Origin of the sequence: Bacillus sp. LNXM65 (genome assembly GCF_002998575.1) — a bacterium.
GTDB lineage: Bacteria > Bacillota > Bacilli > Bacillales > Bacillaceae > Bacillus.
Genome location: NZ_PVRB01000006.1, coordinates 56,322 through 113,992 on the forward strand (window position 1 = coordinate 56,322; position 57,671 = coordinate 113,992).

48 protein-coding genes, 2 pseudogenes and 2 other annotated features (2 of these 52 cut by a window edge) are annotated in these 57,671 nt (G+C 39.4%); of the genes and pseudogenes, 22 read left to right on the forward strand and 28 right to left on the reverse strand.

The features are described from left to right. Positions 1 to 4,430, reverse strand: the 5' portion of a protein-coding gene (locus C6Y03_RS12905) for a SpaA isopeptide-forming pilin-related protein (protein WP_106039434.1). 1,714 nt of this gene lie to the left of the window's left edge; the window shows 4,430 of its 6,144 coding nt (coding positions 1-4,430); it begins with the start codon at positions 4,428 to 4,430; the stop codon falls past the left edge of the window. Between the two features lie 716 nt (positions 4,431 to 5,146). Between C6Y03_RS12905 and C6Y03_RS12910 the strand changes: the two genes are divergently transcribed. Next, a complete protein-coding gene (locus C6Y03_RS12910; RefSeq protein WP_060595796.1) occupies positions 5,147 to 6,655 on the forward strand; it encodes an AcpB/EbpR/MafR family transcriptional regulator in 1,509 nt (502 codons plus the stop codon). 54 nt (positions 6,656 to 6,709) lie between these two features. Here C6Y03_RS12910 and C6Y03_RS12915 read toward each other — a convergent pair whose 3' ends face one another. From C6Y03_RS12915 to C6Y03_RS19370, 5 genes and pseudogenes are all read right to left on the reverse strand, one after another. Next, positions 6,710 to 6,991: a hypothetical protein gene (locus C6Y03_RS12915; protein WP_003217864.1), complete on the reverse strand. Its 282-nt coding sequence runs from the start codon at positions 6,989 to 6,991 to the stop codon at positions 6,710 to 6,712. A gap of 331 nt (positions 6,992 to 7,322) precedes the next feature. Then, on the reverse strand, positions 7,323 to 8,606 hold the full coding sequence (locus C6Y03_RS12920) for a hypothetical protein (RefSeq protein WP_106031326.1): 1,284 nt from the start codon (positions 8,604 to 8,606) through the stop codon (positions 7,323 to 7,325). 26 nt (positions 8,607 to 8,632) lie between these two features. After that, positions 8,633 to 9,199 carry a hypothetical protein gene (locus C6Y03_RS12925; protein ID WP_106039435.1) on the reverse strand — a complete coding sequence of 189 codons (567 nt, stop codon included), beginning with the start codon at positions 9,197 to 9,199 and terminating at the stop codon, positions 8,633 to 8,635. Between the two features lie 173 nt (positions 9,200 to 9,372). Continuing rightward, positions 9,373 to 11,294: pseudogene (gene thrS / locus C6Y03_RS12930) on the reverse strand (threonine--tRNA ligase). Between the two features lie 50 nt (positions 11,295 to 11,344). Further along, positions 11,345 to 11,569, reverse strand: a binding site (T-box leader). A gap of 36 nt (positions 11,570 to 11,605) precedes the next feature. Next, positions 11,606 to 11,829 (reverse strand) — a binding site (T-box leader). Positions 11,830 to 11,903: 74 nt separating this feature from the next. Continuing rightward, positions 11,904 to 12,041, reverse strand: coding sequence for a hypothetical protein (locus tag C6Y03_RS19370; protein WP_223260758.1), 138 nt, complete (start codon positions 12,039 to 12,041; stop codon positions 11,904 to 11,906). 251 nt (positions 12,042 to 12,292) lie between these two features. On the opposite strand from C6Y03_RS19370, the gene C6Y03_RS12940 reads away from it, so the two are divergent. Continuing rightward, positions 12,293 to 14,659: an nSTAND3 domain-containing NTPase gene (locus C6Y03_RS12940; RefSeq protein WP_106039436.1), complete on the forward strand. Its 2,367-nt coding sequence runs from the start codon at positions 12,293 to 12,295 to the stop codon at positions 14,657 to 14,659. Between the two features lie 569 nt (positions 14,660 to 15,228). Here C6Y03_RS12940 and C6Y03_RS12945 read toward each other — a convergent pair. The 5 genes from C6Y03_RS12945 to C6Y03_RS12965 form a co-directional block, all read right to left on the reverse strand. Continuing rightward, positions 15,229 to 16,416 carry an MFS transporter gene (locus C6Y03_RS12945; RefSeq protein WP_106039437.1) on the reverse strand — a complete coding sequence of 396 codons (1,188 nt, stop codon included), beginning with the start codon at positions 16,414 to 16,416 and terminating at the stop codon, positions 15,229 to 15,231. 26 nt (positions 16,417 to 16,442) lie between these two features. After that, entirely contained in the window at positions 16,443 to 17,270 is an 828-nt protein-coding gene (locus C6Y03_RS12950; protein ID WP_106039438.1) for a MerR family transcriptional regulator, read from the reverse strand. A gap of 216 nt (positions 17,271 to 17,486) precedes the next feature. Continuing rightward, the gene (locus C6Y03_RS12955) at positions 17,487 to 17,897 is read right to left on the reverse strand and encodes a DUF6508 domain-containing protein (RefSeq protein WP_106031330.1); all 411 of its coding nucleotides are present in this window, start codon (positions 17,895 to 17,897) and stop codon (positions 17,487 to 17,489) included. Positions 17,898 to 18,031: 134 nt separating this feature from the next. After that, positions 18,032 to 19,417: a 23S rRNA (uracil(1939)-C(5))-methyltransferase RlmD gene (gene rlmD / locus C6Y03_RS12960; protein ID WP_106039439.1), complete on the reverse strand. Its 1,386-nt coding sequence runs from the start codon at positions 19,415 to 19,417 to the stop codon at positions 18,032 to 18,034. Between the two features lie 102 nt (positions 19,418 to 19,519). Then, positions 19,520 to 20,389: a DNA-3-methyladenine glycosylase family protein gene (locus tag C6Y03_RS12965; RefSeq protein ID WP_106031331.1), complete on the reverse strand. Its 870-nt coding sequence runs from the start codon at positions 20,387 to 20,389 to the stop codon at positions 19,520 to 19,522. Positions 20,390 to 20,821: 432 nt separating this feature from the next. Here C6Y03_RS12965 and C6Y03_RS12970 point away from each other — a divergent pair, with 432 nt between their 5' ends. The 3 genes and pseudogenes from C6Y03_RS12970 to C6Y03_RS12980 all read left to right on the forward strand — a co-directional run bounded on the left by C6Y03_RS12970 (position 20,822) and on the right by C6Y03_RS12980 (position 22,944). Further along, positions 20,822 to 21,328 carry a hypothetical protein gene (locus tag C6Y03_RS12970; protein WP_060595786.1) on the forward strand — a complete coding sequence of 169 codons (507 nt, stop codon included), beginning with the start codon at positions 20,822 to 20,824 and terminating at the stop codon, positions 21,326 to 21,328. A 132-nt stretch (positions 21,329 to 21,460) separates the two neighbouring features. Then, the gene (gene corA / locus C6Y03_RS12975; protein ID WP_066031160.1) at positions 21,461 to 22,420 is read left to right on the forward strand and encodes a magnesium/cobalt transporter CorA; all 960 of its coding nucleotides are present in this window, start codon (positions 21,461 to 21,463) and stop codon (positions 22,418 to 22,420) included. 32 nt (positions 22,421 to 22,452) lie between these two features. Continuing rightward, positions 22,453 to 22,944 (forward strand): annotated as a pseudogene (locus C6Y03_RS12980) (DUF2716 domain-containing protein). Between the two features lie 34 nt (positions 22,945 to 22,978). On the opposite strand, the gene pdaA reads toward C6Y03_RS12980, so the two are convergent. Together pdaA and C6Y03_RS12990 are read right to left on the reverse strand one after the other, a co-directional pair. Further along, complete coding sequence (gene pdaA / locus C6Y03_RS12985) at positions 22,979 to 23,770, reverse strand: delta-lactam-biosynthetic de-N-acetylase (protein ID WP_095286087.1); 792 nt, start codon at positions 23,768 to 23,770, stop codon at positions 22,979 to 22,981. A gap of 101 nt (positions 23,771 to 23,871) precedes the next feature. Further along, positions 23,872 to 24,063 (reverse strand): SE1561 family protein, encoded by a 192-nt coding sequence (locus C6Y03_RS12990; RefSeq protein WP_044139757.1) that lies wholly within the window; start codon positions 24,061 to 24,063, stop codon positions 23,872 to 23,874. Positions 24,064 to 24,209: 146 nt separating this feature from the next. On the opposite strand from C6Y03_RS12990, the gene yfkAB reads away from it, so the two are divergent. From yfkAB to C6Y03_RS13035, 9 genes are all read left to right on the forward strand, one after another. Next, positions 24,210 to 25,331 (forward strand): radical SAM/CxCxxxxC motif protein YfkAB, encoded by a 1,122-nt coding sequence (gene yfkAB / locus C6Y03_RS12995; RefSeq protein WP_106039440.1) that lies wholly within the window; start codon positions 24,210 to 24,212, stop codon positions 25,329 to 25,331. A gap of 7 nt (positions 25,332 to 25,338) precedes the next feature. Beyond that, positions 25,339 to 26,175 carry a mechanosensitive ion channel family protein gene (locus tag C6Y03_RS13000; protein ID WP_060595782.1) on the forward strand — a complete coding sequence of 279 codons (837 nt, stop codon included), beginning with the start codon at positions 25,339 to 25,341 and terminating at the stop codon, positions 26,173 to 26,175. Between the two features lie 101 nt (positions 26,176 to 26,276). Beyond that, on the forward strand, positions 26,277 to 26,678 hold the full coding sequence (locus C6Y03_RS13005; RefSeq protein ID WP_066031163.1) for a nuclear transport factor 2 family protein: 402 nt from the start codon (positions 26,277 to 26,279) through the stop codon (positions 26,676 to 26,678). 131 nt (positions 26,679 to 26,809) lie between these two features. Beyond that, a complete protein-coding gene (locus C6Y03_RS13010; RefSeq protein ID WP_012009270.1) occupies positions 26,810 to 27,529 on the forward strand; it encodes a YebC/PmpR family DNA-binding transcriptional regulator in 720 nt (239 codons plus the stop codon). 460 nt (positions 27,530 to 27,989) lie between these two features. Further along, on the forward strand, positions 27,990 to 28,187 hold the full coding sequence (locus C6Y03_RS13015) for a hypothetical protein (protein WP_024425263.1): 198 nt from the start codon (positions 27,990 to 27,992) through the stop codon (positions 28,185 to 28,187). A gap of 64 nt (positions 28,188 to 28,251) precedes the next feature. After that, positions 28,252 to 28,821 (forward strand): YIP1 family protein, encoded by a 570-nt coding sequence (locus tag C6Y03_RS13020; protein ID WP_159049986.1) that lies wholly within the window; start codon positions 28,252 to 28,254, stop codon positions 28,819 to 28,821. Positions 28,822 to 28,839: 18 nt separating this feature from the next. After that, positions 28,840 to 30,396, forward strand: coding sequence for a hypothetical protein (locus C6Y03_RS13025; RefSeq protein ID WP_106037178.1), 1,557 nt, complete (start codon positions 28,840 to 28,842; stop codon positions 30,394 to 30,396). Between the two features lie 14 nt (positions 30,397 to 30,410). Then, positions 30,411 to 31,073, forward strand: coding sequence for an ATP-binding cassette domain-containing protein (locus tag C6Y03_RS13030; RefSeq protein ID WP_060595779.1), 663 nt, complete (start codon positions 30,411 to 30,413; stop codon positions 31,071 to 31,073). Next, a complete protein-coding gene (locus tag C6Y03_RS13035; RefSeq protein WP_060595778.1) occupies positions 31,066 to 31,632 on the forward strand; it encodes a stage II sporulation protein M in 567 nt (188 codons plus the stop codon). The genes C6Y03_RS13030 and C6Y03_RS13035 overlap by 8 nt, the downstream gene beginning before the upstream one ends. Before the next feature lie 38 nt (positions 31,633 to 31,670). Here the strand turns inward: C6Y03_RS13035 and C6Y03_RS13040 are convergent, their stop codons facing one another. The 3 genes from C6Y03_RS13040 to C6Y03_RS13050 all read right to left on the reverse strand — a co-directional run bounded on the left by C6Y03_RS13040 (position 31,671) and on the right by C6Y03_RS13050 (position 34,030). Next, positions 31,671 to 32,453, reverse strand: a complete 783-nt coding sequence (locus tag C6Y03_RS13040) for a YfkD famly protein (protein ID WP_066031779.1) — start codon at positions 32,451 to 32,453, stop codon at positions 31,671 to 31,673. 67 nt (positions 32,454 to 32,520) lie between these two features. Continuing rightward, entirely contained in the window at positions 32,521 to 33,588 is a 1,068-nt protein-coding gene (gene cax, locus C6Y03_RS13045) for a calcium/proton exchanger (RefSeq protein WP_060595776.1), read from the reverse strand. 64 nt (positions 33,589 to 33,652) lie between these two features. Beyond that, positions 33,653 to 34,030, reverse strand: a complete 378-nt coding sequence (locus tag C6Y03_RS13050) for an OsmC family protein (RefSeq protein ID WP_060595775.1) — start codon at positions 34,028 to 34,030, stop codon at positions 33,653 to 33,655. A gap of 75 nt (positions 34,031 to 34,105) precedes the next feature. Here C6Y03_RS13050 and C6Y03_RS13055 point away from each other — a divergent pair, with 75 nt between their 5' ends. Continuing rightward, positions 34,106 to 35,269: an MFS transporter gene (locus C6Y03_RS13055; protein ID WP_003218010.1), complete on the forward strand. Its 1,164-nt coding sequence runs from the start codon at positions 34,106 to 34,108 to the stop codon at positions 35,267 to 35,269. A 16-nt stretch (positions 35,270 to 35,285) separates the two neighbouring features. Then, a complete protein-coding gene (locus C6Y03_RS13060) occupies positions 35,286 to 35,786 on the forward strand; it encodes a GNAT family N-acetyltransferase (RefSeq protein WP_060595774.1) in 501 nt (166 codons plus the stop codon). 212 nt (positions 35,787 to 35,998) lie between these two features. On the opposite strand, the gene C6Y03_RS13065 is transcribed toward C6Y03_RS13060, so the two are convergent. Genes C6Y03_RS13065 through C6Y03_RS13075 form a run of 3 tightly spaced genes read right to left on the reverse strand, consistent with a single transcriptional unit; the run spans position 35,999 to position 37,659 of the window. After that, on the reverse strand, positions 35,999 to 36,817 hold the full coding sequence (locus tag C6Y03_RS13065) for a YihY/virulence factor BrkB family protein (protein ID WP_106039441.1): 819 nt from the start codon (positions 36,815 to 36,817) through the stop codon (positions 35,999 to 36,001). 18 nt (positions 36,818 to 36,835) lie between these two features. Beyond that, entirely contained in the window at positions 36,836 to 37,168 is a 333-nt protein-coding gene (locus tag C6Y03_RS13070) for a YtxH domain-containing protein (RefSeq protein WP_060595773.1), read from the reverse strand. 20 nt (positions 37,169 to 37,188) lie between these two features. Then, positions 37,189 to 37,659, reverse strand: a complete 471-nt coding sequence (locus C6Y03_RS13075; RefSeq protein ID WP_034665148.1) for a low molecular weight protein-tyrosine-phosphatase — start codon at positions 37,657 to 37,659, stop codon at positions 37,189 to 37,191. Between the two features lie 174 nt (positions 37,660 to 37,833). On the opposite strand from C6Y03_RS13075, the gene C6Y03_RS13085 reads away from it, so the two are divergent. Next, a complete protein-coding gene (locus tag C6Y03_RS13085) occupies positions 37,834 to 39,189 on the forward strand; it encodes an alanine/glycine:cation symporter family protein (RefSeq protein ID WP_060595772.1) in 1,356 nt (451 codons plus the stop codon). Positions 39,190 to 39,266: 77 nt separating this feature from the next. After that, positions 39,267 to 39,482 carry a DUF1128 domain-containing protein gene (locus C6Y03_RS13090; RefSeq protein WP_003214000.1) on the forward strand — a complete coding sequence of 72 codons (216 nt, stop codon included), beginning with the start codon at positions 39,267 to 39,269 and terminating at the stop codon, positions 39,480 to 39,482. A 109-nt stretch (positions 39,483 to 39,591) separates the two neighbouring features. Here the strand turns inward: C6Y03_RS13090 and C6Y03_RS13095 are convergent, their stop codons facing one another. Next, a complete protein-coding gene (locus C6Y03_RS13095) occupies positions 39,592 to 40,110 on the reverse strand; it encodes a type 1 glutamine amidotransferase domain-containing protein (protein ID WP_060595771.1) in 519 nt (172 codons plus the stop codon). A 254-nt stretch (positions 40,111 to 40,364) separates the two neighbouring features. On the opposite strand from C6Y03_RS13095, the gene C6Y03_RS13100 reads away from it, so the two are divergent. Beyond that, positions 40,365 to 44,654, forward strand: coding sequence for a multifunctional 2',3'-cyclic-nucleotide 2'-phosphodiesterase/3'-nucleotidase/5'-nucleotidase (locus C6Y03_RS13100; RefSeq protein WP_106039442.1), 4,290 nt, complete (start codon positions 40,365 to 40,367; stop codon positions 44,652 to 44,654). A 48-nt stretch (positions 44,655 to 44,702) separates the two neighbouring features. Here C6Y03_RS13100 and C6Y03_RS13105 read toward each other — a convergent pair whose 3' ends face one another. From C6Y03_RS13105 to C6Y03_RS13135, 7 genes are all read right to left on the reverse strand, one after another. Continuing rightward, positions 44,703 to 45,137: a terpene synthase gene (locus C6Y03_RS13105; protein WP_106039443.1), complete on the reverse strand. Its 435-nt coding sequence runs from the start codon at positions 45,135 to 45,137 to the stop codon at positions 44,703 to 44,705. A 73-nt stretch (positions 45,138 to 45,210) separates the two neighbouring features. Further along, positions 45,211 to 45,939 carry a trehalose operon repressor gene (gene treR / locus C6Y03_RS13110; RefSeq protein ID WP_060595768.1) on the reverse strand — a complete coding sequence of 243 codons (729 nt, stop codon included), beginning with the start codon at positions 45,937 to 45,939 and terminating at the stop codon, positions 45,211 to 45,213. Between the two features lie 19 nt (positions 45,940 to 45,958). Then, entirely contained in the window at positions 45,959 to 47,659 is a 1,701-nt protein-coding gene (treC, locus tag C6Y03_RS13115; RefSeq protein ID WP_106039444.1) for an alpha,alpha-phosphotrehalase, read from the reverse strand. A gap of 15 nt (positions 47,660 to 47,674) precedes the next feature. Next, positions 47,675 to 49,111 carry a PTS system trehalose-specific EIIBC component gene (gene treP, locus C6Y03_RS13120; protein ID WP_034665169.1) on the reverse strand — a complete coding sequence of 479 codons (1,437 nt, stop codon included), beginning with the start codon at positions 49,109 to 49,111 and terminating at the stop codon, positions 47,675 to 47,677. A 162-nt stretch (positions 49,112 to 49,273) separates the two neighbouring features. Continuing rightward, positions 49,274 to 49,660 carry a DnaJ family domain-containing protein gene (locus tag C6Y03_RS13125; protein ID WP_060595766.1) on the reverse strand — a complete coding sequence of 129 codons (387 nt, stop codon included), beginning with the start codon at positions 49,658 to 49,660 and terminating at the stop codon, positions 49,274 to 49,276. Between the two features lie 79 nt (positions 49,661 to 49,739). Beyond that, complete coding sequence (locus C6Y03_RS13130; protein ID WP_034665174.1) at positions 49,740 to 51,464, reverse strand: methyl-accepting chemotaxis protein; 1,725 nt, start codon at positions 51,462 to 51,464, stop codon at positions 49,740 to 49,742. A 31-nt stretch (positions 51,465 to 51,495) separates the two neighbouring features. Continuing rightward, positions 51,496 to 53,154 carry a pyridoxal phosphate-dependent decarboxylase family protein gene (locus C6Y03_RS13135; protein ID WP_106039445.1) on the reverse strand — a complete coding sequence of 553 codons (1,659 nt, stop codon included), beginning with the start codon at positions 53,152 to 53,154 and terminating at the stop codon, positions 51,496 to 51,498. A gap of 578 nt (positions 53,155 to 53,732) precedes the next feature. Between C6Y03_RS13135 and ltaS the strand changes: the two genes are divergently transcribed. Both ltaS and C6Y03_RS13150 read left to right on the forward strand, forming a co-directional pair. Next, the gene (gene ltaS / locus C6Y03_RS13145; RefSeq protein ID WP_106039446.1) at positions 53,733 to 55,715 is read left to right on the forward strand and encodes a lipoteichoic acid synthase; all 1,983 of its coding nucleotides are present in this window, start codon (positions 53,733 to 53,735) and stop codon (positions 55,713 to 55,715) included. A 99-nt stretch (positions 55,716 to 55,814) separates the two neighbouring features. Beyond that, positions 55,815 to 56,402 (forward strand): YjgB family protein, encoded by a 588-nt coding sequence (locus C6Y03_RS13150; RefSeq protein ID WP_060595763.1) that lies wholly within the window; start codon positions 55,815 to 55,817, stop codon positions 56,400 to 56,402. A gap of 44 nt (positions 56,403 to 56,446) precedes the next feature. Here the strand turns inward: C6Y03_RS13150 and C6Y03_RS13155 are convergent, their stop codons facing one another. Beyond that, the gene (locus C6Y03_RS13155) at positions 56,447 to 56,950 is read right to left on the reverse strand and encodes a DoxX family protein (RefSeq protein WP_060595762.1); all 504 of its coding nucleotides are present in this window, start codon (positions 56,948 to 56,950) and stop codon (positions 56,447 to 56,449) included. Between the two features lie 195 nt (positions 56,951 to 57,145). On the opposite strand from C6Y03_RS13155, the gene C6Y03_RS13160 reads away from it, so the two are divergent. Further along, positions 57,146 to 57,671: the 5' portion of a DUF817 domain-containing protein gene (locus C6Y03_RS13160; protein WP_106039447.1), read on the forward strand. Its footprint extends 233 nt past the window's final position; 526 of the gene's 759 nt are visible here — the first part of the coding sequence; the start codon lies at positions 57,146 to 57,148; the stop codon falls past the right edge of the window.

Consider the following 57,671-nt stretch of genomic DNA (forward strand, 5'->3'; position numbering starts at 1 on the left):
ATTGTGATCTGCCCGTTCTGATCTGAGACGAGACCCGTTTCAATCTCTTTTCCATTTGCATCTAAAAGCTTGAATTCTGCTCCTTTAAGCACATCATTCTTTTCACCGAGCTTCGTGAGCTGGACAGCTCCAGTTTTAAGATCATTGATTACTTTGATCTCTGCCTGAGTTTTTTGTGCGATTTCGATGGTAAAAGGATAAGGTTTATTTTTCTTTTGGTAACCATCAATACTCTCTGTCTCCACGAGCTGATATTTGCCCGGTTTGAGGTTGTCGACCAAAAGCTTCCCATTTTCATCTGTTGTCAAATCTTTACGTACAACTTCGTCATTTTGATCCGTGATTTCAAATCGAACACCTTGAAGCTTCTTGCCATCTTCTCCTTCTTTCATCACTTCTAATGCACTTGTTTCATAGAGGTTCTTTTTCGAAATGATGACCGGTTCCTTTGGATCGAGTGGTACTTCAAATTTGATTGGCGTTTCATCTAATACATAACCATCAGGTGCTTTTGTTTCAATGAGCTGATACGTACCCGGTCTTAGTTCGTTTATCGTGATCTTGCCATTTTCTCCTGTGACAATCGAATCATTTAGCTCATGCCCATCTTGATCTAAGAGCTTGAATTGTGCACCTTCTAGTCTCTCTCCGCCTTCGCCTATTTTGCTCAATTCTGCAGAGCCTTTTATCATGTCATTTACTGCGGTTACAGTCGTTGTTTCTGTTTGATTCTCTTTAATTGTGAACGGCCATTTTTGCTGATTTAATTGATAGCCTTTCGGTGCGTTTGTCTCAACGAAATAATAGGAACCTGGCTCAAGATGTTTGAAAAGAATTTCTCCTTTTTCATCCGTTTTCAAATGGGTTTGGACGGTATCTCCAGATTCATTTCTTAGTTCAAATTCTGCATTTTCTAATGCTACACCCGTCTCTTTGTCTTTTTTTGTTAACTTGACATGCTGGCGGATTTCTTGGTTCTGCACCGTCATGCTATTTCCTGTTTTCGCTTGATCTCCTGATTCGTAAGGCTGATCAATCGTTACATGGATCGGTTCTTTGGTCTTCATATAACCATCAGGTGCTTTCACCTCTGTCACTATATAGTCACCATACAAGAGACGATCAAATCGAAGAGCTCCTTCTTCATCTGTTGCCTTTGTTCCAATGACGATACCGCTCGCAGCATCTGTCAGAGAAAAGCTTGCTCCTTTTAGCACTTTTCCACTACTCGCATCTACCTTTTTAATGGTTAAAGCGCCAATCGCTCCCGTGCCATCTCCCATGCCAGCGGTGCGTTTTACCACAATTGAGGCTTCGGATTCCTTTTTTATTTCTTTTACATTTTCACCTCTAAACGTTACTTCGTTTTGAAGTGTACTTCCCACCTTATCTAAAATGAGAGATTGATATTCTAAAATATATGGTCTGGTGATGTCTTCTTTAAATTTGATTTGAAAAGAGTCTGGATCGAATTCAAGGTCTAGCTCATAATCCTTCCCTTTTTCCAGCTCTTCCTTTTTGGTCACTTGCCCCTTTTCATCTATTGTCGTCGAATAGAGATGAAATGAGTTTTCTATTATTGCTTGGTTACTGCTCGGATGGTCTATAATCGTCGCATCTTGGACTGTTGATTGACCAAAATTGATATTCAGTTTCCAATCAATAACTTTCCCTTGTTGATTTCCTGATTTGCTCGTGTATTTCCCTCCATTTGGAATGGACACCACAGCATTCACGTCTGATTCTTTCGTCTTTCGATCATAAAGGGTTGCTTTATTTTCGTAGGTTTTCTCTACTAAATCCATTCCTTCAACACTTGTTTTATACGTGATTTTGTATGGGGAATCAATGGCTTTTTTGAAAATGACTTCGAAGCCTGATTCTCCTTTTTCATTTTCAAGGAATTTGATGTCATAATGTTCTTTCGCTAATACCTCTTTTTCTTCCGCTCCATTTTCCCCACCTTGTAAATCAAGCGAGTAGATGGTGATTGAATCTTTAAGCAAACGCTGATTTCCTTGAATGAAATCCTCGATTTTCGCCTCTTCTAAATGTTTCAAGTTATAGTTCACACCGATATTCCAGGTGATCTCTTTTTTCTTTGCATCATATGTTCCGTTCTTGAACCCATTTGACTGCGTATATGTGTCAGGCGTGAAGACAGACTGATTTTCCTTCGTCAATTCCTTGCCATCTTCATTTACCCATTCAAGCTTTACATGATTACGCAAGTTCTTTTGATCTTTATCTGCTCTTTTTTCATAATCAAAAGACGTTGTATATGTGACTACATGTTCTGTCTTTATTTCTTTCGTAAATTGAATATCAAATCCATTTGCATGTTCAACTATTTGATAATCTGTGCCTTCTTCAAGCACTGTATTTCCTGTCGTCACTTTTAAACTATCTTTTTGCAGCGTCAATCCTTCGTTTGTAAACGTATCTTTTAATATCAGGTTGTTCATGGTTTGTTGATCTTTGTTGAAGATGATACGCCATGGAATGGTCTTGTTTTTGTAATTCGGTGTTCCATGATTTTTCGTTAGGATTTGTTGGTCAATTCTTTGCTTCCCTTGTTTGCTCTCTTTGCCAGCTGTTACAGTATTGATAATCTCTTCAGCTTCAAAAATCCGCTCGGTTGCTTTTGTTTGATATGTGATGAGATAAGCCGATTGAATATCTTGATTGAATTGCAAGGTAAACCCGTTTTGTTCATCCTTTTTTTGAGGTTGAACCACATAATTTCCAAACGCTTTTGTTCCTGATTCTTTGCCATCCTGATCAATTGTGACTTCCTTGACTTGAAATGAATCAGAAATCAGCGCCTGTGTGCCATTAAAGAAGTCTTCTAACAAAGCATCCTTTTCAGCAATCTTTTTTTCGTTATAGTTATAACGAATTTCCCACGTAATTATTTGTGTGACTGGGTCGTAGTGGGCGGCTTTTTTACTTAAAGGACTGCCTCTTGTCACATTCACTGTTCCTTCTGCTGAACTAATCACTTTATCAGCAGAGACAAGGGACGCTTTATTACGAAACGCAGACTGATCTTGATTCGTCATGTCCGTTTCATACATTAAACGGTAAGCTAGATGCACGTCATCTTTAAATTCAATCGTGAAATCTTGACCATCTGCTGTTTGGCCGATTGTGTAGTGGTTTTCGTCAAGCAGCTGACCAAGCGAGGTTTCACCATTTAGCTTTGTATCAACACGGTAAAGCTTGATTGAATCTTTCTTTAACGCTTGACCTTCTTGAATCGGATCTAAAAGTCTCGCTTGTTTCACATCGTCTAAGTCCATATTAAAATCGACTGTCCATTGAATGGTTTCAGCATTGTAAGATCGATTGGGTTTTCCCTTTTTAGAGACATTTGGGCCATTTGGAATGTATTGAATCGGGATCGATATCGTATCTTTGCCTTCAATTGGAGTAATGACCACTTCTTTTTCTTCAGTAATGACAGTTTTTTTATCTAATTGCGTCCACACTTGAAGTGTTCCATGGATATTTGAATATTGTTTGATAAAGTCAGTGAATTCGATGGAGGCATTTCCACTTTCATCTACAGAAAAATAACCAATGGTTGCTTGATTAAATTTCATCTCGAGACGATCGATTTTTTCGTAAATCACTAATTCCTCTGGAACCTTGAAATGGAATTCATCACCGCCATTATAGCTATGCCCATTCGGGATGGCCCACTTATAGTTAATGGAAATCAGCGAGTTGATATCAGGCCTATCAACTGAATTTCCTTCCTGATCTTCAAATATCAATTTCGCATCAGTGAGGAGATTTTCTTGTATCAGCATTTGTTTTGAAACACTTTGCAGCCCTACACGCTTAGATATGCTCACTTTGTTTTTTAGTAATTCATCCTCATCGCTTTGTTTCGTTTGAGCGGCTTCTTGATTCTTAGCTGCTTTGTCTTTCTCAGTTGAGGTTGTGTCATCTTTTGGAAGGCTTTCTTTACGCTCGTTTTGCTTTGTTTTCTCTTTTTGCTCAGATATACTAGTGACATCGATGTCTATTGCTCCTTCTAAATTTGGATCAAGCTCAACATCTTCTTTAAATATGACCGTCACTTCATTTTGTTTTGAAACGGTATACTCTCCAACAGATACTTCATTGACAATAATTGGTTCATTCTGCTCCTTCTCTACCTGAATGGCTGAAGGAAGAGAGAGAACATACGGATATTGCTTTTTTAGATCAATTCCTTTTATAGACCAATGGACAGTGGCCTTTCTTACTTGCTGATCTTCCATGTTTGATAACTTGTTTCCTTCGCTATCAGCAAACTCAATATCCCCATAAATGTTTTCTTGGCTTTCTTTGGCTTGTGCCCCTGCCAGAGGCAAGATTCCTAATATACTAGACTGTATGACTAACACCGCGATGAGAGCCAATGACAATATTCTTTTCAATACATCCACCCTTTTCTAAAATTAATTTTCAACAACGATAAAAAACCATTTGTATCTTGTCTGATAAACCACTCCGTTTCTAATCAAATATTTTCTAAAAATTGCACCTTAAGACCCTATGAATAAAATGAGATGATCAATCATGAGCTTGAAAGGTAATCATGAGTAGTGGATATAGTAACTGGATAGGGGTCTATAGAAATGGGGAATAGTGAGAGGGATCATGAAAAAATAAATGTGAATTTTCTATTTATACTGGAATGAACAATAAATGATGTTTACATGCTTATATAATCATATATTCACATATGGTTCATTCATATGAAACAAGCATGTATCATATGGTATGTATGGTGAGACAGTTCAGCATCATATAGATCGCATTCCTTTCTACTCCCTTTCATATGGTAATCAAAAAGCTTCTCCGTTTTATTCTTACATTTACCGTTTCAACAGCAAAAAAATAAACAAAATATCTAAAATGATCCATTTTTATAGGATTCATGGCTTACTTATCACCTTTTAAAAGAAAAATATGGAGAATCAGCGCATAACATTTGTTTTCGTCTAATTTTTTTCTCTTTTATCATCAAAAGTGAAGACAAAACGATTTAGCCTAAACATTACAATCATTTCATGCCTATTTTGAGAATCAAATGTTCTTTAAGTGAACTTCATAATATAGAGGCAAGCCAAGGGAAGGAGTTAGTTGTTTGATGGAGCTCATTGATAATAAATCAAAGAGATGGATAAAAATTTTAAAACTGCTTGTATCCAAAAATAAGTGGTGGAGCCTTCAAGAAATATCGAATGAACATATCGGTTCGGTTCGTGCCATTCAAAGCGATTTAGAACAAATGAAATCGTTCAAAACAGAGAATGGAGAGCCGTTAATCCACATAAAGCCAAGACAAGGCATATCCATTTGTTATACACAGACGATACGAGTAGACTACTATATCAAAGAAATTTTAAAAGATACGATTGAAATTCGATTGATTGACGGCATTTTTTTCGAACAAAACAGGTCTTTCTATGAATGGATGGACACGCTTAATATTAGTAGATCCACATTGTATAACACCATTCATAAAATCAATTCGATCCTTACATCCTATGACATCGAGTTACGCCCAGATAGTATGCAGTTCCATGGGAATGAGAAGGAGATTCGTCAATTCTTTGTTGAGTTTTTGTTTGAAGTGTATGGAAGCCGGCTTTGGCCATTCGATGATATTCAAAAGCAAGACGCAGTTGATTTATTACAAGAGCTATTTCAGGTGCTCGAAGTCAATGTACCAGATGTGGCTATAGATAAATACTGCCTGTGGCTCGGTGTTTCCATTCACCGAGTGAGGAAAAATTTTACCATACGACGCAATTATACGTACTCGATGAATGAAGAAAAACAGACCTCTACAGCCAAAGGTATCTATAATCAAATCAAAAACTGGGAAGAGCACATTTGCCAAATGACAAAGGACATTTTTGGTATTACACTGGATCATCACGAATTTGTCTTTTTACTATTGATCGAACCAGCTATTGGCCACTTTAAATCAATTGAATCTGTCGAAGAAAAGTTGACGTTCTTTCAATCGCATACACCACACCTCTTTGAAGCCATTCATTCATTTATCAATCAATTGGAGTTGATTTATCATCAAGAGGTGGCTAATCGCAAGGTGATGACACTGATTCTTCTCCAATATTATGTGTATTCTAAGGAAATTACCGTGAGAGATGGATTCCTTTTCAAAAAGAAATCGAGTTATTTATCAGAGGTGAAAGAGCAGCTTCCTTACTTCTATTCGAGGATTACTCATATCATCCAAGAGTTAAAAACAGACGATATACTCGCTTCTTTTGTGAAAAATGAACGGGAATTGATCCGTATCATTACGTCTACCTGGAGAGGGCTTGTTCAATTTGAAATGGAGCGAAGAAACGTGTTGAACATATTTGTTATTTCAACATTAGGCTATTATCATAGTTTGTTTATAGCAGATTTAATTAAATTAAGCGTGCCTCCTCTCATTCACACTTTTACAAGTCCAGAAAATACATTAAATGATGTAACGATGGATCAACTTGGGATTGATATGATCGTGACCGATACCGAGCTCCCTATTCAATTTGGACGATATACACTGCTGATCAGCTCTTTTCCAACAAAGAAAGAATTGGACAACTTGAACCGAAGATTGGTTGATATGATCGACTAATGTTCATCAAAAAAAGCTGCTTGAGAGCTTCTCAAGCAGCTTTTTGCTTCTGTATTAATGAAGCACGATTTGTTCATTCATCAAATCAATGGCGTAAAGTGATTGCTCATATTCATCTAATAGAAGGTATACTTTGAGCGGTGCAGCGGTTTGATCTGTCTGCTGCGTGAATAGTACACAAGTGAATTTTTCGATCCCCTCTGGCAGCTTGCTTTTCAGAAAAGGATGAAGAATAGGAGAGATTCGAAGGGTATCAACATCTTTCAGCCAAAGTTCATCTTGTAACGCAGGATAATGGTCAACCAAAAACTGACGAAACACTTCCAATGTACTCAAGGTAGATATCCTCACTTTCTTCTATCATGGCTTCAAGCTTACCTAAAACAAACATATTCAAAGTCATCCTAAGATGTCAGTCCACCAAATGTCGTATACTACTAGAGACACGATTTCATTTTTCTTCAAAAAGCATTGTAGATCATGTTTACTGTCATGAGTGTTTCATATGTATGACGTCTACTATATTCCAACCGATGGACCTATGATCATATTCTTATCTGTTTCTTTCGTGATGAAACGACAACTTCCTGCTACAAAATTCCAAATTTCTTCAAAAAATTGGTGCAATGAGACAAAAAAGAACAGCTCCTCACTGTTCTTTCAGACATTATGAGAGGTCTTTCAAAGAAAACACTTCGCCGCTCTCTGCATCAATACCATCATGGCAATCGAGCTTTCCGCATAGAACATATTGTTTTTGCACTTCGTCATAGACGTAGATAGGTGTAAGTTCAAGACGTTCTCTCAATTTTTCAAAGGCTTCTTTCTGAGATACAGTAATTTCACTTGCCGATTGAGAGGGACTCAGTATCCCGCACACTTGAAACATTTCTTTTTTATCTATGTAATTAACGGCTTCAAACGAGCTGGCGTCAATGAAGACCTTGATCTTGTCCATAAATCCACTGCCTTCTTGCCCGTTCGTTTTTAATATCGCATGGATGTATCCATGATCACGATGGAGTGTTTTCAGAACCCACTTTCCTGTATCCTTTGAATATTTTTGCGCCAAAAAGGTTCGGACTGCTTTTATACACTCAGTTTGCTCTTCTTTTGATATCGGGATGGTATCCGGTGAAGGCTCCAATGAGAAAGCTTGTTCAGCTGAAATGTCCTCATGGATATTCATTTCCTTTTTTTCAAAGGCTTTGTTTAACGGTTCATTCCATTCAATGATCTCATTCATGTGTATACAAAGTGTTTCTTCACGCCCAATTTCAAACGGTATAGTTCCTGTTCCATCGTTCTTGACATAGATTTCTTCTAATGCATAAATTGTTCGAATTCGATTGTGCTCGAAGGAAGGCCATTGAAACTGCTGCACTTGCTGCTCGGCTAAGTTCTCCAGCTTATCAATAGAAAGCACATATTCCTCAGCTCTCAGTAATGTTTTGGCTAAAAATGGTCCGTGGTGTGTAAAGTACATGAGCTGTCCATGTTCATCCCATTTCACCTCAATTCTGCCTGAAGGCGTCACTTTCACACCATCTATTGCTTCTTCGAAAAAAAGTCCCCCTTTCTCCTTCTGATGCATGTGAAAATGCTCACCATAGATTAACCCTGTTTCTTGTTCGATCCATTGAATGACATGAGCTGGATATGGTCTCTTAAATGTGACACCATGCTGCGCATAGGTTTTGTCCATGACAAAAATAACTGTTTCCACCTGTCCCGTATTCAAATTCACTTCAATAATGGCTGTGCCGTCTGGGTTTAAATCGTCGTCCTCAGGTTCCGTTTCATGAGAGGGGAACCATTCCATATTGAATGTATAAATCGTTTCATTAAACATGTTGACGTAACGATGAAAGCTGTGTCTTTTTAGATGATAAAGATCTAAGCCAAATTTCGCCTTTGTCTGATCAATCAATTGTTGTATGTTTGCATTCAATGGTTTCACCTCAAATTGGTTAAGTTTTATGGAAGAACAAAAATAACGATAAAGATGAAGATGATGATTACTGACAAGAATCCTAAAGCAATTCCCATTATGTTTGACTCTTTTGTATAGCCTGTTAATTCTCCATCAGTCGATCGGTCGATTTTTCTAAAGCGAAAAAGCATGCTTATATTGATAGAGGCTAGAACGATTAAAAACAAGAAAATGGTAAATACAGGCTCGATGTCACTAAATGGATTCGTTACATTTTGAAAACTAAATGATTGAAAAAACATAATGCCACTCAATACGACTTTCCAAACATTCTCTAAAAATTTTTCTTTCTCCCACTCTTTTCCTAATTTCTCTTTTTCATAAATAGCTACCTGCTCAAAAATAGGTATGAAAAACTTTGTTTTTCCTTTTTTGATAAAGCCTATAATGCCTTGGAGAAGCATTAAAATGCCTAAACACAAAAAGAAATGTGTAAGTTGGATATTAAAGATTTGAATCACCATAAAAAAAGCGATGATCATAAGTCCGAATATCAAATTAGAGACAGCTATTTGTTTTGTCCTCATCTTTTTCAGTGCAGCTTGTTCCATGTAATACTCCTCTCCGTTTTAAATGTTTCTGTTGAACGCTCTATCTTTATTACGATTTTACCGAAAAAATGTTTCAATATTTTCCCTTTCTACTGTCAATTCGGCTTTTTTCGCAAATGAAAAGACGCCCATCATTCAATGAACGTCTTATCTTTCTTCATGAAATCAGCACATCATATTTGAGCAGCTGTTCTGTCTTTTATTTGGTGGGCTGCCAGGTGTTTAAAGTCATCAACAGACAGCTGTCTAGATGTCTTTTCTCCATGCTGTCTGATGTTCAGTGTTTTTTCTTCCATTTCTGTATCGCCAATGACAGCGATATAAGGGATTTTTTGCATTTGTGCTTCTCTCATTTTATAGCCGAGTTTTTCATCCCGTTCATCGATTGTCACTCTTATTCCGATCTTTCTTAATTGCTGCTGCACCTCAAGGCAGTGATCAAGGTGAACCGTTGAGACAGGGATGATTTGTACTTGTACTGGTGCCAGCCATAACGGGAAGGCGCCTGCAAAATGCTCGATGAGAATGCCAAGGAAACGATCCAGAGAACCGAAAATGGCACTATGAATGACAACTGGCCGTACCTTTTCATTCTTTTCATTGATATATGTTAAATCAAATTTCTCAGGCATTTGAAAATCTAACTGAATTGTGGCGCACTGATGGCTCCGCTGCAAGGCATCTTTTATATGAAAATCGATTTTCGGGCCATAAAATGCCCCATCTCCTTCATTTAGCTGATAATCGACTTTTAGCCGATCAAGCACATTCTTTAGCGCTGATTCAGAGATATCCCAAATGGCATCATCGCCTAACGCTTTTTCAGGACGAGTGGATAGTTCCACAGAGTACTCAAACCCAAATGTCCGATACACATGATCAACTAATTGGAAAATCCGTTTGATTTCAGCTTCAATTTGATCTTCTCTCAAAAAATATGGGCATCATCTTGGCAAAATGTTCTGACCCTGAACAATCCATTTAATGCTCCGCTAAATTCATGACGATGCACCTGACCAAACTCAGCCATCCTGATCGGAAGGTCTCTGTATGAAAATAAGCTGTTTTTAAACATGAGCATATGTCCTGGACAATTCATAGGCTTTAAAGCAAAGCTTGTATGGTCTACTTCTGAGAAATACATATTTTCATGATAATGATCCCAATGTCCCGACTTTTCCCAAAGCTCTTGGTTCATCATAAACGGTGTGCTCACTTCTTCATATTGCGCTTTGCCTCGCACTTCTCTAGAAAAAGCCATTAATTCATTTTTGACAAGCTGACCTTTTGGTAAATAAAACGGCATACCTGGCGCTTCTTCCGAAAACATGAACAGAGATAATTGTTTCCCTAATTTCCGGTGATCACGCTTGTTTGCTTCTTCCATGAAATGAAGATACTCAGCTAGATATTTTGGATGTTGAAACGCTACACCATACACTCGCTGCAATACATCTTGATGACTGTCACCCCGCCAATAAGCACCTGCAACACGTGTTAGTTTAAATGACTTTACGAACCCAGTAGAAGGTAAATGAGGCCCGCGGCATAAGTCGATAAATTCACCCTGCTGATACACTGTGATGGCTTCTTCAGATGGGAGTCGTTTTAAAATATCCAGCTTATATGGATCATGTGCAAACAACGATTCAGCTTCTTTGTAAGAGACCTCCTTTCTTTGGATGAGATGATTCTCGTTTATGATCTTTTCCATCTCTTTTTCAATCTCTGCCAAATCCTCTACGCTTAATGTTTGATTTAGCTTCATATCATAGTAAAATCCATTTTCGATGACAGGTCCGATTCCAAGTGTGACATTGTCATATAACCTTTTCACCGCTTGGGCTAATACGTGTGCAGATGTATGGCGCAGCACTTCAAGCCCTTCTTTTGAATCGAGTGTGACAATAGACAGCCCAGCATCGCTGTCCAGCTGGTGACTTAAATCGACCAATTGATCATTGATCTTTCCTGCCACTGCTTTTTTCCTTAAACTCGGGCTAATATGGGAGGCAACACCTGCGACAGTCGTACCTGCAGAAAACTCCTTTATCTTTCCATCTGGAAATTGAATCTTCACCATGTTTTCTTTCATGACTGACACACCTTTCATTTTTTGATATAAAAAAACACACCCATCCCTCATAAAGGGACGAATGTGTAATCCGTGGTTCCACCCAAATTCCCATAACGCATTTTCGCTTTATGGCTCTGGTGCCGTAACGTGGCATAGTCGGTATTGGATACTTCAATTTTCCCCAATACAGCTCAAAGGTGGTAAGACAACTTTTCTGCGTTAGGAAGATTTCAGCGTGACTTCCCTCTCTAGTAACCGATAAAAGCTGCTCATGTCCTTTTCAAAGCCTGATGATAGTTGAGTGAACAAAAAAACACACCCATCCCTCATAAAGGGACGAATGTGTGATCCGTGGTTCCACCCAAATTCCCATAACGCGTATTCGCTTTATGGCTCTGGTGCCGTAACGTGGCGTAGACGGTATTGGATACTTCAATTTTCCCCAATACAGCTCAAAGGTGGTAAGACCATTTCCTGCGTTAGGAAGATTTCAGCGTGACTTCCCTCTCTGGTAACCAGTAAAAATGGCTCATGTCCTTTTCTTCGCTTTTAATTTCTCCATATCTTACATGATGATGATAGAACATGTAAAGCTTTATTTTGTGCAGAGCAATTGAAATTCATTCTTTAAATGATATGTTGCGTGTATTGACTTGGGCTGTATTCAATTTGAAACGCAGGGGATAAGGCTCGTTTCACTTCTTCTGTGATACGCTCTCCTTCTTGATTGAATTTCTTTTCCATGTCTGCACCATTTGATAGCAAATCATCTGTCTCTTCGTCAAACCAGCGGCCATACTGTATGTTCCAATTCCAGATCTTTGAGAAAAGGGTATCGCTTACTGGTACATCATTTCTTTCTAAATGACGTTGACGCTTTTAAAATCAAGGACGATTTGTAGACTCTTTCATTAATTAAAATTCAATAGTAAACTAATGGTACTTCAAATTTTTTAATTAAGTTTAAATTTAAAAGAAAATCAATAAGTTATTGTAATTCCTAGGAGGCGAATCATTTGTTCGATTTTACTAATTTAAGTGATGTTGAATTTGAAAAGCTGTGTGCAGATATATTAAGCAGAAAATTAGGTGTTAAATTGCAATACTTTTCTGCAGGAAGAGATGGTGGTATTGACTTAACAGATGATGCAGCACACAAAAACATTATAGTACAAGTAAAACATTATGCTAAAAGTAGTTTTAGCAGTTTATTGACTTCTTTAAGAAAAGAAGTTGATAAAGTCAATGAATTGAATCCAAATCAATATTATATATGTGTCTCTCAACAACTTACCGCAGCAAATATAAAAGTAATTTATGAATTATTCAAGAATTATATGGATAATTCATCCAATATAATTACTAAGAGCGTTTTGGTAGAATTTTTAGAAGAAGAGAGCAATCAAGATATTCTCAGAAAAAATTTCAAATTATGGTTACTAGCAGACAAATTATTAAAGGACATTTTTAATAATAAAGTATTTATTGATAGTGAAGTGTTATTAGAAGATATTAACGAAGACTTTAAATATTTTGTTCAAACTAGAGTTTTTAATGAAGCACTAGAAATTTTGAAAAATTCTAGGCTACTAATGATTAAGGGTTCACCGGGGGTAGGAAAATCTATAAATTCAAAAATGTTGGCTGCTGCATTTGCCAAAGAGGATTACATTATTAGATACACTACGGATGGACAAGTTAGTAATATTAAAAGTGTTATATCACAAAATCCTGATGTAAAAGAGGTTATACTATTAGACGATTGTCTAGGACAATATTACTTTAGTTTAAAAGAAGGACAAGATTTAGAATTAATATCTTTAATAAATTATATTAAAAATTATGCAAATAAAGTTCTTATTTTAAATACTAGGATTACTATCTTCAATGAAGCAAACAGATCCCGACTTCAATTTAGACATTATTTAGAGAAAAACAATTTACCTATTAAGACTATTGATATAGATGAAATTTTTATTGAAGAAAAAGCAGAGATTTTTTATAACCACCTATACAAAAATAAAATACCTAGAGTATATTTTGAACAATTGCAGAAAAATAAAAAATACAGAAAAATTATTGAACATATAAACTATAACCCACGAATAATTGAATTTGTAACTGAAAAGTATAGATATAGTAATATTAGTCCTCAAGATTATTATTACTATATTTTAAGTCAATTAAATAATCCCATGGACGTATGGGCGGATGAATTTGAACAAAAACTAAAAGAAATAGATAGAATATTTATGTATACTCTTTTTTCTTTGACTGATACGTATACGGATATTAATGCTTTAGAAGATTGTTTTATTTTCAGATTAGAACAAGAAGGACGTGCACAAAGTACAATAAACCTGTTTAATGAAGTAAAATCTAGATTGACAAAATCATTAGTTAAAATTATGGATGTTAATGATTATGAAAAAATTGGTGTTTTAAACCCTTCTATAAACGACTATATGAACAGTTATCTTCATGCTAATAAAATTGGTATAAATGCAATTAAGAAATCTATATTATACATTGAACAAATTGAGAAAATTCTCAAAAAAGACGAAGCAGAAAAATTTTTGTTAAATAAATTGACATCAGGAGAATTTATAGATTTGAAAAGCTTCGAAAATAAAAAAATAGAATACTTATTTTATGGTATAACTAAATATAATATCCTAATTGATAGCTACAAAACAATTATAAAAAATAATTTTAATGAGATAGGAGAAAATTTTAGTTTCTTTGATGAAAAAATTGAGAAAAAGGATATTTTGGTTAAATTCTTAGAAGAATCAACGTTATATACTTTTTATGATATTGAAACGTGTTTAATGAATGAAGATTTCATGGAGGATTTCATAAGTAATTTAGGGTATAAAGGAATAATTGAAATCTTATTAGCAATAAAAAATAACGAGTTATTACTTCCTGAAATAATTGAACAACTTGAGTCGGATTTTATCGGTTCATTAGATTCTCACATAAGTAACATCGAGATTTATGAATATATAGAAGACATTGATGGTTTTGGTGCTTTTTATGAATTAATGTCACTAGAATCTCCTACTAAAGAATTTAATGAAGAGATACAAAAACTTCATTCTGATGTTACAAAAACTATAGCAAGGGAATTAAAAAGTGAGTTAGAAAAAAAGGTAGATTTTGAAACAATTAAATCCGAAATAGAACAATTACTTGAAATAAATATTACTATCGAAAAAATAAATGATGAAGTTGTAAGATTCTTTGATCAGCAAATTGAACCGGACTTTGATGATTACCTAGATGACCTAGATGATTATAATAATAGAGGGTATGAACCCGGTGATGTTGATCCAACTGATATAATATTTGAAAGAGCTTATTTAGAGGCAGATAAATAGTGGAGAATAGGGTCATTACACATTAAAGAGGTATTAACATATAATATTCAGAATTATTTAAATTCTTTAATTAACAATGGTTAGCCCTTTGAAAATAATAGACTAATATTACAAATAAATCTGCGTATCTATTGCAACGTCATAAGTCTATTTGAAATATAAGTATAGGCAACACCCCCTTAGGGTTAGTTGCCTACCTTTAAAATAAATTTATGGGTATACGGAGACATATTCTCTGGCTTCAAGTATTAAATCTTGTGATTTTGACATAAATTACACTCTTTTGATAGTTTATATGGGTTGAAAAGACATAAACAAAGAATATTGACTTAATTGATTTGACTTTGTCTAAAAAAGTGAGTTCGCAAGATAATCTCTTTTTCGGCAAAAATTAGATAATTATTTCTTATGCATTCGGGTTACTTTAAGAAAAAATCCGATTATACCTGATACAGCTATCAGAGTAATAAGAGATATCTCTATTATGGATAAAAATGATTTGTTCATCCTTCTTACAAAATTTTATCGTAGCAAATTATTCTTTCAATAGCCACCAAATTCAAACCATGTTACCTTCCATGCTCCATCACTTTCAAACTCTTATGCTGAGAGATTCGCTCAAACGCCACCATCAGAATGGTCATGAGTAAAGCGAGAAAAACGGTTCCAGCACTGATCCAGCTTAGGTTTAATATAGATGTTTCGCTTAACACAATCCCTCCTACACCAGAGCCTAAGGCAAATCCGAATTGAATAAATGATGTATTGACACTTAATGCGATATCAGGAGATTTTGGTACAAGTGTTACAAGATATAGCTGCTGAGCTGGTGATGTGCTCCATGTAGCGATCATCCATATCATGATGACAGCCACCATGACCGCGAGACTCCCTGTCACAAATGCTAGCAGCATGAGCATGATGATTTGCAGAATGATTCCAGAGAAAATCGTGAATATTGGGCCCTTTTTATCTGCTGCAATCCCTCCAAGGCTGGAGCCCAAAAAGCTGCATATTCCAGCTAGTAATAAAATGCCACTGATTTCTGTGATACTAAGGTTTGCTGATGCTTGCAGGAAGGGCGTTAAATAGGTAAATAACGTGGAATATCCACCTACATAGAATAGCGTCACTGAAACCGCAAGTAATATTCGCTTATCTTTTAAAATCGATAATTGCATACCAAGTGTCACCGGTTCTTGTTCTTTCATAGACGGAATTCGCCTATACACAACAATCAGCGGAATAAGCGTGATCAATCCAATGGTTGCGAATAATGCTTTCCATCCGATCATACTGCTTAGAAATGTCCCGATTGGAACACCTAAAACCAAGGAGCTGCTTAATCCCATTAAAATGATGCCAATGGCTGTTCCTCTTTTTTCACGTTCTACAAGACGAGTCGCAACAGCCATTGCCACTACAATAGCCGTCCCCCCACTGATTCCTTGTAAAATCCTTGTCATCATCACCATTTCAAACGAATGGCTGACACTTGTGATGAAATTACTTAAAATAAAAATGATCAGCATCCATGATAATATTTTTCTGCGGTCCATATTGATCGTCAGTGCAATGACAATCGGTGCGCCGATGGCTGCTGAGAGCGCTAAAGACGTGACCAATAATCCAGCAGCAGACGTCGTGACATGTAAATCATCTGCGACCATCTGGATAATGCCTGTAATGATATATTCAATCGTTCCAATTAAAAAGGCTGCTAAAGCAAGTAAATAGACAACAGTTTTGTTTTTCATCGTGACGTTTCTCCTTTGGGCAATGTTTACGATTTGATTTCATCTATAATAGGAATTTGAATTTCAATGAGTCTGCCTTCTTCATTTTCAGACAATGGGTAATAAATCTCTCGGCCCGGCTGGTCTTCTTTCACGCGATATCCGTTATTTTCGATCCATGTTGCCAGGTCAATACAAGCAGTTTGTGCGGATGGAGAATGTGAATGAAATAATAGTGTCGCCATTGTTTCTTCTGCAGGTAACGTACGTATCTTGATTCCTTGAGGAAGAGTGCCCCTTAACGATTTGACGGAATACCCCACCTCAAATTCGAACTCACTTTCTTTTTCCATTGATTCCCTCCACAGCACCACTTGTGGTCCCGAGATCAATTCTTGTTGAATTTTAAGTAATAAATGATGAAACGTTTGAAAGAATGAAGGAATTTCGTCAACAGTTCCGTTGGATTGAAAAGACATGATGCTTTTGCTTTCAACAGATTTGATAATGACCTCCTGTTCTTTTTCAACACACCCCTCTCGTTTAATGAGGTGCATCCGCTCCTTAATACGCGCTAATTTCTGTTGTTCTCTCTCGATCAATTGCTGAATCTCACTTTCTTTCAGCAGAAACATGCCCTGAATCTGCTCTACCGAAATATCTTCCCGAAGAAGCTGAGCCATTTGCTTTAACGTAAAGCCCAATTCCTTGTACAGAAAAATTCGATTGACCTCAAGCAGCTGCTCAGCTGAGTAATATCGGTATCCCGAATCTTGATCAATCTGCTTAGGCTTTAATAAATCAATTTGGTCATAATATCTTAAGGTTTTAACAGGCACTTTACTTAACATAGAAAAATCGCCGATCTTGAACATCCTGCATCTCCTCCGTTTTGTTGATCTGATCAAAGTATAAACCTTTCAGTTAAGGGGAAGGTCAACTGAAGAATTTAAAAATGTCGATTCGCTTCAGTAGAAACAAAAAAGCACTATTTTCAAATAGTGCCTAAAACGAAGGTTTTCGATTCACTTTTAAAAGAATGCTTTCTGATAAGAGCGGAGCACATGCCATCACCCCTTGAATTTATTCATTTACCCCAAACAATCCAATCTTTTCAGGCACTTTACAATATCTCCACTTTTAAAGAAATTGAATATGGCACCCTCGCTAAACCGTTCGGCTCTTACAACCCCCATCATGAGAGCAAGCACACACTGCGCATTTAAATTTGAAATGTCCACATTCTCCATATCGTTCGGTCCACCTTCAATCCCATTTTCTTTGAGGATCTCTCTGTAGCGGGTAAGCTCCAGCTCTTGATGTTGTTTTGCAAAGGTATAAACATCTTCGATCAAGTGACGAACCGTTTCGGAATAATTCACAAAGGGCATCTGAATTGGGCGTTCAGCTGTTCCATCATTTTCTTGATCGATTACCCATTCTCCAATATGATCTTCCTGAAGCAGCGGTATGTATTTTGTTAGAATATCGAATTGACTCATTTTCATCCTCCTCTATCTCCTTTATATGGTTTACTCTGATCGACACCTATGGATCAGTATAAAAAAATCCGTGATCATCCTACCAGCTAGACACCAGTATTCAAATCACGGACAGTCTTTATTCACTTCACTTTTTATACTCTAACCATTGATACAACTGTCTCCACATGCGCCGTTTGCGGAAACATATCGACTGGCTGCATGTATTCGATTTTGTAGTCTTTTGACATGTATTCGAGGTCTTTTGCTAATGTTGATGGGTTGCAAGAGACGTAGACAAGGCGTTTTGGTTTGACTTGTTTGACAGTGTCTAAGAAGGTGCGCTCGCAGCCTGTTCTTGGCGGGTCCACGACGATGACGTCAGGACGGAAGCCTTCTTTGACCCATTTTGGCAGCCAGTGTTCAGCTGTTCCTGTCACATAGGTCGCGTTTTTCATGCCGTGTTTTTTGGCATTTTTCTTGGCATCATCAATCGATTCTTTGATGACATCCATTCCTCTTACTTCTTTTGCACCATCTGAGAGCCACATACCAATGGTTCCAACGCCGCAATATGCATCGACAACCTTTTCTTTGCCAGTCAGTTTGGCCGCTTTTTTCGCTTCGTCGTAAAGCTTTAGCGTTTGCTTCGGATTCAATTGGAAGAAAGCACGTGCACTCAGTTCAAAGGAGACGTCTCCTAAAAATTCTTGAATGACCATGTTGCCAGCTAGGTGAGATGTCTTATGGCCAAAGATGACCGACGTTTTTTCACCGTTGACATTGTGCATAATGGACGTCACTTCTGGCAGACGTTTTTGAATGGCTTCGGCGATTTCTTTTTTCTTTGGAAATTCAGGATTTGATGTGACTAGAACGACCTGTACTTCACCTGTTTCAAAACCGACACGCACAACAATTGAGCGTACGTCGCCTTTTCTCGTCCGTTCATTGTAGACCGATACACCGAATTTCTCTAAGATTTTGCGGACAACGCCCGTTGTTTTGTTCGTATTTGGATGCTGCACGATACATTCCTTGATCGGTACAAGCTTATGAGAGTTCAGTCCGTAAAGTCCAGCAATGATGTCACCGCTGTGAGAACGCCCTACTTGGAACTGGCTTTTGTTCCGGTAGTGCCACGGATCTTCCATACCGATCGTTGGTCGAATATCTAGTTTTTCAACTGATAGCTTCGTATGTCGTTCTATTGATTGAATGACAATATCTCGTTTTTCCTTTAGCTGCTGCTCGTATGCCAAATGCTGTAGCTGACAGCCTCCGCACTGCTCGTATACTGGGCATGGCGGTTTCACTCGATGCTCGGAGCGCTTTCGGACTTTCCTGACCGTACCTTCTGCATATTTTGCTTGGACATTCGTTGCTTCCACAACCACTTCTTCGCCTGGAAGCGCACCCGGGACAAAGACCACTTGCTTTTTAAAATAACCGACCCCTTCCCCATTAATGCCAAGGCGTTTAATGGTAAGCGGGAACTGCTGTCCCTTTTGTAAAAGGGCACCTTGCTGTTTTTCCTTCACTTCATTCTCTCCGTTCTATCTGAACCCTTGATAGGTTGTCTTCATTTTATTCCATCTCATTAGTATATCATGACTTGGACAAAGAGAGAAAATCCCTTTCATTTATTTATCTGTCTCAATGCTTCTCCATAAATATAAAGAAGCGTAGCTTAAATACGGGGTCCACTCCTTGCTTAATGCTGCCATTTCTTCTTTTGTCGGCTTTTCAGGCAGGTCAAAATGCCGCTTGATGGCGTTTTGAATACCGATATCTGCCATCGGAAAGAGATTTGGTCTTCCAAGTCCATTCATGAGCACATTTTGAACTGTCCAAGGTCCAATCCCTCTAATCGGAAGCAGACGTTCTTCCACCTCCAGATCAGTTAAATCGTGTAATTCTTCTAAACAAAGAGAGCCGCTCACAATTCGCTTCGATACATCGATGACATATTCCGCTTTCCGCTGACTAAATTGGAGCTTTCTCAAATCCTCTGTTTCAAGTGAGGCGATGGCTTCCGGTAAAGGATCAAACCAAACACCTTCTATTTGCTCACCGTACGTATGAACAAACCGTTTCGTGAGCTCATAAGCAAACGCCAGATTGAGCTGCTGATGAATGATGCATTTCATCAAACAATGATATAAATGAAAATCCAGCATGAGCGGTGTCCCGACATGACGCTCAAATATGGACGCTAAATTCGTTTGAGAAAAATGCTCATGCACAGCGTGTAATTGATGCTTCATGCCAAATATCCGCTTCACCTCACATATGAGAGGTTCCTCAGGACCTTTTCCTTGCACCCGAAACGTGGGCGCTTCTTTTGTTCCGGTGGCTTGAACGACGACAACGTATGGTTTTTGTTCTAACCTAATTGGTACTTTGATTTCTCGTTTATTCAAATCGACTGCTTTTAATGGATCACTTGATAAGCGTCTGAGCACTTGATCGAAATGATACGGCGGCTCCACCACCAGCTCTTTTTCCCACATGTTTTCCTCTTCCTTTCTGCAAACATGCAGATGCGATTGTTTCACTTTGCATGAATGATTCTCCATATTGAATACTTTTAAACATAAAGAGTACAAGAATTTATCAGTTATATCTTCCTTATTTACGGTCATTTTCCTTTTGGATGAAGAAACATTTTTAGTCGAATTCAGCTAAAATTCGACAGCATCCTTCAATATTTTAGGATTATTTACCTTAAATTAGAAATAGAACCTCTGGGTGATATCTTCTATTCCGAAAACATTTGTATAATTATGACATATCAAGGAGGTGAACAAAGGAATTAGCTGATTAGGCAATCATTTGTTTTATCTTGCAGGACCATATTTTACCTCATTGATAACCGGCTTCACCTAGTTTCACTTTTTACGAAAAGAAAGACCCAAAATTTAAAAACAAAGGAGATCCGACCAATGAAAAAAACCATTCTTTCTGTTGCCCTTGCCACTGCTGTTTCTTCGACACTACCAGTATTCGCTGACGCTGCTGAACAAAAAACTACTCCAGTTTCAACTACTGTTCAGCAAACTGTTTTAAACAAAGCTGTTGAAAGTAAAGCATCTACAACCGCAGGAAACGTTAATATTAACTTTGACGTACTTGGTATAGCTAATGCATTAATCAATGCTGCAAATGCTAACACAAACCGTGAAGGCTTTGTCAAAGGACTAATGGAGTCTGCTTTCTATGCTGCGGGCTCAAAATACAATGTCATGGTATTTAACTTAAGCCAAGGTTATGAGACTCGTTTCAACGGAGTCAAAACGTTTGCTACTGTGAAATACGGAAGCATTACTTACGGAGTTTGGGTATTTGAAAATGGATCTTTCACAAACAAAGGTGACGGCGGCTACATCAACTGGGCGTTTAGAGGCTGGTTCGACCGTAACGGTGGTTTCGTCAACTTCCGTCGTCCTTAATTCTCGGTTTTACCCATCAATCATACACGCACATTGGACCGATCTCAGTAATGAGATCGGCTTTTTTATGCAGAACACGTATAAGTTCACCGGTGCTGCTTCATGATATAATGCAAGTCTGGAGGGGTGCACATGCTGAAAAAAATTGCAGTGACAAAAAACGGCGACTTGATTGAACATGCAACATTACAGCAGCTTTCAAGCCCCGATATCGCCTGGTACTGGATTGATTTCCATGCGCCAACGGAAAAGGAAGCAGCGCTTTTGAAGGAATACTTTCAGTTCCATCCGCTTGCGATTGAGGATTGCTTCCATTATTTACAGCGGCCGAAGCTTGATTTTTATGAAGGGTATTTATTTTTCGTGCTTCATGCCCTGAATCAAAAGACGCTTCGATCTGAGGAAATCGATCTGTTTGTCGGTGACAATTATATCGTGACCTTTCATTTGAAGGAAGCACCATACATTGATCGTGTCATTCGAAAGCTCAAAGAATCTGACAAAACCCGAAATAGCGGACCTGAGCATATTGCTTATATGCTGATTGATCAGCTTACCGATGATTATTTCCCAATCATTTATCAAATTGAGGACAGGCTGAATGAAATTGAGGATGAAGAAGGTCATAAAACATATGGAACGCTGATGAACGAAGTATTCGGAATTCGATCCGATTTGCTCAAGCTGCGAAGAACGATTATCCCGATGAGGGATCTTTTATATCGTATTGTAAACACGCACATGATGAAAAGCGATACAAATCGTCAAGCATATTTTAATGATATTTATGATCACTTATTGAAATTAACAGAGATTGTCGAATCGAACCGAGAAATGACAGCAGATTTAAGAGACAGCTATCAGACGCTGAATTCCAATCGAATGAATGCGATCATGATGACATTGACCATTGTGTCGACCATTTTTATCCCACTGACCTTTATTGTTGGGGTGTACGGAATGAACTTTGATAACATGCCTGAATTACACTGGAAGTATGGCTATTTTGGGGTGCTGATTTTCATGGGTCTGCTCGTCTCGGGTATGCTTTTGTGGTTTAAGCATAAAGGGTGGTTCCGCATTTTCAAATAATTTGTTGAGAGAATAGCTTGGGGGCGGTTAAGGTGGAAAACTGGATTCCATTGACTCATCAAGAACTAAAGCTGGTATGGAAGACGTTCTATCGAGATTTCAAATTTAATCCAAGCATCTCTCGTTTTCCCTCATTCCACGTACCATCTCCTTATATTACATATGATATCTCTGTTTATTTTGAGGACCCTTCCCTTCTACATGCGGAGGAAGACCTTGAAGAGAAAGCGTTACTTGCTTTTCAGGAGCATATGAGAACAGACGAATATATGCTGGCACTCGATTGGCAGCACGAATGCTACTGGATCACACCATACGGGTCATTTGAAAAAGATGAAATTGGGGAATAGAGAGTCCCTGTGCTTCCTAACGGGGATTATGATTTCTTTTTATCAAAAGAGATGCATTGGGGCTTGCTAGGACATCCTTGGGAGCAAACAATCACGATTTTCGGTGAGGGCTTGATTGACTCTTTTACGCGTCATCACCCGATTTTGTTTCAGCGTAAAATAAGAGAAGGATAAAGAAAAAGCTCGCAGGTCTTCTGCAAGCTTTTTTCTATAGCTGAGGCAGATGCCATACTTTTTCAAGCATGAGATCGTCTAGGCTTTTAAAGGAATATCCTTGTTTTTTCAGAGCCGTGATGGCATCATCCAGTGCCTCGGCATTGTCCCTTGAGACGGTATGAAGTAAGTAAATGGCACCTGGGTGCGCCTGCTTCATCATTTGATCGTAGGCATACTGTTTTCCTTTTTGATGATGAATATGCCAGTCCACAAACGCCACTGACCAGAAAACGGTTTGGTAGCCGAGCTCTTTTGTTTCCTTCAGCACTCTTTCACTGAATACACCGCGCGGCGGACGAAGATAGAGGTTGTCTTGTTTTCCAGTGATTTTGTACACGGCTTCATTGACACGGTCCAGCTCTTCTTTGATTTCTTTCGTACTCTTTGTTGTTAAATCTGGATGGTGATAGGAGTGGTTGCCAATGATATGACCTTCCTCTGCCATACGTTTGACGAGCTCAGGCTGATCCTTTACAAAGTGCCCTGTCACAAAAAAGGTGCCTGGTACTTGATGTTTTTTCAGCACATCTAAGATCTTCGGCGTGTACCCATTTTCATAGCCATTGTCGAAGGTAAAATAAATCTCTTTCTTTTTCGTGTTTCCTAAATAAAAGGCATCATACTTTTTTAAAAGGACGTTCAATTCTTTACCCGCATCTGCTGGCTTGTGTTCTTTGCTTTTCGCAAATCCCCAGTGGACGGGCTTATTAGACACGGCTTCCGCTTCTGAGAGAGGCATGGATACAAAAAGCGCACATAAACAGATGAGCATGTATTTTTTCATTTACGTCACTTCCCGGTTTTTCTTCTATTGTGCAGAATAAGACCGAGACTCATACACTGATTCACCTGCCAAATTAAAGAAAAAAGCCCGCACTGCGCGAGCTATTCTTCCTTCCAATCGCTTTTAAACCGTTCATATTTCGCTTCTAGGTCGTCAATCATCTGGATCAGTCTGTCTATATCCTCAACATCTGTTGATTCAGGATCTAATGAATCAATCACATTCATAAACATATCTAATCGGTTCTTTAAATAATCAACCTGCTGCTCTTTGCTGTCTGCTGCCTTGCCCATAGATACACTCCCTTTAGCATTTGTTTCTAGCTTATCTTTTTTCCCCTTGTAAATCAATGATGCCCCACTTGCGTATAACGGTGATGGGGCTTAAAATTAACTGTTGGCGGGTCTACGTTTGCCCGAATGAAAAGGAGATAGATACCATGAACCAAAAAACAGCACTTCGTCCGATTACACCTGCATACGACCCTTGGGAAGCCTATCTCGATGTGCAGGATTACGGAGAGATGAAGCTGACAAATATCGAATTTACAACAACGACGTTGTGTAACATGAGATGTGAGCACTGTGCGGTCGGCTATACCTTACAGCCTAAGGACCCGAATGCACTGCCGCTTGATTTACTGCTTCGCCGTTTAGATGAAGTTCCGCTTCTGCGCTCAATCAGTATTACAGGCGGAGAGCCTATGCTTTCTCTCAAATCTGTGCGGGAATATATCGTCCCTTTATTAAAGTATGCCCATGAACGCGGCGTCCGTACACAGATCAATTCAAACTTAACACTTGATTTGGCGCGATATGAGGAAATTATTCCATACTTAGATGTCCTTCACATCTCACATAACTGGGGAACTGTCGAAGAGTTTGCAACGGTCGGTTTTGCGATGATGGACAGAAAACCAACCTTTGAGCAGCGCGAGAAATTATTTAACCGCATGATTGAAAATAGCCGGGCACTTGTCAAAGCGGGTGTTACCGTATCTGCTGAAACCATGCTCAATAAGCGCACGCTTCCATATATTGAACACATCCACCGGCAAATCGTGGAGGAAATGAAATGCCAGCGCCACGAAGTTCACCCAATGTACCCAAGTGATTTTGCCAGCGCCCTTGAATCATTGACGCTTCCGCAAATGCGTGATGCGATTCATCAGCTGCTTGATATTCGTGATCAAGACACATGGATGCTGTTTGGCACCTTGCCATTTTATTCTTGCAGCACAGATGAAGAAGATCAGCGCCTCCTCAAGCGATTGCGTCAGGAGAAACATGTCACGGTACGAAATGACCCTGACGGCCGCTCACGTTTGAATGTGAATATTTTTGATGGGAATATTATTGTGACAGACTTTGGCGATACACCGCCGCTTGGAAACATTGCTACTGATACATTGCAATCTGCTTATTCACGCTGGATGGACACAAAATTAGCAAAAGAGCTGAATTGCCATTGTCCAAGCGTACAATGCCTCGGTCCGAATGTTCTTGTGAAAAACAGCTATTATCAAGATGTTGATTTTACTTCTCGTACAGCCAGGGGGTAACCGATAGATGGACGATACTTTTCTGACAATAGTCAAGAACAAATACATTGAAATTCTCCTTGTTGGACTCGTTCTTTGGCTTGCCGTCTTTATGATTAACAAAGCGCTTCAAATTTTCTTTAAACGAACGGAGTTTATAGAGGACAAGAAGAAAAAAACGATCGAGAGCTTGGTCAAATCTGTTACGAAATACACCGCTTCGATTTGCTTTGTCATGTATGTCATTTCTCTCTTCTTTCATGATTTTGGGAAAATTCTTGCAGGTGCTGGTGTTGCTGGGATCGTCATCGGTTTTGGCGCCCAGACGCTGATTCGCGATATTTTAGCAGGCATTTTTCTGATCTATGAACGTCAGATTCATAAAGGGGATTATGTGACAGTGAATAACCTCTTTAATGGAACGATTGAAGAGATTGGTCTCCGCTCTCTGCAAATTAGAGAATGGAGCGGCAAGCTGTTAACCATTTCTAACGGAGACATCCGGCAAATTCAAAACTATAACATGCACTACATGCGGATTACGGAGTCTGTATTAATTAGTGCGAATCAAAACCCAGACACAGCCTTTCAAGCACTCGAAACGGCCTGTGACAATTTAAATCAGATGCATCATGATTTTCTCAAAAAAGATGAATTTCAACATGCCATTGAACCGTTTCAAGTCCATGGCATTATGGGCCTGAACAAGCTGAACCGCGGGATTGAGATCACAGTGAAAGGAATGGTCGAAGACGAAAAATATTTCGATGCTGCCCTCGCTGTCCGAAAAGAAATGATCAAACAACTTCATCAGCATGATGTCAAATTGCTTGAAGATCTCGTTTATCCCCAGCCTGCAAAATAACCTCATTTATGATGGGGTTATTTTTTTGATTGTTTTTTGTTAACCAGTTAATTATAATGGATTATAGTTAACTGGTTAACAAAAAGAGAGGATGTTGATTCATGACAAAAAAAGAAGCGATATCATTTATTAAAGAGATGTATGAAGAGGTATTAATCAAATTCAATATAGAAAAAGTGGAGGCTTATTTTTCACCTGACTATCAGCAAGTGACCGATGGAAAGGTTTCGACATTTGATGAGTTTAAAAAGCATCTATCCACATTAAAAGGAATAACAAAAAAGCTTGAGATCCCCGCTTTTCATGATGTGTTATTTGATGAAGATACGCAGCAAGGGTGTTTTCGTTACACTGTACATGTGGAACTCGCAAGCGGGGACCGGGGTTTAATTGATGTCATGGCTCTTTTCACGTTATTAGATGGCAGGATCATTCGGTGCGACGAGCTGACGAAATCTCACAAGCAGCATGAAACGCTTGAACAGCTTGGACACATCAACTGAGAAATCTCTTCATTTCAGCCCTCTTACTTCTATCCTCTTGACTGATTCATGTATAATAGAAGGCAGAATGATTTCATGCAGCATGGGGACCCTCATACTGTGTATTTACTAAGTGAAAGAGAGTGAATAAGATGGGTCGTAAGTGGAACAACATTAAAGAAAAGAAAGCATCAAAGGATGCCAGTACAAGTCGTATTTACGCAAAATTCGGGCGTGAAATCTATGTGGCTGCCAAACAAGGTGAGCCAAACCCAGAATCAAACCAAGCACTTCGTTTTGTCCTAGAACGTGCAAAAACATATAGTGTCCCAAAACACATTGTAGACCGTGCCATTGAAAAAGCCAAAGGCGGTGCGGAAGAGAATTTCGATGAGCTGCGCTACGAAGGATTTGGTCCAAACGGATCAATGGTGATTGTTGATGCCCTTACCAATAACGTGAACCGCACAGCGTCAGATGTTCGTGCGGCATTCGGGAAAAACGGTGGAAACATGGGCGTAAGCGGCTCTGTTGCCTACATGTTTGACCAAACAGCTGTCATCGGTGTCGAAGGAAAAAGTGAAGAAGAAACGCTTGAGCTTTTAATGGAAGCAGACGTTGATGTACGTGACATCATGGAAGAAGATGAAACAGTGATTGTATACGCTGAACCAGATCAATTCCATCAAGTACAAGAAGCATTCAAACAAGCCGGCGTCGAAGAATTTACTGTCGCTGAAATCACAATGCTTCCTCAAAATGAAGTGACATTAGATGATGAATCTAAAGAACAATTCGAGAAACTAATCGATGTATTAGAAGAGCTTGAAGATGTGCAGCAGGTTTATCATAATGTGGATTTAGGGGAATAAAAGGAAATTTTGCCATAACATAAGTTTATTTAAATAAACTTATGTTATGGCTTTTTTATTTAAAACTCATAATATCTTTTGAAAGCAAAACTTTATATTCAAATTAGGAAAAACGTATCTTAATAGAGTAAAGTTAAATATTCTATTTTTGTGTAAAATTTAACAAAAAAGGTTTACTACTCCTTTGTCTAGTTGTATTATAGTGATTACGAGAAATAATACATAATTTTATATATAAAAGTTAGGTGGTGTTATTATTTTTAAAATATGGTGGAAACAGTATTTTGGATTTATGATCATACCATTTATTACTATGGGGTTTATCTTTAACAACTTCTCTCACTTTACAAAAATTATCTATTTCCTTTTCCTTGCTTGGTTATTATTTAATGTTATTGACTTTTATAGAAGTGAGGTAAGAAACAAAAAGGACAAAAAGTCATGAAAGGGGGTGTAGACGTTGATATTTGAAGTAGCCACGAAATTTTTTTTAACTATTGGAACAGCAACGGAAATAGTTAATGCTGTAAATAATGGTTTAGGAATTCTAACGATAATAGGACTTGCTGGTGCTACGTATGGCTGGGGAGCAATTGCTTACCCACTTATTAGAGGTGCTGTCGCAAAGTGGGGAACAAAACAGGCAATAAACTGGTAGTATACTAGATTTAACAAAGAGGAGAGGATTCTCTCCTCTTTTAATGAAAGGTTGTTCTTACGTTATGAGATTTTTCAAGATTTTTTATCAGCCATTAGAATTGATGTACTCTCTTAATAAAAAACCTAACATAGCTCTTCCATTATTATTTTCTGCTTTAATACCCTTACTTTATATTCAAGTCATTTTTGAACGCTTTGAACATGTGGAAAGCAAGTGGTTATATTTAATAGCTTTAGGTATGAGTTTTTTTTCATTAATGACTTTTTTCATTACTTCTTTTACCATCTATTTGTTATTAAATACTTTTATGTTAGATAGAGAAATCAGTTTCAAAACGACCATTTCAATTTATGGATTTAGTCAAATGCCAAAAATCTTTTTTGCCATCAGCCTTTTATTCTTTCCATTTTTAGATAACACCAATATATCTCAGTACGATCATTTTCTAACAGCCCTTGCCATCTTTATCATAAATCCCTTTAATATCTGGAGATATATGTTGTTAATATGTGGCTTTCATGTACTAATCAACATGAAAATAAAAAAATTAATTGCTATTGCGATAATTTTCGTAATCATTGAGGTATGTATTATATTTTTCGGAAGTGATATAACTCATATTTTTAGATAAAGGAGATTCATTTTTCTAATGAGAAATGTACTAACATATATTTATTTTAGACAAAAATCTTTTTTTTACTATCGACTTCCAAAATTAAAAATAAAGAATGACTTATTTGTTTATGTCGCTCTATCCGTCATTCTTTTATTCAGCGCAGTTTTTACCACTATAATGACTCAATTATATACCAATCATTTATTTTCACATAACGAGATCTTTTACATATCAACTTTTTTCATCATTACTTTTTTATTAACAGGAATTCAGCAATCCATTACAAATACTGTTTATAAAACATCTACAAAAAATGACCTGAAATTATTAATTGTATCACCACTTTCTTTTCACGAGTTGTTACTAGCAAAATATTTTGAAACCACATTTTTGAAAGAGGTTTTAATCTCTTCAATTCTTATTCCAACAATTTTTTTATATCATTATTCACAAATAGGTTCGGTTTTTTTAGGCATTGTATTTACACTTAACTCTGTATGCTTTCTTTATATAATGAAATTTGCGGTTTTCTACTTATCTGTCATTGGGTACCGTTATATTGCGACAGCATACCAATTGTTTTTTTCAATTCTGAGAATTTTTGTTTTGTCTATATTAGCTGTTATTTTTTTATCCAACAAAATAGATTTCCAATCTCATTCAATGCTTAATTGGTTTTTCAACTGGATATCCCAAATGCCTTTTGCGGTTTTACCAACAATTTTCCAAGATAAATTCATCATTTTTTTACAAATTTCATTATTAATCATCGTTATGTTATTGATTCGAACTTCTTTTTCTAATGGGGTAAGAGCACATTTCATTGGTGAAAATTCAAAAAAAAGAAAGGTTAAAACAATGATTTCTCACCTTTCCTTTCATGAAAGAAAGGAGCTGTCTCTCATCCAGTTAATGATTGCTTACATCAAAAGACAAAGAAAACAAGAAATTATTATGACATACTTGCCTTTATTTAGCTCGCTATTTTCTATCATACTTATTTTATATTTGCTTTATTATAGAATACCAACATTTATGAATGCTAATGAGAGTTTAGTTTTTATCATTCTGTCAGCTGCCATTGTTAAAATGTTATCAGATACATATTGCTTTCTCGCAAGCATCGATTTTCATGGTGCACGTTTTCAACTTCTGAAATTGACTGGGATTCATCCCAAATTCATCGTACGAAGTCACATTATTCTCTCTAGTTCAATTAATATCACGCTGTTCATTATCCTTTTTACAATAGCTGCAATCATATTTCAAATGTCTTTCCCTTTCTTTATTTTCATTTGTGTTATGGCAATAACACAAATGATCTTATTCAATTGTATTTATTTCTTATCAAGCATTAGTTATCCAGAATTTAAAAGAAATTTTGTAAGTAATCTTCCTTCAAGCAAAGCAAAAATGACTGCGAATTTGCTAATTCTATTTTGTTTTTTGCTGGAAGGACTGATGCTAATCATATTTGATAAACAGCATTACCTTGCTTTTATTATCTCTACATTGATTTATTTGATATTTATTTTTATTATTTTGAAAATCTCTAGTCTTAAGATACAATTTCTTAATTTAAGTAAGTAAAAAGGGGAAGTAAAATGTTAAAGTTAGATAATATTCATGTCCAAATTAACAACAAATCCATTCTCCATGATTTGTCTCTTCATGTTAAGCCACATGATTCTGTTGGTATTATAGGAAAAAACGGCGCAGGAAAAACGACTCTATTTGAGATCATTTGTGGCATACGATTAACTGATGATGGCGTTATCCGCTTTTTAGATAAGCAACCTAAGGATCGTCATTATTCAAGTCACCTTTTCTTTGTACCTGATGATTCTCTTGTATATGAATACTTAACTGCATCCGAGTATATCAATTTTGTTTCTAGACTCTACAACAAAAAGTTAGACTCAACAGAAATCAATACTATGCTTTCATTCTTTGAACTTGACTACCTGTCCAACAAATTAATTAGAGACTATTCTAAAGGAATGAAAATGAAATTAGCTATTTCACTTGCTCTTTTATTAAAACCTCGATTACTTATTTTAGATGAACCCTTTAATGGGCTAGATCCATCTAGTTGTATTAAATTAGTTCAGAAGCTAAAAGAATTTCTTCAATTTGGAAGTGTGCTTTTTTCATCACATACTTTAGATTTTGTTGAAGAGCTCAGTCACTCTACATATCTTCTTCGGAATCAGCAATTAACAAACGTGACGACAGAAAATTTAAAAGAGCTGTTTACTGATGAGTAAAGCAATTAAGAGTTACTTAAAAGATTTTTACCATGCTTTAAAAGTGCTTATTTTACCTTCTATTTTCTTCATAACAATTGGAATGGTCATGGGATTTTATATGACAAACGGAGATTATTCAGAGGATATTGTTAGAATAAATGATCAACGTCATTTTTTTGATTATTTCTTTCAAAATTTATCTATATGTATCATGATGATAGTTGGAATGGTTACTTTTGGTTTATCTAGTGTATACATATTGTTTATCAATGGATTAATGATTGGTGGAGCTTTTAAAATTTCGATTCCGTATTTAATGCATCCTTTACAATCATTACTTCTCATCTTACCTCATGGTATAAGCGAATTGATGGCTATTATGATTTCTGGTGGTATTGGTTTTATCCTTCTGAAAGAGGCCATCCTTTTATTGTTTGATAAAAAGAAGAAAATAAATTTTAAAAATATATGTAAAATTACTTGTACAGGGCTTGTGCTAGTAACTATACTATTATTTTTCTCGGCCATCATAGAGTTTTATATCACGCCTGACATTAATAACTTTACGACAAATTAAACCCCCTCTTCTATAGTGAAAGAGGGGGTTTTACTATGTTAATTCATCCCTTGAAACCCAAACGTCAGGTGATCCTGAACAGGAATCCAAGCGCCGATTCCTTGTGAGGTCACGTTTTTCACGACGAGTTTGCGTTTATTTCCTTTAAGCACAAGGTACACTTCTCCGTATGTCACCTTTCCTTTTTCGTTAATGGCCGGGGCATAGGCATGAAGTGAAGCTGCTTTTTTCGGAGAGACATGGTACGACTGATCTCGTTTTGTTCCTGCGCCAATGACGGTGTCAAAAGCGAGGGGCAGCTTTGTTTTTTGAATGGCTTTTTGCATCATCAATGTTTTCACATCTTCTGGGCTTGGCACTTTTGCTGTGAGCCCGCCGCTTACTTTCACTTGCTGCTTTTGAACGTATTTGCCAATGGCTGTTTTGTTGCCGCCTCTGTTATCAATATGGTTCATATTCACTTTTTTGTATTCCCAGTTGGCGACCGTTTCGTTTGAATCGTAGCTCAGTGCCCATCTGCCAAGGAAAATGGTCGCGCGGTAACCAACAGCTAATGGCGTCCCTGAAATGCTGGATTCATTCAGCATTTTGATCAAATGGGTATTCTCAATCGGTACATTCGTTGTTTTGAACAATTCAGCTGTCAGCTCACTCGGCTGGAGCAGGGGCTGATCCTGTGACGCGTTCGGATACGTATTCTCCTTTGAGATACTAGCGACAGAGGATGGCACTTTAAATGGCTTCGCCGCCTCTAGTGGAAAGCTGTATAGAAAACTTAAGGATAAGAGAACAACAAACATGATGCGGGGCATCTTTTTCATATCATCACTCTTTCTCATTCATTTTTCCATAGTATTTTCCGCAAAGACGTCCCTTATCCACAAAAGATTATAAAAGGAAAAATCCAATCGCCATAATGAAATAGGCAGCAAGTAATGTGGCACCTTCAAACCAGTTTGTATCACCATCATTTGATAAAATGACCGTGAGTAACACAGCGGATGCCATCGCAATGAGCTCTGGTAAAGAGAAAATGAGCGGCATCTGCTTATTGAAAAAAAGAGAGCTGATGACAAGGATTGGCGCGACCATCATGGCAACCTGAAGCGTTGAGCCAAAAGCAATTTCCACCGCGACATCCATTTTGTTTTTATACGCCATGATGACAGCTGAGGCATGTTCTGCGGCATTTCCGACGATGGCCACAATAATGACTCCGATAAACAGCTCACTCCAGCCAAATTGTTCTCCCACCGTATCAAATGTATGGACGAGGCGCTCTGAAATGTACGCAACGGCAATCGTCGCAAGCAGCAAAATCACAGTGGCAAACTTACCAGACCATTCAGGTGTTTCTTCTTCCGTCTCCGCTTCCCCGTCCATGCTCTCCAGCTTGGCAACATAGACTCCGCGGTGGCTGACCAGTTTGAAATAGAGCGCTGCGACATAAAGCAAAATCATCACAATGCTAATTCCAATGCTTAAAACAAATTGTTTATCCTCAGCCATCTCCACCGAAAACACTTCTGGAATGACAAACGCCACAATAATGGCAAACATGAGCAAGCCCGAGTTGTGCCTTGCATCGTGGACATTGAACACTTGGCGCTTATATTTTAATCCGCCAACGAAAAAAGACAGCCCCGCCACAAGCAGTAAGTTTCCGATAACTGATCCAGTTAATGAAGCAAGTACAATAGCTGTCAGTCCTTGCTTTAATGCAAAAAATGAAATAATTAACTCTACCGCATTTCCAAATGTGGCGTTTAAAAGCCCGCCAATTCTTGGGCCCGCTATGATGGCAAGACTTTCTGTGGCTCTTCCCATAAAACTAGCAAGACCAATAATGGCGATACAATACACGGCAAACATGATGACCTGCGGGAAATGAAGAAAACTGCCAATGACCGATAGCGGCACACCAATTGCGACAATCACAAGAAACAAACGATTCATACAGCCATTCTCCTTTACATATGTCTGATTGTTATTCTTTCGTGAGTGCCGGCATCATATACATTTAGATTCGTTCGTGTGAGAAGGTGACCTCAATACTTCCTTTCACAGACTGCACCATCGAACAATGCTTCAAAGCAATTGTGATGACTTTATCTATTTGTTCTTTAGATGTATTGATGTGTTCAAAAATGATATGTAAATGAATACGGGAGATTTTGTTTACAGCTCCTGCTCTTGTCGTTTCAGGTGTGATCGACAGCCCTTCACAGGATATTCGCTTTTTCCGGCATACATGAATGAGCATTTCTCCAAAGCAGCCTGCAATAGCTGAGGTGAACAATTGAGATGGCCTGTACCCCATTTCTTCTTTTCCTGAGATATACAGCTGCTTTTCATCTGTTCCCGCAATCCACCGGTCCGTTTCGTATATCAGTTTCATTCCTTTTCCACCTTTCTATTGAAACCCCTATGGTTCCATTGTACGATGAAAATATGAACTTGTAAGGAGCTTCTTATGTCGAGAATTCACTTTATGATTTTAATTTTACTTGTATCTGTATCTGGTTTTTCGCAGGGAGCGTTATTGCCTGTCATTTCGATTATTTTTGAACATGCCGGCACTTCTCCTACGTTAAACGGTCTGCATGCCACAGGCTTATATCTTGGCGTGCTGCTAGCATCTCCCTTTATGGAAGCGCCGCTTCGCCGGTTTGGGTTTAAGCCGTTAATTGTCATTGGGGGCGCTGCTGTCTTTTTAAGCTTGTTTAGCTTTGTGTTTTTTGAATCTTATGTCGTCTGGTTCTTCCTGCGGCTCATGATCGGGATTGGTGATCATATGCTGCATTTCTCTACACAGACGTGGGTGACCTATGCGTCGTCATCGAGAAATCGCGGGCGAAATATTTCATTGTATGGGTTATCCTTTGGACTCGGTTTTGCCGCTGGACCTTTTTTAACACCACTCATTGAAATCAACCCATCTTTACCTTTCATTGTTTCTGGTGCCGTTAGTTTATGTATTTGGCTGCTTGTTTTTGTTTTGAAAAATACATATCCAGATACGGGCGAAGTGCAGACGTCAGAGCAGACAAACAGTTTGAAGCGCTTTAAGAAAGCCTTTCAATTTGGCTGGGTCGCCTTTATGATGCCGTTTTGCTATGGCTTTTTAGAAACGACACTCAATAGCAACTTCCCTGTGTATGCACTTAGAAGCGGGGTAACAGTGGATGCAGTGGCGTTTATTTTACCTGCGTTTGCCATTGGAAGTATTGTCTTTCAGCTACCTCTCGGGATGCTCAGCGACCGGTTTGGCAGGCGCCGCATCATTTTATGTGTCACACTCGTCGGGTCTTTCTTTTTCCTACTAGCAGGAATTTTCATTCAATCGGTTTTGGCTGTTGCGATTTGTTTCTTTATTGCCGGAATGGCTGTAGGCTCTACCTTCTCACTTGGCATCAGTTATATGACCGACTTATTGCCAAAGCATCTGCTTCCTGCTGGAAATTTGATGTGCGGGATGGCGTTTAGTGCAGGGAGTATTCTCGGGCCTGTTCTCGGTGGAATCTTTGTGCAAACGTTTGAAGGAATGAATTTACTTTACCTTGTCAGCATCGTGATATTATTCGTGTTTTTCTGCGTTCGATTTGGGCGAACGGCAGCAGTGGTTGAAAGTCATTAAAATGGAGGGACGATCTTTGTTTACATACGACATCACAAATGAATTGACTTTGACATCTCTACAATTTGATGATGCGGACACATTATTGAAACTTATTCAAGAGAATCAGGCTCATTTAGAGGAATGGCTTCCATGGGTCCATCACTGCAAAAGCATAGAGGATGTCAGAACATTTATTCAATCGACTCAAACTACCTACAATGAACAAAAAGGGTTGGAAGCTGGCATTAAGCTGAACGATCAACTTATCGGGGTGTTCCGTCTGACGTTTGATCAGAAAATAGGCAATATTGGTTATTGGATTGGTCAAGACGCACAAGGTCAGGGTATTGTGACAACGATCGTGAAATATATGACAGAAATATTTTCTACAAAAGTCGATGGATTTGAAATTTTTTGTCCTGTAGGTCATGTTCGAAGTGAACGTGTAGCGATGAATGCTGGATTCCAGCTCGATCCTCACTATCAGTCAAAGCCTGATGCCGCTTTTAACCTTAAGCGATATATACGATCGTGAAATAGAAACTCCCCTGCGCTATGCAGAGGAGTTTTTTCATTTAGTGATATCCATTTTGCCCGTTCGCACTGCCGCTTGTTTTGTGCTTAGGCTGATGACCTTTGTTTTGTTTCGTATTGCTTCCGCCTTTTTTCGATTGTTTGGACATATGTGATTTCCCCCATCCATTCAGATTGAACTTGTTCGTTCTTCTTTAGGATGCCCGGATTTCTTTATAGCTTGCCTGGTACGATTTTACGTTTATGTAAAAGCGCATTGAGCTCGCCGCCAAGGATAATCATGATGCCGGTTAAATAAAACCAGATCATTAAAATAATGATTCCCCCAATGCTTCCGTACATCGCACTGTAGTTGGCAAACTCGCCTACGTAAAATGAAAACAGCATGCTGACCAAAATCCATCCAATCGATGCAAAAATGGCACCTGGCAGAACAAATTTCAATTTCAGCCTAATGTTTGGAGCAAAATAGTACAAGGATGTAAAAACAATCAACAAAATCAGCGGGCTAATGATCCATCTCATCGCAGTCCATACGGTGAGAAAGGCATCTGACTGCCCGACTAATTTAGCGACAAATAAACCAAGTTCTTTTCCAAAGACAGGCAGCATCAAGGCAAAAATAATGGTCAAAACCATAGCGATCGTTAAGATAATCGATGTTAAACGTACGAGAATGAAGGAACGATTCTCCTCAACTTCGTAAGCATGGTTAAAAGCTCTGACGACGGCATTAATGCCGTTAGATGCTGACCAAAGGGCGGCAATAATCCCGAACGATAATAACCCGCCGTTACGATTATTCAGCGTCTGATCGACAATGGATTCAATCATCGAAAGCGCTCCTTCTGGCGCATAACCAGAAATGACGCTCAGGACATCCTTTGACGTCAGCGGCAAATACCCAACCAGTGTCAGCACGAAGATGAGAAACGGAAATAATGAAAGCAAAAAGAAATACGCAAGCTCAGCAGATTTTGCCGGTCCTTCATGCAGCAAAAAGCGTTCAATTAACGCTTTAATAAAACCCATACGCCTCATCTCCAATGATCAATCTGTCTGTTTCGATTGAAAGTGATCCTTTGTTTCTTCAATAATTTCTAATACCCTTGGGGTTGTTTCCTTTAACTGATTGACCTGTTCATTTAAAAATGACAAATCATCTGAGACTGTTCGCATCAGCTGCTTCGTTTCTTCCATTTTTTCTTTCATGCAAGCCGATATTCTGCCTGGCTCCTGGCGGTATTCATCCAGCTTTTGCTGGCAGTCATTCCATTTGTCTTTGAGTGCAATTCTCGTTGGCCGATGAAATAAAGTCAGCAATGCGCCGCAAGCTGCTCCTATGACAGCTCCTCGGAGCACGATTTGATTTTTTTCTTCCATCTCGTCTGATCTCCTTTCAGTTAAAGGTGGTTCTCTTTCTTTACATACGTCAAAAAACGGTCAATTCCTGTTTCAATTAATTCATGGACTTCCTCAAAGTTCCCAGTGTAATAAGGATCTGGCACATCATCTCGATCGTCGTCTTCTACAAAATCAAGAAGACGGCCAATAAAGTGATGTTTCCCATAGCCGGCTATACTGCGAAGTGCCCCTACATTTTCTGCATCCATCGCCATGATATAGTCGTATGTGGTGATATCCTTCTCCATGATTTGTCTTGCAGTCATTCCTTCATAGCTGATGCCTTTTTCATCAAGCAGTTTTCGCGTTCCTTCATGCGGAGGACTTCCTTGATGCCAGCCGCCAATCCCTGCTGAATCAATCACAAAGTGCTCGCTAAGCCCCTCATCTTCTACTCTTTTTCTAAACATGGCCTCTGCCATCGGTGACCTGCAAATATTGCCAAGACACACGAATAACACATGAATCATTCTTCATTCTCCTCCTATCTTTTCCCTAAGAGTTCTTTTCGAAAACCTTTTCTCTATCATATCAAGCCCTTTTTCTTTTGGAAACTTTGCAAGAAAAGCTCTCATCGCCATTGACAAATTACACAAAAACAGGAGAAACTTTAGGAGAATTACACAAACAAAGGGGGATATTAGATGGGAATAATTGAGCAGTTTGTCACGACGATGAACAATTTTTTGTGGGGGCCTCCCCTATTGATTTTAATTGTTGGTACTGGAATATACCTCACCTTTCGCGTTCTCTTCATTCAAATTAGATTACTTCCTTATTCTTTAAAGCTCGCTTTTTCTAAACAAGACAAAATGTCAGAAGGAGATATTTCTCATTTCCAAGCGTTAATGACGGCTCTTGCTGCAACTGTCGGTACAGGGAATATCGTAGGTGTGGCCTCGGCAGTTATAGCGGGTGGTCCGGGTGCGGTATTCTGGATGTGGTTTGCTGCATTTTTCGGAATGGCCACTAAGTTTGCAGAAGCTGTTCTTGCAGTTAAATACAGGATCAAAAACGAAAAAGGCGAAATGTCTGGCGGACCTATGTATTATTTAGAGCATGGATTGAAACAGAAATGGCTAGGGGTTCTATTTGCTGTTTTCGGCGCCAGTGCTGCCTTTGGGATCGGCAACCTGGTACAGTCTAATTCCATCTCAGGAGTCATGAATTCTACTTTTCAAATTCCAACATGGGTAACAGGTATCATCATTACGGCTTTTACGGCACTCGTGATTTTAGGCGGAATTAAAAGCATTGGCCGGGTCACATCTATTTTTGTACCAGTCATGGCTTTATTCTACGTCATTTGCGGTCTGATCATTCTTGTCATGAATGCTGATCTCGTTCCAGGCGCAGTCGGTCTTATTTTCTCAGATGCCTTTACGGGTCAAGCCGTGGCAGGTGGTGCAATTGGAACTGTCATTCGCTGGGGTGTGGCACGAGGAGTATTTTCCAATGAAGCAGGTCTTGGGTCAGCACCAATTGCTGCTGCGGCTGCGAAAACGGATATGCCTGCCCGTCAAGCTCTCGTATCTATGACGCAAGTGTTTATCGATACAATCATTGTTTGTTCTATCACTGGCATTACCATTGTCATGGCAGATATGTATTTAACAGTGAAAAGTGATGCGCTGACCTCGTTATCCTTTGCTCATTTCCTCGGTCCAGTTGGCTCAACCATTGTGGCAATCGGTCTGCTCTTGTTTGCCTATTCCACCATCATTGGCTGGTCCTATTATGGCGAAAAATGCTTTACATATTTGGCGAAGGATTCGTACGTCATGTATTATCGCATCGTGTTTGTCATTGCTGTCTTTTTCGGTGCCGTGTTTAAAAATGACTTCGTTTGGGGTGTAGCAGATATGCTCAATGGGCTGATGGCCATTCCAAACTTAATCGGGCTCATCGGTTTATCAGGGGTTGTCGTATTTGAATCCAAACGAATCATTGATAAGATTAAGCAGGAGAAAAAGGAGAAAAACATCTCCGTGTCATCTTAATAGCCCTTTTATTCTTTTGCATTTCTGTTAAAATAGACATATTATTCGACATATATGCAGGAAAGGACGTGCCGCCCTTGTCAGAGCAAAAAGCGGCTGAAGTCAATCAGCTGATTGAAGACATTTCGCAAAAGTTAAATATGCTGAACATTGGAGTCATCAAAGCCGAGGACTTCAGTCCAGACAAGTACGAAGATATCGAATTTCTTCACCAAATGGTGATGAAAAAATCTTCATTCAGCCCAAGTGAAATGCAAGCCATCGCAAGCGAGCTAAAAAACTTAAGAAAATAATGGTGCATCAGGAAGCTGCTTTGCGGTCTTCACGCAGTTTCCTTACATCATGCGCAGAAAAAGCCAGCCCCCCTTAAGGTGCTGGCTTTTTTTATCCTGTAACTGCGGTTTATTTCTCAAGCAGTTTTAATGATTCACGGTTAAATGCTGGAATGTCATCAGGTGTACGGCTTGTCACAAGCTGATCCTGACAAACGACAACTTCTTCGTCTTTAAATTTAGCGCCTGCGTTTTCCATATCTACTTGAATGGATGTATAGCCAGTTGCGCCTCTTCCTTCCAGCGTCTTCGCTGTAATAAGCAATTGCGGTCCGTGACAGATCGCAAATACTGGTTTTTTCTCATCCATAAATGTTTTAGTGAATTGGACGTAACGATCATCTGCACGCAGAATGTCTGGTGAGAAACCGCCAGGAATGAGAAGTGCATCGAAGTCTTCAGGCTTCACGTGATCAATGGACGCATCCACTCTCACTTCTGCATCTCCTTGCTTCCCTTTCACTGTTTTTCCTTTTTCGTTTTCAATCACTGTGATTTCATGACCTGCATCTTTAAAGGCTTTTGCAGGCTCGGTGAATTCAACATCCTCAAAGTAATCTGTTAATACAACTGCAATTTTCTTACCCATGTAGAAACCCTCCTGCTTGATTATCGTTTACACTACACACTATACCCGGGCATGTTGAAATGAAACATCCTATCCCTATCAGAAAACCCCTTATGATAAAAATAAGCAATTCGACTCATTCGCATTCCCTTAACAAGGTAATTCGTATGATTTATGTTATCTTTACAATGATCTGCAAAAAATAACTACAAAAGTTAACGAAACATTTCTACAATAGGTATTGTGGTCAAAAAAATTAGAAAGGCGGAGATCAGGTGAAGAAGCAAACACATAGGTCTAAACGAAGGAAAAACCTGTCTATTCTGCTCACTTCCATTATGATGATTAGTCTCATTCTCCCAGCAGTACCTACTCATGCAGAAACAGAAAACGGCAAAGCCGTAAAGGTCAGCATCTTAGCCACAACCGATGTTCATGCGAACATGATGAATTATGATTATTACAGCGACAAAGAAACAAATGAATTTGGCTTGGCAAAAACAGCCGAGCTGATTGACAAGCACCGTTCACAAAATCCAAATACACTCCTTGTTGATAACGGAGACCTGATTCAAGGAACCCCTCTTGGAGAATACGTTTACAAACATGAGAAAGACAGCATCATCAATCAAACAAAGGTTCACCCCATTATTCATACACTCAACAAACTAAAATACGATGCAGGAACACTTGGCAATCATGAATTTAACTACGGATTATCTTTCCTTGACGGTACCATTGCGGGCGCCAACTTCCCGATTGTCAATGCGAACGTCAAAAAGCTAAATGGAGAACACCGTTTTACACCTTACGTGATCCAAGATAAAACCTTTAAAGATGCAAACGGAGCCTCACAAACTGTGAAAGTTGGTTACATAGGATTTGTTCCACCACAAATTATGACGTGGGATAAGAAGCATTTAGATGGACAAGTCCAAGTGCAGGACATCGTCGAATCTGCCAATGAAACCATTCCTGAAATGAAGGCGAAAGGCGCAGATGTCATTGTCGCTCTTGCCCATACAGGAATTGAAAAAACAGCTTCACCTAAAGGATCAGAAAATATGATCTTTGACCTTGCCACGAAAACAAAAGGCATCAATGCCATTGTATCTGGGCACCAGCATGGCACATTCCCAAGCGCTGAATATAACGGCGTTGACAAATTCGATGTCTCAAAAGGAACCATCAACGGCATCCCAGTCGTCATGTCAAAAAACTGGGGCAGCTACCTCGGAGTCATTGATTTAACACTAGAGCCTGACGGCAGCAGCTGGAAGGTCACCGACGGAACAGGCAAGATCGAATCTGTTGCCGGAGTATCATCTCAGAAAAGCACAGTAAAAGATGCCATTCAAACAACGCATCAAAACACACTTGATTACGTGAGAAAGCCTGTTGGCAAAACAGAAGCAGACATTAATAGCTTTTTCGCTCAAGTGATGGATGACCCTTCGATTCAAATTGTGACAGATGCCCAAAAATGGTATGCACAAGAAAAAATGAAGGACACTGCGTATCAAAATTTACCGATTTTATCTGCAGGTGCGCCGTTTAAAGCAGGCGGACGAAACGGTGTAAATTATTATACAAATATCGCAAAAGGAGATTTAGCGATTAAGAACATCGGCGATCTCTACCTTTACGATAACACTGTGCAGATTGTGAAACTGAGAGGCAGTGAAGTGAAAGACTGGTTAGAGATGTCTGCCGGACAGTTTAATCAGATCAAACCGAACGTTTCAAAAGAACAGCCGATTTTAAACGAGGAATACCGCTCGTATAACTTTGATGTAATAGATGGTGTGACATACCAAGTCGATGTGACGCAGCCTGCTAAATACAGCACAACAGGCACACTTGTCAACGCCAATGCAAACCGCATCAAAAACCTGTCTTACAACGGGAAAACAGTCTCTGACAATCAAGAATTTTTAGTCGTGACAAATAACTATCGTGCTTCTGGCGGCGGAGGCTTTCCGCATCTGACCCAAGATAAAGTGGTGCTTGCCTCAGCAGATGAGAACCGTCAAGTGCTGATGGATTATATTATCGAACAAAAAACCATCAACCCAAGTGCTGATCAAAACTGGGCCATTGCACCGGTGAAAGGCGCAACTTTAACATTTGAATCTTCTCTTTTAGCCAAACCGTTTGCTGAGAAATCAAGCAGCGTAGACTTTGTTCGTAACGCAAGCACAGATGGTCTTGGTGTGTACAAGCTAGCCTTTAAAGAGGATGGCACAACAGAACCGCCTTCATCAGACAACTGGAATTTAACAGTCATGCATACTAACGATACACACGCACACCTTGATGATGCGGCAAGACGCGCAACAAAGATCAAAGAAATCCGTGCTGAAAGCAAGAACAATATTTTATTGGACGCTGGAGATGTCTTCTCTGGTGACCTATACTTCACAAAATGGCAAGGACTTGCCGATCTGAAATTGATGAACTTAATGAAATACGATGCCATGACGTTTGGTAATCATGAATTTGACAAAGGTCCTTCTGTACTACGTCAATTTCTGACAGGTGATGCATCAGATGTCGATCCGAAAAACCGTCATCAATTTGAAAAGCCTCAATTCCCGGTCGTGTCATCAAACGTGGATGTCTCGAAGGAAAAACAATTGAGCGACTTAGTGAAAAAACCAGCCTCATTTAGAGCTGGTGAGAAAAAAGAAGCCGGGATCTACCCTTACATCCTGCTTGATGTTAATGGTGAAAAGGTGGCCGTATTCGGCTTAACGACTGAAGACACAGCCATTACATCCAGCAGCGGTCCTAACATTCAATTTAAAGATGCGTACAAGAAAGCAAAAGAAACAGTCAACACCATTCAAACAGAAGAAAAAATCAATAAAATCATTGCGTTAACACACATTGGCTACAATCGTGACCTTGAGCTGGCTCAAAAAGTTGACGGTATTGATTTAATCATTGGCGGTCACACGCACACACTTGTTGAAAAATTAAAGGTCATCAATAAAAAAGAACCTACAATTGTCGCTCAGGTGAAAGACTACGGACAATTTTTAGGGAAAGTAGACGTAGCCTTTGACAAAAAAGGCGTCGTACAGCCAAAAGAATCTTCTTTTCACCTGATCTCTATTGATGACTCTGTCAAAGAAGATGCAGATGCAAAAGCGATCCTTGATGGGTACAAAGCAGATATTCAAGATTTAAAAACAGAAAAAGTCGGCTATACAGATGTCCTATTAGACGGACAACGCGAGCACGTACGTGCGAAGGAAACAAATCTTGGGAACTTTATTGCCGACGGCATGCTGCAGAAAGCGCAAGAATCTGCCGGTGCTGACCTTGCCATCACAAACGGCGGCGGTATTCGTGGAAGCATTGAAAAAGGAGATATCACTTTAGGTGATATTTTAACGGTGATGCCTTTCGGAAATACACTTTATGTCGCAGATTTAAAAGGCAGTCAAATTAAAAAAGCACTCGAACAGGGGCTGTCAGGCATTGAGGAAGGCGGAGGTGCATTCCCTCATGTAGCTGGCATTGAATATACGTTTACACTCAGTAAACCAGCTGGCAGCAGACTGATTGATGTGAAATTGAAAGACCAAAAAGGTCAACTGACAGACATTGATGATGAGAAAACATACCGCGTAGCCACAAATGCCTTTGTTGGCACAGGCGGCGACGGCTACAGCGTCTTTACAGAAGCCTCTCACGGCGAAGACTTAGGGTATGTCGACTATGAAATCTTCAAAGAGCAAATTGAAAAGGCAGACGGGCAGATTTCGCCTGTCATCGATCACAGGGTGAAAGAAGTGTTCCTTCCTCGCGTGAAAGGAAAAGGCGCTTATGACATTCAAGATGATAAGAAATTCCAAACGTATGTGCAGCATACAAACAAAGCATTTCTCTATTTAGACAAAGCAAGCAAAGCGAAAAACGTTCAATTGTCTCTATCAAAAGCGCAAGTAGCCGAGCTGAAGAAAAGAGAGCAAGATCCAAACGTCACCATCTATCATGACAAAGTGGGACTCGCATTGCCGCTCTCCAATTTGTCAGAGAAAAGCGCAGATATATGGATGACAAAGACGGATAAAGTGAAAAACGCATTAACGGATACGTATGATTTCCAAATCAAACAAGACAAGAAAAAGGTTTCGACCTTTAAAGACCCTGTCACACTATCCTTTACACTAGACGAGCCTCAAAAAGCGAAAAAACCTGGTGTGTATTATGTGGATCGCGAGAAGAATCGTTACGCCAAAACAAGTAACGGATCGTTCGAAAATGGAGTCGTATCAGGTCAAACTGAGCACTTCAGCGAATACACCGTCCTCAATCAAAATGAAGCAGCTGGAACAACCCCAGATCAAACTGGTGGAGACGGCGAAACATCAGCACCAGGCGGAGGTACAGGTACAGATCCAAACCAAGATGGAACCGGCCTACCAGGCGGCACACTGCCGAATACAGCCACTATGATGTATACAGCTGTACTGATTGGCGTGCTCATGCTCGCCGCAGGCGGTATCCTTTATTACTACCAGCGCAAGCGTACAAGAAAAAATGTATCATCCTAAAGGAAAAGGACAGAGCCTATGCTCTGTCCTTTTTTCATGGAATAGTCATTAATCTTGAGATAAATAGATCCAATTGCGGTCGTCAAATTCTTTCACATCATCTGACCCTATATGCCGAAGCATTCTATTAAAGAACATCATGTCATTTTCATCCTCGACATCATATAAATTCTTTAAAACATAATCTCTCGTAATAAAATTCGTTAAGTTCGTATTATTTACTAAATCAGCAAAAAAACCTTTTACCATCGTTAAATCCTCTTCACTTAATTTCTCATCATTGATAATGGAAATATGAAAAACATTCAAATACGCTTGTATATCTTCTTCATCCATATAACATAATGGGTCTAGCTTTCTGTCTTCTTCCGTAAACGGTTTTCGCGTATCTTCAATGATGACATAACATAAAATCTGATGATCTTTCATCACGCTGAATATTTCTAAATCTCTTAATTTTAGTGGTCTATTTAATCTAATCATCTTTCCTCCTAAAAAGGGTGATCTATTCGTCGTCTATCTCTCTCCTTCTCCCAAAACTTGAAGTGGACAGAGCCTATGCTCTGTCCACTTTTTCTCTTCTTGCAAAATCGACGAATCTGAAGCGGTCTAATCGGTGACGGCTTTCCGTGTATTGAAATAAACTTGTATCCTCTAAGAACACGTAATTCTTCACGACGACGACATGGTCAAACCCGTTCAAATCAAGATACTTGGCGTCTTCTTCTGTACATGGCTCTACCACAAATTCCTTTTGGGCATAGCTGATTGATACACCGAGCTCTCCTTCAATATACTCGTAGATTGATCCTTCACAAATGTCCTTCGACAAGACTGACACATGCTTTTGCAAAAAGTAATCCTTGTCTAAAATCACTTCTTCTCCGCTAATATTGCGAGAGCGGATGACTTCCCAGACATCCTCCTGCCCACTTATTTTCAGCTGAGACTGAATATACTGATCCGGTTTGATTAAACCAAATTCGTGAACCGTCGTAACGGTCTTTCGGCCAAGTGTTTGGGAAAGCTCTTTAAAGCTGACGAGACCCGAGACTGGGAATTGCATTTTCTCACGATTCAGCAAGACAGAGCCTTTCCCGCGGATTTTTTGGATATAGCCATTTTGCACAAGGATATTTAATGCCTTTCTCACCGTCTCACGGGACGTATCGTACATCAAGGATAGCTCATGCTCTGATGGCAGAATGCCTTTATCCTGCCAATCACCTTGTTCAATTCGTCTTGCGAGCTGATCATAAATCACTCGAAACTTATTCTCTTTCATTTTCCCTCCGCCCCATTTTCTAGCGTTTGGTTAAATGATAAACGATTGACTCATATGGACGCAACGTAAATCCCTTCATATCTGCCGGTACATCCTCATAATTGGATAACAGCACTTGACCCTCCATCTCATCTATAGCCTGCACGAGCTCATCAGGAAGCGTAAAGTCCGCCTCCCCTGCATAAAAATGATTGATCACAAGAAGCTTCTCCTCATGGCTTTCTCTGACATAAGCAAAAACCTTCGGATCTTCTGCTAAGAGTAAAGTGAAGCTTCCATATGTGATCACATCAAGTTCTTTACGCAGCCTGCAAAGCGCTTGATAATGATAGAAAATAGACGACTGATCCTTTAATGAAGCTTCTACTGAAATGTCGTTATTGGCTGGCTCAATCCAAGGTGTTCCTTTTGAGAAACCTGCATTCTTTTCTGAGGTCCACTGCATCGGTGTTCTCGCATTATCTCTTGACTTGACCTGTAAAATGGCGAGTGCTTCTTCCTTTGATTTCCCTTTTTCAAGCATGGCTTCATACATATTAAGTGATTCAATATCACGGTAAGACGATATGTCCTCAAAACGAGGATTCTTCATGCCAATTTCTTCACCTTGATAAATATACGGAGTCCCTTGCATGAGATGAATGGTAGTCGCCAGCATCTTCGCTGATTGCTGATGATACGTGTCATCATCACCATACCTTGAGACGATACGCGGCTGATCATGATTGCACCAGAAGAGCGCATTCCAGCCGCCGCCCTCATGCATTTTCGTCTGCCACTCAGACAGAATCGACTTCAATTCATGAAAATCAAATGGTGCGAGGGCCCATTTTTCTCCGTTTGGATAATCGACCTTTAAATGATGGAAATTAAACGTCATATCCAGCTCCTTCCGATCCGGTCTTGTATACCGAATGCAGTCTGCGATATTCGTTGAAGACATTTCCCCGACTGTCATGCTGTCATATTTCGAAAAAACCTCTTGATTCATTTCATGCAGAAACTCATGAATTCTTGGGCCATCCGTATAATACATCCGGCCGTCTCCTTGCACAGACTGTCCGGCGTCATCTAAGAAGCGTTGATCTTTCGAGATGTTGTTAATGACATCCAGCCTGAATCCATCAATTCCTTTTTCAAACCAAAAATGCATGATGTCATATACTTGCCTGCGCACCTCATCCTTTTCCCAATTAAGATCCGCCTGTGTGACATCGTATAAATGAAGATAATACTCTCCCGTTGCTTCATCTAGCTCCCATGCCGGACCGCCAAATTTTGACTGCCAATCATTCGGCGGTGATCCGTCTGCTTTAGGCTCCTTCCAAATATAATAATCTCGATAAGGATGATTCTTTGACTCGCGTGATGCTTGAAACCACTCATGGAAAATGGATGTATGATTGACGGCTAAATCCATGATGACTCGTATACCTCGATCATGGGCTTCTTTCAGCATGTGTTCAAAATCCGCCATTGTGCCGTACATGTCATGGATTTTTGTATAATCACTAATATCATAGCCGTTGTCATGCTGCGGAGACTCATACATTGGCGTGAGCCAAATACAATCCGCCCCCAGCTCTTTAATATAATCGAGCTTTTTTGTCACACCATTGATATCGCCTGTACCTGAGCCCGTTGTATCTAAAAAGCTCTTCGGATAAATTTGATAGACCACCGCTTTTTTCCACCACGGTTCGTTTGTTTGTTGTTTCAATTTCCTTCACCACCACTAGTTAAGTTCTTGTGAAACATCTTTCTTCTTTTTTAGCTTTGCATACAAAAGGGTTCCAATGAACGGGACGATGAGTACAATGACCATCCCTATCGCAAATGCGCCCCAATATTTCGGGATAATGGAGAAGATTCCTGGAATGCCTCCAACACCAACTGAGCTTGCCAGCACCCCTTGAGAGGCGATAAACATACCAGCTAAACCAGAGCTAATAAGTGCAAAAATAAATGGGAATCGATAGCGCAGGTTGACGCCAAACATCGCTGGCTCGGTAATTCCTAAGTAAGCGGAAATACTTGATGTCAGTGAGAGCCCCTTTTGCTTTTCATCTTTTAAAACAAACATCATCGCAAGTGCGGCTGATCCTTGTGCGATATTAGACAGTGCGAGCATCGGCCATAGAAACGTGCCATGCAGTTTGGAATTAATCAATTGAATATCGACAGCGAGGAACGTATGGTGCATCCCTGTAATCACTAATGCAGCGTACAATCCGCCGTATAATAGACCGCCAAGTGCTGCGAATTGCTGGAATACAGCCACAAGTCCAGATGTTAAAACGTTTCCGATCGCAAATGTAACAGGTCCAATGACGATAAAGGATAAAAAGCCAATGACTAATAACGTAATCGGTGCAACCACTAACAGCTGAATGCTTTCAGGTGTCCGTTTTGTGATAAATAATTCGAGCTTCGCTAGTAAATACGAGGCAACGAGTATCGGAAGAACCTGCCCTTGATAGCCTACCTTTTGCACTTCAAGTCCAAACAAATTCCAGACAGGAATCTCACCAGATTTTTCAGCCGCTCCATAGCCCCACGCATTTAATAAGTCTGGGTGTACAAGCATCAGCCCAAGGACCATCCCTAAGAGCGGATTTCCTCCAAACCGCTTCACTGCTGACCAGCCGATTAATGCGGGCAGGAATGTGAAGGCAGTGCCTGCAATCAAGTTGATCATATTCGCTAAATCAGCCCATGCCGGATACACATCCACAATCGATTTTTGATCAAAGAAAATATCTGGAGCTGTTAAAATATTATTAATCCCCATTAATAAACCGGCTGTGACGATGGCAGGAAGAATCGGAATAAAGATATCCGCAAGCGTTTTCACAGCGCGCTGCAATGGATTTAATTTTTGATCAGAGGCACGCTTAACGTCCTCTTTTGTAGCTTCCCCAATGCCTGTCTGTTTCACCATTTCGGCATATACCCGATTGACGACCCCTTGGCCGATAACAACTTGGTATTGACCGTTCGCTGAGAAAGATCCCTTCACTTCTTCTATTTGTTCAAGTGCTTTCTCGTCAACCTTTCCTTCATCTTTCAGTACAAAGCGCAGCCTTGTCACACAATGTGTCGCTTGATCAATATTTTCTTTGCCGCCGATGGCTTTCACAATCTGATCTGCTGCTGCCTGATAATCAGCCATGCTATCCCCTCCGAGATCGTTTTTTATAAGAAAAAAGAACCAAAACTTGTATATACATGTTTGTTTCTTATTTTATATTTGTATATACATGTAGTCAACAACAAAATGTAGCGCTTTCATAAAAAAAGCTCCCTCAATGTGCTCAGGAGAGGCAGCGTGTCATCATCTTTTTTTATGCTCCGTTAATTTTTCGTAGACCCTGTTTTTATAAAAGGAGGAGGCTGGACGGGCAAAAGTTTGACGCTTAGATGCGAGTTCATCCAGGCGTTTTTGTTTTTCTTCACATATGAGAGAAAGTTTTTTTCTTTCCTCTCCGTCTATACTGGAGTGAAGCAGCTCTTTGACGGTCATGAGTTCTTTTTTCAGTGCTGTTTCTTCCCCAGCAAAGCCAGCATTTTTCATCATCCTGTAGCCCATTCTGAGTTCTTCAGGTACATGAGCAGCATCATCTTTAGGCAGGGGTTTCCCAAAGCCAGATAATCCTTCAAAAGCCCCGTGATCCATCGCTTTTTTAATCCGTTCTTCTGATAATCTCTGCGCAAAATCCATGGCGTTTCTCCTTTCGTCTGAAACGATTTGATTAAGCATAGCAAAAAAGCTGACTCTCTCACAAGAGTCAGCTTTCTCGTTATTTATTGTCAATTTTGAAGGTAGAAACCATCTGTGCTAAGTCCTCTGACATATCAGAGAGCTGTTCAATCGCACTTGAAATTTGCTGCATGCCAGCACTTTGCTGTTCTGTTGCTGCCGCTACTTCTTGAGAGCTGGCGGCGTGTTCTTCCGATACAACCGAAATTTGTTCAATCGATGTAGAAATCGTTTGATATGCTTGCTCTACTTGCTTAATAGAAGCAAGCAAATTGTTCGTTCTTCTTGAAAACTGAGATACGCCGTCGTAAATCACAGCGAAGTTTTGTGACGTGCCTTCCATTTGTTCACGTCCTTCTTCCACTGCTTTACTGCTTTCCTCTACGCTTTCAAGAACACGCTGACTGTTTTCCTGTGTGCCGATGACGAGGTCTGAAACGGTTTTAGCCGCATCCGCTGATTGCTCAGCTAACTTACGCACCTCATCTGCCACAACAGCAAACCCTTTTCCTTCTTCTCCAACACGTGCCGCTTCAATTGAAGCATTCAGTGCAAGCAGATTCGTTTGCGCTGAAATGTCCGTAATAATCGAGATGACACTTTCAATCTCCGTTGAATGAGATTGTAATTCTTCTGCTGCCTGCTTTGAGTTGGTCATCTTGTCATGTAACATATTCAGATGCTCAAGCACATGATTCACTAGTTTTTGACCAGATTCTGACTGCTCTTGTACGTCAGATGAAACAGATTTCATTTCATCGACTTCTTTTGTGACACCTTCGATTTGAGTATCGATCTCTGCAACGGATGTTGTACAATCCGTAATATTTGCGACAGAATCATTGATTCCTTCACTCATATTCGTCATGGCTTCTGACACTTGCTGCGCACTTTGACTCGATTCATTCGTTACGGTGCGAAGCTGTGAGGACATTTTCGACACTTCACTAGATGAGTTTGAGATCTTCGCAATGAGCTCTTTGATCCGCCCCTGCATCTTTTGGAAGGATGCGGCAAGTTGACCGATCTCATCTTTACTTTCAACCTCTACCATTCCAGTTAAATCACCGTCAGCAATTCGGTTCGCTGATTCCATCAATGAACGTGCTGGTTTCGCAATTCTTCTGCCCATGATAAAGGAGAAAAACAACCCACCGATGAGCACAATAGCAGATGCAACCGTGATATAGATCGTCAGCTTCTTCGTTGTTTCAGGCACAACAGACGCATCTAAATCAATTCCTAAAATCCCTGTCAGCTCACCGCCTGAATCCTTGATTGGCAAAAAGACTGATTTATGTGTACCAAATGAGTCTTTGTAAATATCACTTTTGATCATTTTATCTTCAGAAAGTGCTTGTTTCATCTCATCTGAAAAGGCATAATCTTGATCAAAATCATTTTCTTCCCCAGTTAATATAATAATTCTTTCTTTGCCGCCTTTATTAGATAGCACGTATAAGTTCTCAAGCGTATGATCTTCTTGAAGCTCCTTGAATTTCTTTTTGACCTCCACATAAAGGGGATCATCCTTCCCGCTAATGCCAAGAACGTTTCCATCCAAATTATCGATTTCTTTCTTTGCAGTATCAATATCTGTTGTTAATCGATAATCAAATTGCTTTAATAACTGGGATGATAAATCCTGGCTGACTAGATAAAATGTTAAAACGAATAGTGCAACGGTTGCAAGTAATGTTACGACAACGACTGACATGATTTTAGAGGATATCGTGTATCCTCCAAATTTCCTTTGTTTCGCCATTTTTTCCTACATCTCCACTCTCAGATTTGATTTAAGCATGTACATGTTCAAATTGTCCACAAACAGATGCGATCACATCTTTTAAATAAGATACGATATGTGGGATATGCTTTGGTAACGTATAAGGTGAGATGACAAAAAACTTACTAACACTTAGATAGAATTCTTGTCCTTCTTTTGCATTTACAAGTAAAAACTTCGTTGTATCGCCAAAGAACATTTCGTCTCTTTTCTCTCCAAGCTTTTCAAACAGCATTTTGTTCAATTCATTGTTCCGCTCAATTTCCATTGCAGTCGCTTCGCCTGAAATTTCTTCTTGAAAGCGCGGTGAGCCGTCTAGGTAAATTCTAAATAATGTAGCCATTCCGACGTTGTCATCATTCACGACTTCTGCTTGCGGAATTTCTTGACTGAGTGCTTCTCTGAAGGCAAGGTTCACCTCTAGGAATTGACCGAGCAAGCGCTGGTAGCCTTCAATTCCAAACGTTAACAGCACACTCAGCATACTGATAGAGCTTCCCATTCTTGAGCATTCCAGTGTATAACCCGTATGGTATTCGCCGTAGCCTCTATGACCAACATATGGTGTCTCTTGTTCTTCCAGATCTAAACGCTTTAGGTCAGCAGCATTTTTCACTAAGAATAAACTAGATGTGTAAGGTGTTTGGCCGAGCTTTTGAAAGTCAAAGCACATCGTGTCAGCAAGAGAAAGATGCTGGAATTTCGCTTTGATTTCTTTTAGCATACGAAGAACACCGTCTGAGAATTGCAGCGGGTTTTCAGCTACATCATACTCATTAAAGAAAGCAAAGAATCCGCCGAGCGCTGAATCCGCATGAATATGCGGCACCTGTAGACCATACTCCTCAGCAATGGCTTCTGCTGTTTCACGTACCCCTTTTACATCATCAATTGCAATGGCATCTGTTGTTCCGGTTGTTGCGACAATATAAACGGGAATTCCGCCATTTTGTGCAACACGTTCCATTTGACAACGCAAATCTTCCATATCCATCGAATGATCTTTATTCGTCTTAATTCTGATCAAGTTGTCTGTGCCAAGTCCTGTTGCTTCCATTGACTTAAATAAGCTGTAATGTGCAGCATCAGAACAAAACGCATAAAGATTTTGCGGGACACCTTTTCGCAGTGACTCCGGCGCAACTTTTGCAATCGCTAAACGTAGTCCTGAGAAAATGGCTCCCTGACCTCCCCATGTTGTATATCCCCCGCTCACACTTGGATCATATCCGATGAGCTTAGACATCATTGAGACCACTCTGACCTCAGCTTCCGCTCCTGCTGGTCCATAAACATCCCATAGGTTGTTTCCATTTACCAGCATGGCCGTCAGCATGCCTAGAATTCCTGGTGTACTTGCCATTGGCAAAATGTTCGTGAAGAAATACTTTGTGTGGTATGGATGGTTATGTAAAAGCTTCAGTAATTCTTCATTCACAAGTTCCGCTTGTTGGCCGTTCACCGGAATTTGACTTGTTTCAGTGAGCTTTTGGTAAAAATCTTCTCCACGATTCTTTTCACCCTTTAGGTGTGCACGGTTCGGATCTTTCAGGTGATCGACCCCTGAAACAATCTGCTCCATCAATTTGATGAGTTCTTTACGCTCTGCTGCATTTCCGTCCTCACTCGGAAACCAGTTCTGAACGAGGTTCTCTGCTCGTACAGTCATATACTATCAATCCTTTCAATGGAAGATTTCCTGTCAAAGTCTATATCGACCCCAATTTAAAAGTTTATAGTCTCGAAATGTTCACTTAAGTATATTTAGATAATTTGTTCATTCATTAAAATAAATAAAACCCTTACAAAACACATCGAAAACATTATGTTGATGAAACAAAAAAATATATTGATATATCTCATCGCAGGAAATTTCATCCATGTTCCTCCTCCATTCTTTTTCTCATTTTTTTTACTTAACCTGCATAAACATTAAGAAACACTGGAAATACTCTCTAAATCATCATTGTAGAAACCAAATTAATTCTTTAGACTTGTGTCTTTTTACCCGTTTTATTGATATAACAACTGGAAAATTGCTGAATTTTCTGTTAATAATAGGATGAATTTCATAAAAAGTTTTTCGAAGAGCGAATAATTTCGTTTTCTTCCCTTTTATTGCTCGGACAGGCTGCTGACGCTCTTCTCCGGTTAACACTTTTCTATTTGAGCATTTCATGGTATATTCTAATGGTTCGTTTTCTTTCGTTCCGCCTCTTCCGTGTATCGGAGAAAAGGAGTGTTTTTATGAAAACATTTATTCAAAAACGAGGCCTCGGCTTCTTTGTTATTGCAGCCATCTTACTTTGGCTCAAAACGTATTCAGCGTATTTAATTGAATTTAAACTTGGTATATCAAATGTGCTTCAGCATATTTTGCTTTTCGTGAATCCTATTAGCTCCAGCTTGTTCTTTCTTGGCTTTGCTTTATTGTTCAAGAAAAAATGGCAGCCTGCCGCTATCATTGTGATTCATTTTTTCATGTCTTTTTTACTATACGCAAACATCGTGTACTATCGATTCTTCAATGACTTTATCACGCTGCCTACCGTGATGCAGGCAGGAACGAATGGCGGACAATTAGGTGATAGTGCATTTTCACTCATGCGTTGGACTGATATGTTTTACTTTATGGATACAATCATTTTGATCGTACTCGCAGTCCGCATGAAAAAGCAGCAGCAAACAAGTACAGCTACTGTACCTGTTCAAAAATCAAAATCGTTTAGACTCGTCCTTGTGTCCTCTGTTGTGATCTTTGTGATGAACTTAGTCGCCGCAGAGATTGATCGACCAGAGCTTTTATCAAGATCGTTTGACCGCAATTATTTAGTTAAATATTTAGGTGCTTATAACTTTACTGTGTTTGATGCCATTCAAAATGTGAAATCAAACAGCCAGCGTGCTCTGGCAAATTCAAATGACGTGACAGATGTAGAGAACTATTTAAAAGCGAACAGCGCTGATCCTAACCCGGCGTATTACGGGAAAGCGAAAGGCATGAACGTGATCACCATTTCTCTTGAATCTCTGCAAAACTTTGTCATTGATTACAAAGTAAATGGAAAAGAAGTGACGCCATTCCTTAATTCATTGGCACACGACAACCAAACGTTTTACTTTGATAACTTCTTCCATCAAACAGGACAAGGAAAGACGTCTGATGCTGAATTTATGATGGATACTGGGCTATTCCCATTATCACAGGGCTCTGTTTTTATTAACAAAGCGCAAAACACGTATCAAGCACTTCCTGGCATCTTGAAGAAGGATCAATACACGTCAGCAGAATTCCACGGCAATACGAAAACCTTTTGGAACCGTAATGAAATGTTTAAGTCGTTTGGATATGACAGATTTTACGATTCTGAGTACTACGATATGAATGAGCAAGATACGAAGAACTATGGGCTGAAAGATAAACCTTTCTTCAAAGAATCCATGCTAATGCTCGAAAACTTGAAGCAGCCGTTTTATTCGAAATTCATTACGTTATCGAACCATTTCCCATTTGGAATGGATGAAGGTGATACCGATTTCGAACCTGGTGACTTCGGAGACTCTGTCGTCAATAACTATTTCCAATCGGCTCATTATTTAGATGAAGCCATTGAACAGTTCTTCAACGACTTGAAAAAATCAGGTCTCTATGACAATACAGTCGTCATTATGTACGGAGACCATTACGGCATTTCTGAAAATCACAATGAAGCGATGGAAAAAGTGACAGGACAAAAAATCGGAGATTATGAAAATGCGCAGCTCATGCGTGTGCCGCTCTTTATTCATGTACCAGGGGTAAAAGGCGGACAGATTCATAAATACTCTGGAGAAGTCGATATCGCACCAACCCTTCTGCACCTGCTCGGCGATGATACGAAGAACTATTTAATGTCTGGTTCTGATATCTTATCGAAGAACTTCAAAGAGCTTGTGCCATTTAGAAACGGTGACTTCGTCTCTAAGGACTACACAAAAGTAGGCAATAACTATTACAGCAACAAAACAGGCGAGAAAATTGAGCCGACTGATAAAGCATCACAAGAAAATGAAACGGTGAAAAAGATGCTGGAGACATCTGATAAGATCGTCACCGAAGATTTACTCCGTTTCTACAAGCCTAAAGGCTTTACACCGATTGACCGCAATCAATATGACTATACAAAGAAAGTACAGGATGAAGAAGATTCCTCTTCCGCCAAAGATGAATCCAGCTCTTCATCAAAATAACTTTCTCATTTTAAGAACCAGCCGATCCCTGATCAGCTGGTTCTTTTCACGTTTGACCGCTATTGCACCGGGTATAGAAAGAAGAAGGAGGGATTTATCTTGAAAAAAACAACCGCTTTTGTCGTGACTGCTTCACTCGCTTCGTCCGCCCTAATTGGTTTCAGCCCTGCGGTCTCAGCACACGCCATGACCAAAACAGCAGTAGAACAATCCGTTCCTCAAGGTCCGAAAACCACATTAAACAACGTGTATGAGCTGGCACATAAAGGACAAATGCCGTACTATGCAGAAGGACTAAAAATTGGTGTTCAAACAAAAAAAGACGTTCATCATAAACTAGGAAATCCATATCCAGAAACAGGTCACAGCAGCTTTGATTTGTATCATGCTGAAATGGGGAATCCGGGATTTGCTTTTCATTATGATGCAAAAGGCAAAATTGACGAAATCCGTTATTTCGGTACAAATGTAGAAAAAGAAACAAATATCGGCGGGATGACCCCTTCCCTATTAAAGAAACAACTTGGACCAGCGGATTCGGTCAGCACCATCCCTCAGACAAAAGAGAAAAAATACGTGTATCGAACTGGAGATTATGAGCTTGAATTTATCGTCGGCCATGACCCAGATATAAATCAGCATAAACTCACCGTCCTGCATATTAACCTGATGAAAGCCGATTCCTAAATAAAAAAGCATCCTGAGCAGAAGCTGAGGATGCTTTTTCTTTATTATGAAGCCACTTCTAAATGCGGCTTTCTTTTCATTGTTCGTTTCAAGACTGGACCTGCGACATAATCAAGTCCAAATTTGCCTGCATTCCCTTTCGCTGCCATGATGACGATGGCAATGAGCAAGAGAAGCGGGTTGACAGAGACGGTACCAGCTAGTAAGAAAGAGACATTCATCACGCTTCCGAAAAAGGCTGCGGTTGTTGTGAACAATCCAACGATTAATCCTAGACCTACTAAGATTTCTCCCCACATGACCATGACACTGAATAGTCCCGCATTCGGCAAAGCGACATTTTCTAAAAACCATACATAGAACGGATACACTAGATGGCCATCTTTGACAACAGGTTCAGCTATCGCAAATTGTAAATATCCTGATGCATCGAATCCGCCTGTTAGTTTTCCTATACCAGATGTCAGCCAAGTCCATCCGATATAAAGTCTTGCTGCCAAAAGGATAACCGCTGCCCATACATTCGTTTGTAAGAATTTTGTAAACATGATGATGCCTCCTTTTAATTTATGTGAAATATTTCACATTCTCTTTATGATCTTATTATACTATGCCGTTTCTAATTTGTGATCTTTTTCACATATATATTCACAAATTGTTCATGAATATCTATGTGAGGTAAACTTTTCCCTTGCTAAAACCGTCTAAGTCATTTCAGACAATAAGAAGGGGTTTAACTTTGTATGAAAACATTATTCCATTTTGCTTACTTACAGGCGATGTCGTGTCTATTCCCTGTCATGATCTTTGCGGCGCTTGCCCTATCAAAGATGGTGGCTATTCCTTTTCTTCACCGGTATGATTTCATTCTACTGCTTTGCCTCCTGGCACAGATTCTCATGCTGACGCTTCGGCTGGAGACATTGAATGAACTGAAGGTGATTTGTCTATTTCACCTCATTGGAATTGGCTTAGAAATGTATAAAGTACATATGGGTTCTTGGTCCTATCCTGAAGAAGCTTATACGAAGGTCTTTGGGGTTCCGCTCTATAGCGGGTTTATGTATGCGAGTGTAGCAAGCTATATTTATCAGGCACTGTCCCGGCTTCAAGTGCAGATGGCTTCATGGCCCCATCCGTTTTTTTCAATCGGGATCAGTTTGTGCATTTATCTCAATTTCTTTACGCATCATTGGTTCTATGATCTCAGGTGGTGGCTGACATTGCTGCTTGTTGTCGTGTTTCGAAAAACGTCCGTCTCGTTTCAGG

Excerpts from the sequence above, each read along its gene's own strand:
- C6Y03_RS12945 (WP_106039437.1), bottom strand. The coding sequence starts at position 16,416 with ATGAAAAACAAAACTGTTGTCTATTTACTTGCTTTAGCAGCCTTTTTA.
- C6Y03_RS12955 (WP_106031330.1), bottom strand. The coding sequence starts at position 17,897 with ATGAGTCAATTCGATATTCTAACAAAATACATACCGCTGCTTCAGGAA.
- C6Y03_RS13095 (WP_060595771.1), bottom strand. The coding sequence starts at position 40,110 with ATGGGTAAGAAAATTGCAGTTGTATTAACAGATTACTTTGAGGATGTT.
- C6Y03_RS13155 (WP_060595762.1), bottom strand. The coding sequence starts at position 56,950 with ATGTTTACAAAATTCTTACAAACGAATGTATGGGCAGCGGTTATCCTT.
- C6Y03_RS13125 (WP_060595766.1), bottom strand. The coding sequence starts at position 49,660 with ATGGATTTTGCGCAGAGATTATCAGAAGAACGGATTAAAAAAGCGATG.
- C6Y03_RS13075 (WP_034665148.1), bottom strand. The coding sequence starts at position 37,659 with ATGATTCATGTGTTATTCGTGTGTCTTGGCAATATTTGCAGGTCACCG.
- C6Y03_RS13000 (WP_060595782.1), top strand. The coding sequence starts at position 25,339 with ATGGACGATACTTTTCTGACAATAGTCAAGAACAAATACATTGAAATT.
- C6Y03_RS13070 (WP_060595773.1), bottom strand. The coding sequence starts at position 37,168 with ATGGAAGAAAAAAATCAAATCGTGCTCCGAGGAGCTGTCATAGGAGCA.
- pdaA (WP_095286087.1), bottom strand. The coding sequence starts at position 23,770 with ATGAAAAAATACATGCTCATCTGTTTATGTGCGCTTTTTGTATCCATG.
- C6Y03_RS12990 (WP_044139757.1), bottom strand. The coding sequence starts at position 24,063 with ATGGGCAAGGCAGCAGACAGCAAAGAGCAGCAGGTTGATTATTTAAAG.
- C6Y03_RS12970 (WP_060595786.1), top strand. The coding sequence starts at position 20,822 with ATGAAAAAAACCATTCTTTCTGTTGCCCTTGCCACTGCTGTTTCTTCG.
- C6Y03_RS13135 (WP_106039445.1), bottom strand. The coding sequence starts at position 53,154 with ATGACTGTACGAGCAGAGAACCTCGTTCAGAACTGGTTTCCGAGTGAG.
- C6Y03_RS12925 (WP_106039435.1), bottom strand. The coding sequence starts at position 9,199 with ATGGAACAAGCTGCACTGAAAAAGATGAGGACAAAACAAATAGCTGTC.
- cax (WP_060595776.1), bottom strand. The coding sequence starts at position 33,588 with ATGAATCGTTTGTTTCTTGTGATTGTCGCAATTGGTGTGCCGCTATCG.
- C6Y03_RS12965 (WP_106031331.1), bottom strand. The coding sequence starts at position 20,389 with ATGTGGGAAAAAGAGCTGGTGGTGGAGCCGCCGTATCATTTCGATCAA.
- treP (WP_034665169.1), bottom strand. The coding sequence starts at position 49,111 with ATGGCTGATTATCAGGCAGCAGCAGATCAGATTGTGAAAGCCATCGGC.
- treR (WP_060595768.1), bottom strand. The coding sequence starts at position 45,939 with ATGAAAGAGAATAAGTTTCGAGTGATTTATGATCAGCTCGCAAGACGA.
- C6Y03_RS13010 (WP_012009270.1), top strand. The coding sequence starts at position 26,810 with ATGGGTCGTAAGTGGAACAACATTAAAGAAAAGAAAGCATCAAAGGAT.
- C6Y03_RS13005 (WP_066031163.1), top strand. The coding sequence starts at position 26,277 with ATGACAAAAAAAGAAGCGATATCATTTATTAAAGAGATGTATGAAGAG.
- C6Y03_RS13030 (WP_060595779.1), top strand. The coding sequence starts at position 30,411 with ATGTTAAAGTTAGATAATATTCATGTCCAAATTAACAACAAATCCATT.
- ltaS (WP_106039446.1), top strand. The coding sequence starts at position 53,733 with ATGAAAACATTTATTCAAAAACGAGGCCTCGGCTTCTTTGTTATTGCA.
- C6Y03_RS13035 (WP_060595778.1), top strand. The coding sequence starts at position 31,066 with ATGAGTAAAGCAATTAAGAGTTACTTAAAAGATTTTTACCATGCTTTA.
- corA (WP_066031160.1), top strand. The coding sequence starts at position 21,461 with ATGCTGAAAAAAATTGCAGTGACAAAAAACGGCGACTTGATTGAACAT.
- C6Y03_RS13065 (WP_106039441.1), bottom strand. The coding sequence starts at position 36,817 with ATGGGTTTTATTAAAGCGTTAATTGAACGCTTTTTGCTGCATGAAGGA.
- yfkAB (WP_106039440.1), top strand. The coding sequence starts at position 24,210 with ATGAACCAAAAAACAGCACTTCGTCCGATTACACCTGCATACGACCCT.
- C6Y03_RS13020 (WP_159049986.1), top strand. The coding sequence starts at position 28,252 with ATGAGATTTTTCAAGATTTTTTATCAGCCATTAGAATTGATGTACTCT.
- C6Y03_RS13055 (WP_003218010.1), top strand. The coding sequence starts at position 34,106 with ATGTCGAGAATTCACTTTATGATTTTAATTTTACTTGTATCTGTATCT.
- C6Y03_RS12950 (WP_106039438.1), bottom strand. The coding sequence starts at position 17,270 with ATGTTCAAGATCGGCGATTTTTCTATGTTAAGTAAAGTGCCTGTTAAA.
- C6Y03_RS13105 (WP_106039443.1), bottom strand. The coding sequence starts at position 45,137 with ATGATTAGATTAAATAGACCACTAAAATTAAGAGATTTAGAAATATTC.
- C6Y03_RS13085 (WP_060595772.1), top strand. The coding sequence starts at position 37,834 with ATGGGAATAATTGAGCAGTTTGTCACGACGATGAACAATTTTTTGTGG.
- C6Y03_RS12910 (WP_060595796.1), top strand. The coding sequence starts at position 5,147 with ATGGAGCTCATTGATAATAAATCAAAGAGATGGATAAAAATTTTAAAA.
- C6Y03_RS13040 (WP_066031779.1), bottom strand. The coding sequence starts at position 32,453 with ATGAAAAAGATGCCCCGCATCATGTTTGTTGTTCTCTTATCCTTAAGT.
- C6Y03_RS13050 (WP_060595775.1), bottom strand. The coding sequence starts at position 34,030 with ATGAAACTGATATACGAAACGGACCGGTGGATTGCGGGAACAGATGAA.
- C6Y03_RS13130 (WP_034665174.1), bottom strand. The coding sequence starts at position 51,464 with ATGGCGAAACAAAGGAAATTTGGAGGATACACGATATCCTCTAAAATC.
- C6Y03_RS13025 (WP_106037178.1), top strand. The coding sequence starts at position 28,840 with ATGAGAAATGTACTAACATATATTTATTTTAGACAAAAATCTTTTTTT.